We start from the raw sequence: 57,671 nt of genomic DNA on the forward strand, positions 1-57,671 counted from the left end.
TACAATCTTCGATGCCAAAAGTGTCATCAAGCATACGTTTTGATAAGAGAGATTGAGATAGTTCGTTATGACGTTGAAACGGCTTACCAGTATAAGGAGTTGCTTTCAGTTTTTCTAAATTTGTTTCAATGTTCTTTACAATTGTATTAGCTGCATGCTTTTTATTTGCGCCTTTTCTAAAAAATTTAGCTGAGTATTGTACAGCTGACCAAACGGCATAATAGCAGTTATTCAAAGAGTAATTAATCGCAAGCTCTTTTAGAACCGTAAGGATATTAGCTCCAATAGTGGGATATAATGACTCATAAGCTGATTCAATTAGTAGATATTCAATTAACTCATGTACTATTATATTTTCTGCCCATTTAGAAAACTCAGGATGATTTATGAGTTCGCATTTCGCATCCTCAGTTTTTAAGAAGGTAGTCAGTACTCCTAGCTGTTCATTGTTATAAGAAAAATTAAAATCAGCGTATTTATAATCTATCTCTAAATCGCCTTTTTCATTTATATAGAATGGACGATAGCTTTCTTGATAATTGATAGTCAATAAATTCTTGGTGTGCAGTCTCTTTAATATCTGAATATCAAGAGTGAGAGAAGGTGATAGGCGCTTTTTATCTATTAAAATGCAACTGTTATTAATCAATGTTACTATGTTTTTAGTGTTATTATTAGCTAAAACATCAAGCACTATCATTAGTAAATACTTATCAACTATATTGAGTTTTCCAGGTTTAGGGGTTTTTCTAGCGTTTAAGTGATTTAATTGATTGATTACTATATTAGACATCTCACTTAGTCTTGTTCGATTTTGTTTTTCAAGAACCTCTCTTACTTGCCTATCGGCATGGTAGTTATTTGACCAGCTAAACGCACATTTTTCGCAACGCCATTCTTTGGTTTGTTTTCTTAACTCTGAACGAGTTCGAACAATACGTTGTATGTTACATCCTAAACAAAAGTAATCATCAAGCAAAAGATAACTACCACTTCTAATAAGCTGTGGTATCTCCTTTTTACTGATATTAAATTTTTCAGCAATTTCAGGAACGCTATAAGTAAAACTAGCCTTCTTATCAGTATTGCGTTGCCAGTAAATTTTACATAAATCTTTGTGTGATTCTTCAATATATGGCTGGTAATAAACGCGATGCTGCATATCAACCTCTTTGAGTTCATTTAGCCTTTAGCAAAACTTCTTAAAGCTATCAATAATTTCCTAGCTATAGGTGGAGGGTTTGTAAGCATTTCATGATAAGCAGCATCTAGATGATATAAAAAATCTTTTGTGGGAGGCTTGCCGGAAAAATCATCTAAGCTTGGTGCGAATTTAAGTCCTATAACTTTACACATGGCCTTTTCTAGTCCTTGCGGCCTTGCTTCTACAAGCTCGAAACTTTTTTGCTCTGCTATTGTTCTGCCACATTCTGTATACCAATAACCGAAATCATCGACCTGTCTTCGTTTTTTACCTGCTAAACAATAGTGTGAGAGTTCATGCAGCAGACTTCTTGGGTAATTATTTCTAAAATATATTATCGCATTTGTATTTTCTTTAGGGGCTTTATAGAAAGGTTCTTCAGCTCCACCCTTTATAGTCAGGTCAGGAAAAACTTTCGAAACTAAGTTTATTAGCATAAAGCATAAAGCGTCATCATCATTATAATCATTCATTAAAGAGGTCCTAGAACTCAAAAGTATATACTTTCTTTTAACGGTTGAAGTCTACCGCGTATTTTTAATAGAAACTAGTTTTATATCTTGGCTATCGTTTAATCCTGTCTCAAGTTCAAAATTTCTCCTTACTACATTTAAGTAGTCAGTCATTAATAGGTCATATTCTAATTTCAACTGATTATACATTCTTCTTGCCTTCATTTTCAGATCCCTCTCATACTCAACTTTTGCAGCATGACTAGGCGTTAGTGAGCCATTCTTCTTGCGAGAATCTTCAGCTTTAGCGATAGCGTCACAAAGTAAGGGATAACGTTCATAACGCACATATCCTTTTCCTTTCCCAGCTTCTCGGCCCACCGCATCTTTAGTAAATTTAAATCTAACCGAATTGGTATCGACATATTTGGTTTTACCATTACTCAGACGTTGTAGTGCATCCCAGTACAATTGCTCAGTTTTACTAATTTCCATAAAAATTCTCGGTAGTTTCAATTAAGTTGTTTAAAAAACTATCAATTTTCCTGATATTTAGTTCATATTCCTTACGAGCACGTCTTGGGGCGCCTATAGTTAATTCTCTTTCATAAAATTCTTTAGTTTGCTCTAAGGCTGCTTTTGACCCAGGTAGAAAGACAGCATTCTCGCAGCTGATACAAGCAGACGCTAATACTCCTGCACCTTTGTTACAAGGTTTGACAGACATGCATCCTCCTACTAGAGTTGTACGATAACGAATTTTCCCATTTTTAACTGCCTGTTTGGTGGCTTTACGACTTTCTAAAAAGAGAGGTAACTCTCCCTTAGATTTTTGAACCATTAATTTTTTTCCAGCACTTCCGGCTAGTGGTTGACTACTACCTAAAATTTGATAAAGGTCGTCAGCTTCCATACGAGATTTAGCATCTATCCACTCTGAACGTAGAGCCTTAACTTCAAGGCCATCTCCTAAAATATCAATAGCTCTTGAGCTTGAATCAGAGTAATACGTAGTCATCAACATGCTAATGTGTTTAAGCTGCTCTTTCAAGACAGGGTATGATACACGGCCACTTGCAGCAGCATACACTGCCATAGAACGCCTAAATTGGTGAAATTTTAAAGGCCAAGCTTCATTGAGTTTGATACTGTCAGGCAGCTGGTCACCATATAAAAACCAACTGATTTCTGCTATGTCTTGTTCCGAGACTTGAAGTTCTTCTTTGTAGATATCTTTATCAATTCTTCCAGAATTCAGGGAGGCTGTTGTAAACTCAAAATGAGGATGAGGATTTCCTTTTTTGCCGTACTCTACAGATAAAAAAAGTGGTGTTTTTTGTTCGTTGATTTCTATGATTTTTCTATCATCAGACCATTCTAGGGTTCCTTCTGTAATAACTCTCGCTACATCAAAAGCAATCTGAACTGCAGAGCTTGTAACCCACTTCGTAAATCTAGGCGCTCCGTTTTTCTCAAGCTTTGTTGTCGTAGACCAAACAACAGGTACATTTCCGTTATTAGTATTTAAACTCTTTAAACCATTAAGCGGTATAGATAACAGTTCATTTTTACGCATACCCGTAAAGGCTGCAATTAGGATAGCGCAACGAGTTTGCCAACGCCCTAAGTTTTCTACTAGCCCAGACCAACTCTCGCTTTTAGAAATCCCTACTTCACAGAGTTCTTTCAAGATTTCAGATACACTACTATTTTCTTCTAATATTTTCTTCCATTGAAACTGAAGCCTTCCGGCTTGCTTTTCTGTTAACTGACTGTGGTGTGGTGACTTGTCTAATGCAACACCTTTATCTCTAGCAAGAGCACGCATAGAAAATATGAACTTTATTTTATCTATGTTTTTGACAAACAACTCTAAATCCTCAAGTGTTTTTTTTAAAACACTTTGATAAATCCTTGAAGGTATTAATAGCGTTTGAACAGAATCAGTAGTTTCAGGAAAAGCTTTCCTGGATTGCTTTAGCTTATCTAAGAACTCGTTAGAAATTTTTAATTCAGTCCAAAAGGAATTATTACTCAATACAGATGCAGTTTCCGTAAATCGTTGAATTTTTCCGAGTAACAGCCCTGTTTGTTTGTCTGTAGAAACGAGTTTTATTAAGAAATCTATTGATTGGGGGGAGGAAAATATTTTATTGAGAGAGATGCTGTTATCAAAGCAGTAAGAGATTAAATAGCTTATCGCAACTATATCACTATTTAGTTTTGACATAGAGCAACCACCTGTCGCGCTAATCCAATGTAAAGTAAAGGTTTTAATAAAATTAATAGCTATATCTAGATTGAGTTTATCATTATCATCTCGTCTTTTTTCTAAAATAAGATTTTCTAATTTTTTTCTGAAGTTTATTGTTTTTAAGGTATGACTAGTAGCACTATAGTCCCAAATATCGTCGGAAAATATTGATAAAGGACTGCCATCTTTTCCAATTGTTACAACTAAATCGTTTAACGGTGTGGCAGTTAAAGTCACTTTCGGAGGTAGAATCTCTTTGACTGTAGAGTTACGCATCATTAATTTTGGCATTATTAAAGCTCACATTTCATATTGCTGGCTACTGTTATTAAAGTTTGTATTTGCTTCTCCCAATGCTCATTGTATATACCCATTTCAATCTGCTGCTCAACCTTATCAATTAATTCTGTAATACTTATATCTTTCTGACGTAATAATTCGAAAATCTCATCAATTCTAAATAAAGCAGGTTCGACCACAGCTTGATGATGTTCAGGATCATTACGGATTATAGAAGTATGAAGTAAGGCATCCTTAAGACTTAGCAACTTGTGTATATCTTCGAAATCTGTATGGATTGCAAAATATTCACAAAAAAGGCAGCTTTCAAAAGTTCCACAGTTAGGCTCAGGAGCTTCAGTATTGAATCCTTTAGCTCGTAAAGGTATTCTTTCCGATAAATTCGCGCAAGAACCAGCGGCTACTCTCTCTGTCTTACAGTCTATCGAAACCTTTACTGGAACTGGCTCATTGGTGTTTCGATTAAACTGTCGAACCCTAGAGCATATTTCTTCATGAAATTGATTCATTTCCACAGCTTGCGTTTCAAGATCAATCGAAGTATAAGATTTTGCCACTGTAGCGATTGAATTATTGAGTTTCTTAGCTACAAGACTTAATTTTCCTTTTGATTGTCTAATGAAGTACTCACCCGATAAGTTTCTAATATTTCTTGAAGATATCCTAGTAATTCCTCTAAAGAGAGGAGAGCTTTTAATAAGAGAATCTCCGGTATCTCGATGCATTCTCTTTAACGATCGACTTTCACTTATACTAACAAATAGAAAATCTTCAACGTCTCTATCAATTTTGAGGTTTTCAGCCCATTCACGTAGTTTTAAATATTTTAAGATTTCTCGTTTTAAGTGGCTGGGGGCGGTAAATTTAACTTTTCTACCAGCACGGTATTTATGCTTTTCAGCAAAGGCGCTACTACCAATTTTACTAAGATCTAAATCTGATAATCTCAGATCGAGCGTAGGTTGAACGTTTGCGGCGGTAAATCCGAGATAAAGCTGAAAAAAACAAAACGTACATAAGTTATAAGCATAAATTTTCTGGAAATTAAGTTCTTTATTTATCCATTCATTTCTATTATGAATAAGAGTCTTATTATAGAATCCACTTTTATCTTGTCTGCCTTTAAAGTTTTTTTTAATAGTGTTTTTAATGTCTTCAAAAGGTAAAGGATCACCATGCTCATTGAAGCAGCCTGGTAGGCTCTTTAAGGTAGTTCCTGCAGGAGCGTGCCAATATAGATCATCAGAGTAAGAGTTAGGGGGAGTTACATTTACAGGGTATTTTTTTTGCAATATAGCATCAGCAAATTGATTGAAATATAAAATGCAAGCTTGCAAGTATGCCTGTCCATCTTCAAGATTTACGGTTCGCATTTCTCTTGTATTAGAGACGGTGTAACGATATTTAGGGACAAGAGTGAGCATGTCTGTATTTGATAGATCATAAGCTACCTTTAAAAAATTCCTTGCGGTATTTAATCTGATATAAATAGATGAACTGCTCAACGAAGACTCGCCACTGATACGGCCTCGCTGAAAAAGATGGTTTTGATAGCACTGATAATCAAATATCAATTCTTCGAGTGTAGTTGGCTTTGAGCCATTAAAATCACAGAAATTAAAGAAGTATCTTATATAGTGAAGCTTTGCTCTCAATGTTTCTGCTCTGCAGCCACTAGAAAATATATGAGATAAGTATTTCCGCAGCCACTTAACTCGCTCTAAAGACAAAGAGGAAACATCAACAAACCCAGCTTGATATTCTTTAGCTTTATGAAAAGAATTTCCACTGTCCTTTTCTCTACGGATATAACATATTCTTCCGATATCCACTTTAAAGTATGAGCCATCAGCCTTTGTTCCTTTAATAATTGAGGCTTGTGGGTTATATGATTCTGGTATATTACTTATATTAATTTCTAACAGTTTTCTAGTATTTGGCGAACTATCCATTATTTATCTCCATAAAACATTGAGCCGAATGCTTCTTGAATATCATTAAACTCTGTTAGTTCGGAGTCAAAGTCGAGGTACGTTTCCGTAGTTTTGATGTTTCTATGATTCAAAAACTGTCTTACATGATCAAAAATTTTTGAATCTGGATAAGATGCTGCTCTCATTGAGCGGACAACATTCATACCAGCAGTAGCTCTAAGGTCATGAAAAGAAAAGTCACAGAAAGCGGAGTTGTTTTTTTTAATTTTTAAGAGAAACCTTTTTAGTTCGTTTCTCAGTGATTGCCCGTTTTTCAGAATTATTGTGGGTGCTTTATCATTCCACATAGGTTTAGGTCTTTGACGGTCTATAATTTCCCGCTGAGCTGTTAAATATGGGTTTCCATTTCTAGTTAAAAACACATAATTATCATCTGTATCGTTATAAAAGCTATTTTGCTTTTTTCTTCTATTTTCAGCTCGTTCACAGTCTATATAATCAATTAAATCATTGATTAATTCACGTCCAAACATTAATCTGTTTAATCTACCTCCTTTCGAGTCCGCTTTAAATCTATTTCCAACATTTACAATAGTGACAGTTATTGAGGAATCAGCTTCTAGCGCATCATAGGCTTTTCTTATACATGAAATGCTTAACGTGCATACACTTTGTTGCCTCGCTCCTGTTTCAATTGCAACCCTCATCATTAGCTCAAGTTCAATTGAAGCGTAGTTTTTTTTGAAACATTCAAAAACTACTCTTTGCTCTTCTAGAGTAAGTGGCCTTACACTCCCTCCATCTCTAATTTTACCTAGCTCTGGTGTCTGGCTCCTGCTACTTTTAATCCTGAGGTCATTTGTAATTACATCTATACTTTTAGCTAAACCAATTTGATTAGTAGTCATTATTGTTTTTTTTATTTGAGTGAATGGCTCATTCTGTAAACTATTTTCTGGTACTAGTGACTCATAACGTATGTTTGTATAAAAATGAGCTACTGTAGAAAGAATGTTATTAATATATTCTGAGCTATAGTCGTGGTTATTAAGAATTTTTATCATGAAAACTTTAAACCTTTGAGGAGCTCGTTCATGATATATCTTAGGTAGATCTAGAAAGTGCTGCTCTGTGTCTTCTAAATATTGGAGGTAATACTTCAAATGAATAGCTCGTGCAGAAAGTGTTTTCATATTAGAAACATTAGGATTGCTTAATTGTCCTAATAAATATGCATTACCAATAGCCCAAGGTATGCCACTCGATTGAAGAATAACAGGCATTCTTGGAAAGCTATCAGCATTGTGTAAAACTGAGAAGTAGAACTCATCACTTTGGTTTTTCTCGCCTATTTGCCATATTAATCTTCCTTTACGGAAACTAGTTAAATATATAACCTTGGCTTTAGAATTAAAGGAATCATTAAGAGTGTTTTTCAACTTCATACGAAATTTTCCAGTCAACAATAACAAATATGAAAATTCATGCTTTATTTTTAAATTTTGAGGCTATTTTATGGAGCTGTTGTTCTCTATAAAGTGATTTTTCAATGCATTTAGATACAGAATGGAGCTAGTTTTTTACTTCCTTTATTACAAGTTCTCTGAGTGTCTTTTGACACTCGAACATTGATTTGTACATTACAATTTGGTATTGCCTACTGTTATTTCGATGTTACAAACGATGTTAGCATTGTGCTAACATCCATACAAGTTCTTTATGATAAAATTGCTTACCTCATCATGTATTATTTTCATTTGGAAGTTATCGATGTCAAAAAATGTACAATTTAACTTAAGAATTCCTGCTGAACTTAAGGCTCTTATCTCTGAAGCTGCACAGGTTAGCGGACGTTCTATTAATGCCGAGGCTCAATATAGATTAGAGGCATCTTTTAAGAGCAACGAAGGGAGTTACAGTGAGGCTCTAAGTAAGTTAAAAGAATTTTTTGATGCTCATCTACGTAGTGAACACTTAATGTCATTAGCTCATAAACTGAACTTTATTTTAAGTGAGGCACAAGCAGTTGATAGTTTTAACACGCCAAGTATTTCGAGAGTAGCCGAAGCATTTAGCTACGATAACGTTATTACCGTTGAAGAATGGTTCGAAGGGCGTAAAGAACCATCATTTGAAGAGTTAAGTAAGCTAGCAGAATATTTTGGCTGTCAAAAAAGCTGGTTAATTCATGGTGAAGGCAAGCCTTTTAAACAGGAGAACTTTAAATTTGGTTTTGATATCAAAGACAATGCAGAGCGTTTGCTAGAAGGTTGTAACGAGAGAGAGGTCAAGTCACTTTGGTTCGCTCGTAATAATACTATCTATGGCGAGCTTGTTATTATTAAGCATTACGACAGTTGGCGTGGTTCGGTTTTGAATCCCCGTATTCATCTTTTTGACGGTATTGGCTTAGGCGATACTAAAGAAAAAGCGCTATTAACTCTCACTTTAGAATATTTATGCAAGCATTATCCTTTAAAGATTAAAGGGGCATTAGTATCAGAATTAGATTTCAATGAACTTATCTGGGTAGAACAAAACCCAATTAAAATTATCGATAAGTATAGTCATAATACTTGGGTTGAGGCTATTTGGGATGAATCAATGTACTTGAAGAAAAATAATAGCTATTGGAAAGGATGGCACGAGATGTGTCTGTCAAACGCTCACACTATCAAACGAAAGGATTTTTTGTCTAAGTTAGTTAATAAATAGTGTTATTGGAATATATCAATATAAATTGAGATTCGAAAAATGTTGTATCATCTCTAACTATATTAAATTAGATAAATATTATTATATAAATTGGAACAACTATGCCGTTATTAGACTGGGTAAACCGCAATCAGGCAGAAGAAACTGCTGACAATGTACCTTACCATTTGCTCAAGTTTGAAGAAGCTTACGGTGATAAGCAAAAAGCAAAAGAGAACTTGATTATTCAGGGTGATAACCTGCAAGCTTTGAAGGCTTTATTGCCCCTATATGGTGGTCAGGTGAAATGTATATTTATTGACCCACCTTACAATACACAGTCAGCATTTGAGCATTATGACGATAAATTAGAGCACGCACAGTGGTTATCGATGATGTATCCGAGACTGCAGCTATTGAAGAAGCTATTAGCACAAGATGGTTCAATTTGGATTACGTTAGATGATAATGAATCACACTATATGAAAGTTTTATGTGATGGAATCTTTGGGAGGTCTAATTTTGTCACAGATATTTCATGGCAGAAAGTATATAGCCAAAGGATGGATGCCAAGCTTTTCAGTACTGATCATGACTCTATTCTCGTATATCGGAAATCAGAACTTTTTACTGTCAACAAAGTTAAAGTAAAGCAGAATCTAAAACAGTTTAATAGTCTAGACGAGGAAACTGGTCTTTACTATAGAAAGCGCTCTTTACGTAAAGAGGGTTCTAATTCGAGACGTGAAGATAGGCCTAATCTTTGGTATGGGATTGAAGCTCCAGACGGTACTATGGTTTATCCTATCAGGCCATCAACAAATACTGAAGGTAACTGGAGATGGTCGAAAGAAACTTATGAACAGAACTTACAAAAGGGTCTAGTAGAATTTATAAAGAAAAAAGGTGAATGGAATATTTATGTTAAACAGTTTGTAGAAGAAGATCCTAGTAGGCCACCTTCAACCATCTGGTTGAACAACGAGGTTGGTAATAATCATGAAGCTAAAAATGAAGCTAAGAAATTCAATACTAATGACGTTTTCGATACTCCAAAGCCAGAAAAACTCTTACAACGTATAATTCATATAGCTACAAATGAAGGTGATATCGTACTAGATAGCTTCCTTGGCTCTGGTACTACTACGGCTGTAGCTCATAAAATGGGCCGAAAATATATTGGTATTGAAATGGGTGATCATGCTAAAACGCATGTTATTCCACGGCTTGAAAAAGTTATAGATGGAGAAAAAGGCGGTATTTCAACTGATGTTGAATGGAAAGGTGGCGGTGGTTTTAGCTTTTATACGCTAGGATCTTCTGTCTTTGATGAACAAGGATTCTTGCATTCGGATGTGAAGTTCTCTGACTTAGCAAGCTATGTATGGTGGCTGGAGACACACACAGCATTTATCTCTACTAATGATATAACTACCCCTTTCTTAGGTGTTCATGAAGGGGTAGCTTATTATCTACTATACAATGGCATATTGGGTGATAGAAGGCCAAATGGTGGCAATGTCTTGACCAATCCTATTCTGAAATATCTCAATGAGTGTCATGAGTATGAAGGCAAGCGCATTATTATCGGTGAAGCGACACGTATCGGTTCAGCAAAATTAGAAACTCTTGCTATTGAGTTTAAACAAATTCCATACGCCCTATACGTCAGCCAAGCTAAATAACTGCAAGGACCACTCATGACATTACAATTAAAAGACTATCAAGATCGCTCACTTAAAGCCTTGGAAAAATTCTTTACTCTTACTTCTTTTAGCACACCTGAAAAAGCTTTTGAAAAGTGCCTGTTTGATGCTGATATGGATGTAGTCCCTTATAACGACCGTCTACAAGGCATTCCTAGTGTATGTATAAGAATCCCAACAGGTGGTGGTAAAACCTTATTGGCAGCCCACAGCATACCTGTAGTAGCTGAAAATTATGCCGATACAGATGCCCCTATCGTACTGTGGCTAGTACCTACTGATATGATACGCCAACAAACACTTGCAGCCTTAACTGATGTGCGTCATCCATACCGCCAGGCTCTACAAAGTCACTACGGCGATAGGCTCAAGGTTTGTGATCTTGATACATTACAGACCATGAACAAGCACGACATTGGCAATTCATGCGTTATTGTTGTTACAACTATACAAACATTTAATATTGGTAAAGATAAAACCCATCAGCGTAATGCTTATGCTTTTGATGAGAGTTTGAGTGAACATTTTACCAATCTAACAGCAAGCCAAACTGAGACTTTGGATAAAGTAACTAGAGAAACGCTAGAGCACCAACCTTTTTTATCAGAAAAAGATATAGGACGAGTAAAGCACTCTTTGGTTAACTTCTTTAACCTTCATCGCCCAATTACTATCGTTGATGAAGCACATAAGAATCGAGGTGGGAAAAGCTTTTTCCATACTATCCAACAGCTGAATCCTAGGTGCTTAATAGAGCTGACGGCAACTCCTAAAGATAATAATGTTCTTTATTCGGTGTCTGCTGCTGAGCTTAAAACTGACCATATGATTAAGTTGCCTGTAGTACTTACAGAACATCGCCAAGGTTGGCAATCTTGTTTGATTGATGCTTTGCTTCAGCGTGCTGATCTAGAGCTAATAGCTCAGAAAGAAGCAGAATACATACGGCCAATTCTACTGATTCAAGCGCAGGACAAAAATGGTGAAGCTAACGTCGAAGTGGTGAAGCAATTTCTAATTGAAGAAAGTAATATCAATGCTGATTGGATAGCTATCTCAACAGGTAATACAAGAGAGCTTGAAGATATAAACCTATTTAGCGAAAACTGCCCTATTCGCATAGTGATTACTGTAGAAGCCCTTAAAGAGGGTTGGGACTGCTCATTTGCTTATATATTGGCTAGCTTGCAAAATATCAATTCTGCGACAGATGTAGAGCAGCTCTTAGGTCGAGTCTTACGAATGCCTTATGCTAAAGAGCGTCAGAATAAAGAGCTTAATAAAGCTTATGCTCATGTGATATCAGACAGTATTGCAGCCGCTACATCTACGCTAAAAGACCGTATGGTAGAAAATATGGGCTTCGATAGATGGGAAGCAGAAGCGGCTATTGTCCCTGCTACACAAGCTAAATTAGAGTTAGATGAGTCTGAGGAAAACTATAAAAAGCCTAATGATCCTGAAACGCTTATTTCTTTGCCATTTGATATCAATATTGAAGAGTTTGAAGCTGATCTACAAGTATATGTAAGAAAGCACGAGACAAGCCAAGGCACAGCCTTAGTTATTACCACAGGTACGACAGATGAACGCTTTGATCAAATCCAAGATGCTGCTTTAAATCAAGCGACTCCAAAGCAGCAAGTCTACGTAGAATCGGTGTTTCAAGAAGCAAGAGCACAAAGACAAGCAGCTAATGCGCCTGAAAACTGGAACGCTCAGTTTTCTTTGATTCCACAGCTAGGCTTGATTTTTGATGGCAGCTGGCAACTGGCAGATAAAGAGGTTATTGAAGATTTTGCAGATTGGGATCTATTGGATTTCCCTATAAGTCTTGAGCAGTTTCAGATAAAGGAAACAGCGAATAGCTTTGAAATTGATGTGAACCTCAAAAATGAGAAGTTAAGTTATGGTCACATTGATACTAAGCAATTGCACTTTGCAGATATGCCAACGCCTATTAGTGAAACAGATTTAATTAATTGGTTGGACAGAAAAACTCGGCGCACAGGTTTAACGCAAACACAGTTAAGAGCATATCTAGTGAAGCTTTTAGCTTATCTCATGCGCGAGAAAAAGCTCTCACTAACTAGTCTGCACCGCGCCCAATTTCAGCTCGTACAAGCAATCAAAGATGAGCTGGATCGTTTGTCTCATTTAGCACGTAAGAAAGCCTTCCAAACAGATATGTTCGACCTTTTAATGGTAGATCATAATATAACTGAGGAAAACTCTTTTGAGTTTAAGGCAGGAGTGTATCCAGTAAAAAAACCATATCGTGGTAGCTATAAGTTCAAAAAGCATTTTTACGCAGAAATAAATGATTTGATAGAGAAGACGGAGAAAGGTAGAGTTTCAGAAGAGTTTATATGCGCTCGACTGCTAGACATGCACCCAAGAGTTAAGCATTGGGTTAGGAATATAGAGTCACAGCAGAGAACTTCTTTTTGGCTACCAACAGATAGAAACTACTTTTACCCTGACTTTATAGCTGAGCTAACTGATGGCTCAATCTTCGTCTTAGAATATAAAGGTGCACATCTAGATACAGCTGAGGATGCACTGATTAAGAACGATATTGGTAAACAGTGGGCTAAGAACAGCAACGGTAAGCGAATCTTCCTAATGGCAAATGCTCAGGATAAGTTTGGGCGAAGTTTAGAGGAACAGATTAATCAGGCAATTGGCTAAAAAATATTATTAGAAAACATTAGTTCGGCAGGTGAAAGGTGATACTATCCTGTTGGGTTTTTTTTATTAAGACATTTATAAAAATCATAATGCATTCACAGTTATAGGAATTTCAAATGGTTAATCGTGGCTCAGAGTGGGGACGTTGGGACTTACATGTCCATACAAAAGGAACCGCTAAAAACGATGGATACACGAATATTTCATTCGACGAATATTGCAGCCATCTATTCAAAAGAGCCATAGATTACAACATTAAAGTAATAGGCATTACTGATTATTTTAATATTGAGAACTATAAGCTAGTTAAAACATATCAGGATAATATCGAGAATAATAATGATTTTAGTGATGATGAGAAAGAGATTATCAAAAAAATTAAGCTTATGCCCAATATCGAGTTAAGAACAACTCCAAGTACAGATAAAGGTAGCTTAATAAATGTTCACTTAATTATAGATCCAAAGCATGTCAAAGAGTATGAAGAGCAGTTTTCAAGGAAGCTAGTTTTTACTTATTCAAACAGCTCTGAATATAGTCTGTGCAAGCTTGATCTTATTAGATTAGGTAAAGCCGCTGAAGATAATGACCAACTTGATGAAAAATCAGCTATCAGAGCTGGAGTTTCAAATTTTATATTAAATCCTTCAGAGTTGATAAAGGCTTTTAAAGAGCTTCCTAACTTTAGAAGTAGGTGTATTGTTGGAGTTTCTAACTCAAATAAGGACGGTGCCTCTTCTTTTCAAGGTCATGAAAAATTCCTAAATGAATCAGAAAACTCTTCTATAAGAATGCTAAGAGAGTCTATATATAACCTTGCTGATGTAATTTTTTCAGCAAACGAAAAAGATATAGATTTTTTTAATGGAAAAAGTGGCTCTTTTCCTGATAAATATGGTGAATGTAAACCTTGTATACATGGTAGTGATGCTCATTCTCTAGAGAAGCTGTTTAATCCAGATTTGAACAGGTTTTGTTGGATAAAAGCTGAGCCCACATTTGAGGGTCTCAAGCAAATCTTATATGAGCCTGCGACACGCGTTCATATAGGACCTAATAAACCTGAAACTAAGTTAGACTATGAAGTTATTGAAAGGGTTAGAATTAATGATATCAATATTGGCAACGAAGTAATTTATTTAAATCCAAATCTCAATACTATTGTTGGAGGGCGTTCGTCAGGAAAGTCTACTTTAATACAGTGTATTGCGCATAAAATAACGCCAAAATCTTTAGAGAATATAGAAGCTAATAGCCATATACCAGAACTATCAAAAAGTATAAATATCATCTGGCAAGATGGTAAAGATGATGATACAAGAGCAATTGAATACTTCTATCAAGGTCATATGTACAGTAAGTCACAAGAGGAAGGTGTCGAAAGTATTATCGAAAGTATTTTACTACAGTCAAACCCTGATGCTTTCGAAGATAGCAGGAATAGAGTTGCAGACTTAAAACAAGTTAATGCAAGTAAACTATCAAATTACTTTACTAATAAAGAGAAAGTTGATCAAATAAATGATCGTGTTAGAAATATAGGTAATAGGGAAGATATAGAGGAACAGATTAAGAAGCTAAGCCAAAGTATAAATTTGTCAAATACTGGCAGTTTGACTTCAGAAGATATTGAAGAGCATGAACTCAAAAAAGCGAAGCTCAAGAAGTTAGAAAAAGATTTAGAACAAATAGTTATAACTAAGACCCAGATTGACAGTTTTGAGACTGAAAAATTCTTCAATACTGTTAATCCTTTCATTGATAACTTATGCTATGAGCATTTTAGTGAAATATTAGAGTCTAAACTGGTAAGTATTCAAGACTATGCTAGGGCTCAGATTATTAATTTTAAAGAGGATGCGACAGTAGCTTTGGAGAAGGTTCGTATCCAAACTGTGGATAGTCAAAATTCGATAGTTAAAGAAGATATATTCATTAGTCGTGAAAAATACTTGAAAGAAGCTGATTTAATAACTCCTTTATTAAATCAAAAAGAAGCTGAAAGTCAAAAGCTACAAAGTATCTTAGTATGTGAACAAGATATCACGGCTATTGAAAATGAATCGAAACAACTTTTAATTGAAGTTCGTAATAACTGGCAAGAGATGAATAACGAACCGCTGGAGCTTATAAAACAGATAAGTATTTTGGAAGATAGCAATCTAGAGGTAACACCTAAGTCATCATTTGAGAACATTAAATTTAGTGATTTTATTAAGAAATGCCTAAATCTACAAAGTGATAAAGCACAAAGCTATACAGTTATAAAAACATCAACTGCTTATGATTTGCTTCAAGTATTTGATGAAATAATCTTATCTATTCGAGATAATTCAGTTAGGCTTAAAGCAGGTTTTACGGAGGAGGGTTTTGTCAAAGAATTCTTCACAAATATATGGTTTAGACTTAGTTATGATGTCATATATGAAGGTGATAATTATAATGTGATGTCTCAAGGTAAGAAAGCTTTTGTAGTGTTGAAGCTCAGTTTAGAATGCAGTAATAAAAGTTGTCCAATAATAATTGATCAACCCGAAGATGACTTAGACAATAGAGCTATCTATACTGAACTCGTAACATACATTAAAGAAAAAAAGGCACATAGACAAATCATATTAGTAACTCATAATGCGAATGTAGTCGTAAATGCAGACAGTGAGCAGATTATTATCGCAAATCAAAATGGTGCTAAAAACTTAAACAAAAACAATAAAAAGTTTGAATACAAGTTTGGTAGCATTGAGTCAAGCTTGAAATCTGATTTACCTGATGCATTTACTTTAGAGTCTAAAACAATTAAAGAGCATATTTGTGAAATTCTTGAAGGTGGAGATACTGCCTTCAAGTTGAGAGAGAAGAAATACGATATTTGATAAGTGTTTATTCTGGAACCTAATAGATCAATCTTAAGTAAGTTAGATCATATTAGGTTTCAGCTCAAATTTTTAACTAAGATTGTAGTGAATATACTCGAGCATATATCAATTCTCTTTCTAATATTTGTCACTATTTATAGTCGATTTAACTAGTTTTTAGGAGTAGTATCCATCTCTCGTAAACGTTGTAAGACAGTGGCCGCGAAAGGGCTGAAGTACTTCCAAGCTTTAAACTTTGTATTATATCTACCACCACCTTCGTTCTTCCATTGTCGAAGTAACGCTATAATTTCTAGATTATAGCTTACAGATTTTACTGAAACTCCACCATCATCGAACTCCCAAACGTCTACCCATATACCGTCAATCGTAAATCGATATCTAGTATAGTTTTTGCTTGATTTAGATAGCTGTATATCCTTCTCATTAGTAATTTTATTTTCGTTTGGAGAGTGCATATTCAGCGTACTCAGCCAATCTTCTGATTGAACCTTAATCTCTTTGGCTACAGGGTATAACCATTTTTTGTTGTCTACTTGATCCAAGATAAATAGTCTTGCTTCTTCACTAGGTATATCCACATTTTGACGAAGTATCTCACGCAGGTCGATTTCAACTGTCTTGATACCTAAGCGCTTGATAAAGTCTAGTTTGTCTGTATCTACAAACGATGTCACTGCAACTTCGATAAATACAGTCTCATCATCAATATTAGCTACTATATCAGGCCTAATTGAACCGACAGCTTGCTCTTCTATTAAACGGATAAACTGCCATGTTTTAGCCTCAACCTCATCAGTGTTTGGTAGGGGTGGTAGCACTATCGCTTTTTCTTCCATAATGACTTGTTTGGCAAATTTGTGTAGGATGCTTTCAGGGTTGATATGACAGCTTTCCTTATTACTAGAATGAGCGAAATGATGCTCGTTCTTCTCTCCTTTTTTAGCGACAACGGGTTCACTGCATTCGAAGCAAATACAATTGCAAGCAAGTCCTTTTTCGACTTGTTTGATATTGACTAATCGTTCTGAATTATTAATTGCGATATTCATTAGCATGATTACTATCCTCTTTAGAGTTGGTGTAAAGTAAGGTTAGTATTAGCTAGAATTTTTAGATGAAACACCCTGAAAATGGGGTATAAATGGGTTTTAATCGGTTTAATATTAATGAAAAACAAATACTTAGAGTTATTCAATGAATTGAAAAAACAGTTAGATTCATATCCTAACGAAACCAATAATCAACGTTATATACAGATAATGCTAGAACGTAGATTAAAAAACCTATCTATTAATACTGATGATAACTACGAGCCTGACAAAATCTCTCGTAAAATAATATATGCAATTGATAAGGAAGTCTGCTTAGATGAAGTTGACAGTAAAGAAGCTCAGAATCTAATCAATATAGGGAAAATACAGAAGGACTTATACGAGTTTGTAAGAACCCAAATAGACCCTGAGTTTATTAGCAGAATGGGATATATACCTATTATTAAGGTAGATCCTTCAAAAGGTGGTCGTGGCAAAGAAAAACTATTCTGGTTGGATATTGAACCTTTCGAGACTTTACCAGTTAGCGAGTTACAAGATGAGGATGACGCACCAGAAAATTATTATGAAGTAACTTACCAGCGTGCGCCTACTTCTAAAGTCAAACCATCACTCTTCATTCGTTTGTTCTTTAGAAATGGTGAGCTGAAGTTGTATAGTCCTAAAGGTTTACTCTTGATAGCTTTAATGCTCGCTAGTCTTTTGCTAGATGTCCTCATCGTTTTATTTTCAATCGTGTTTATAATTTTTATGAAAGATTTGCCAACACTGAGTCTAATAACGGCTTTAACTATTATCGCACTTATCCCTTTTGCCTATATGAACTTTCTATGGTTCTTCAAACCTCTTCATCATTTAATGACGCATCGAGTGAGTAAAGCGCCATTGTTGTTTGCAAGTCTGAATACAGATAATGCTGATATTGAAATGTATAAGGGAGCTGACGGTTATAGAATAGCAAGGATCACTGCTTTCACCTCTATTTGTCCGATATGCACAGCGCCTATTGAACTAGCTGATGGTAAGCCTGATCAAAGACAGCCGTTAGTAGGAAGATGTAGAGAGGCTCCGCATGCTCACGTTTATAGTTTTGATAGGATGACATTAAGAGGTTATTTCTTAGGACATGAAGGATACCTAATAAACTCACTATAATGCTTTCTAATTAATAGAACGATAATTGTCTTTTTGATATATAAGAGTGCTTCATATTTATAAGTAGTAATGATCGTTGAAGTGATGATTTTGTTTTAAATGCTGAGGAGTAGTGTGGTGATGTACATTATTAGAATAAGAGGTTTATAGCATGTCAACCTATAAAGAGGTGTGTGAATTTCGTGCAGAGCGCTGGCAAAAAAACCATGAGCGAATACAATACGTGCAGGTTTATCACCTTGTGTTGGGAAATACTCTGGTTCTTGCTCGCCGCGTATCAATTCTACTTGTTGTCCTAAAAATAGGGCATTGAACAGTGATATCAGCCAATCCGTAAGAGCGTATTCGGAGTTTTTTTGTAAGCTCAAGGTATTGATAAGTGTATTTTTAATTTTGTTATCTGTATTAACATCATTTAACCACTGCCACTGCTGTTGTGAAATTTTTAAGTAGCTGTCGAGCTTAGTTTTGGCTACAGCGTCTAATTTTTTATTACCGACGGTTAAGTTGGTATAACTCGAGCCAAAATTAGAAGTATCTTCTAATTTTATTAGTCGATTTAATAAATTGGTAGCATTAGTTGTAGTCAATATTGTAGAAAAATCAGGATGATCAGGTTGAGAATTCATAAATAGACAAGTCAAATAGGTAAATAATAAAAAAGTTATGAGGCTATTTTTATAGCAAGTTTTATCGTACGCGTTTTTAATAGATAGTAAGCAGCAAAAATCGTAACATACTAGCGCTGGCGTCATATCAGGCTTTCCGTTAGTATGGCAGGCAATATTATACACCGTTTTTGATGAATGAGGCCGCGCATGTCAAGCACCCCAATAAACAAGCCGTCAGCGCTTCAAGCTGATAAAGCATCAGCTCCTACGTCAGCTAACCTGCCAGAACATATCTCCTTAAGTAAATGGGAAGACAGTGGTTTTGAGTGGGTAGGGCAAGTAGCACCACGCTCTTTTGAGCGTCTTAATCCCCTATTAACGACTGAGCATCTGCAGTCAGATCTTCAGATGAAAGCCAATCTATATCGCCATAATAATGTGTTGCATCTATCTTTTACCTTAACTGGTGAAGTATGGTTAACCTGCCAGCGTTGTTTGCAACCCATTGCTATCGATTTGACCGATGATTATGATATCGCTCTACTCGATAATGAAAGCCAAGTGCGCCTGGTCGGTGAAGAACAGGACTATCTATTGCTTGATGAAATTATCACTGAGCCTGCACCAGAGCGTTTATTACCGCTTAAAAAATTGGTCGAAGATGAGATTTTACTGAAAACGCCAATGGCTCCAAAGCATGATGCTTGCGAGATGAGTGTTGAGCAGTTTGGTGAGATACCAGAAGAAGAAGAAACTGAAAATCCTTTTGCTGCTTTGGCGTCTTTGAAAGGTAATTTATAATGCTATAAACGGCATCTGTAAAAGATATTTTGGCAGATATTCTACTGTCTTTTTGGCGGCTTTATGCAGAAGAGTGAAAAGCAGGGCTTTATTAATCCGTTAAACATGCGTATAATGTCCCGTTTATTGCATTCTAGCAATCTGCTACTGGCAGAGAGAAGCTGAGCTTGCAAACTAATTATAGATTTTAGACGTAATCAACACTTTAATACGTGGCAATCTATTTAACTAATGATGCGTAAGACTTAGGTTGTTGTGATTATATAGCCTCTGTCAGTGTCGATTAAAGCTGAATTTCAAGCTTATCCCCTTTTAAGTATAGGAGCTATATCATGGCCGTTCAAAAAAGTCGTAAAAGTCGTTCTCGTCGTGACATGCGCCGTTCACACCATCGTATGGAAATCGCTGAGCTAAGCGTTGATGCTACTACTGGTGAAAAACATCGTCGTCATCACATGACTAAAGATGGTTTTTATCGTGGTCGTCAATTGTTTAAAGTTAGTCAAGAAGCTTAAGTTATTGTTCATTTGATAGTTTGCATCTGGCGATAGTAATGTTTTCACTCATCTACTATTGCCGCCTGCCACTATTCTTAGACAGTATATATTGAGCCAATAAAAGCCAAGTTATTTCGCTATCATATATTATGTAGCTGGATAACTTGGCTTTTTATTATTTATTATTTACTAGTATGTTTTATTTACGGCTCTCATTATCTGTATGATTCAATAGCTAAAATGCTTTATTTATAGCATCTGCTATGACTCGGTAAATACGTTGTATTACTATCAGCTTACTACTGGCTGTAATAATCGCACGCAGCAGTGTATAGTTTGTGAATAATTAGTAAATTAATTAAAGTCATATTTTATGACAATACCCAATTTATTTTAGGGACATCTCCAATCACTTAAGGAATATTGGCTATGGCATCTGCACCTGATACAGTAATAACCCAGCCACCTCGTGTTGCAGTAATCTTTCCTGGACAAGGCTCACAGGCAGTCGGAATGACTTCCGAGCTTGCAGAATTATACCCACAAATACATGATACTTTTGCTGAGGCAAGTACAGCTTTAGGTGAAGATCTGTGGGCAATCTGCCAAAACGAAGAACAGCTGAACCAGACCCAATACACTCAGCCTGCGTTATTGACTGCTAGCATCGCAATTTGGCGTATTCTCCAAGATAAACTTGATAAAAAGCCTCTTTATCTAGCAGGTCATTCTTTAGGTGAATACAGTGCGCTTTGTGCCGCTGGTGTTATATCATTGACTGATGCAGTGAAATTAGTACATAAGCGTGGGCAATTGATGCAAGAGGCAGTGGTCGGTATTGATACTGCTATGGCTGCAGTATTAGGACTTGAAGACAGTCGTGTTGAGACTTTATGTGAGCAAGCGACTGAACATGTTGATAATGCTATTGTTGGAGCGGCTAATTTTAACAGCCCAGGGCAAGTCGTCATATCTGGAAATGCTGCTGGTGTTACCGCTGTTATTGATAAAGTACAAAATACAGGTAAAAAAGCAATTCCTCTAAAAGTTAGCGTACCTTCACATTGTGCATTAATGGAGCCGGCCAGTCAGGCATTAGCTGAAGAGTTAGCAACTATCAAATTTGACCAAGCCACTATTCCCGTCATTCAAAACCGTCATGCTCGTATTGAGACTAATGTGCAAAGTATTAAACAAGCATTGACAGAACAGCTTAGCGAACCTGTATTGTGGTCAAAAACTATGCAAGAGTTAGCAGACAAACAAATTAACATATTAATTGAGTGTGGCAGTGGTAATGTACTGAGTAACTTGGCTAAGCGTCAAGCACAGCCTATTGCAAGTTATCCAGTAGATAAGCCTGCTCGAATGGACAAACTGATGGAGGTGTTATCATGAGCCGAACGATTGTTTTAGTAAGTGGTGCAAGCCGCGGTATCGGTAAGGCAGTTGCCAAGCGCTTTGCTAAAGAAGGACATTTTGTCATTGGTACAGCAACTACAGAAAAGGGTGCTGCGCTTATAGATGATTATTTGCATGATTCTGGTGGTATCGGGCGTGTTTTAGATGTCCGTGATGGTGCACAAATTGATAAGTTGTTTGAAGAGATTGAAAGTGTATATGGCGCAGTGCAAGTATTGGTAAATAACGCAGGTATTACCCAAGATGGTCTGCTGATGCGCATGAAAGATGAAGATTGGGATAGTGTGGTTGATACCAACCTTACATCTGTTTACCGAATGAGTAAACGGGCAGTGCGTGGAATGATGAAAGCACGCCGAGGCCGTATTATTAACATTAGCTCAGTAGTTGCAAAAATGGGAAATGCGGGACAGTCCAATTATGCTGCTACAAAAGCGGGCGTGGAAGGCTTTAGTCGTACTTTGGCACGTGAGATTGGTTCACGCCAAGTAACTATTAACTGTGTGGCACCTGGCCTTATTGAGACAGATATGACAGATGAGCTTGATGAGCGCTTACTCAACTCTATGTTAGATGCTGTACCTATTGGACGTTTGGGACAGCCAGAAGATATCGCAGCAGCAGTATTGTTTTTAGCTGGCGATGAAGCGAGCTATATTACTGGTGCAGTTATACCTGTCAATGGCGGCATGTACATGTAATACCATGTATACGATAGAAAAATAGTTTACACTCGTATAATAAAAATCTGCGTGAACGAGTGTAAACTGTAATTAATGGTGTTATAATAACGGATACTTTTATGTCTAAGACCTGTATTATAATGAGGTCTCATAAGACATTGAATAAACCGAAACATTGGTAGTAGTGTGTTAGAGTCTTATAACTGACATAATTTACCGTATTCGATATAACATCATCAGCTTAAAAAAAGCTAGATGATAGTTTTTAAAAATTGATATATAAAAAGGAGCAGTTTATATGAGTAATGATACTGAGTTAAGAGTAAAATCTGCAGTAGCAGAGCAGTTGGGCATGAACGTCGAAGACATCAACAATGATGCTTCTTTCATGGAAGATTTAGGCGCAGACTCACTAGATTTAGTTGAGCTTGTTATGTCATTTGAAAGTGACTTTGGCATTACTATTCCTGATGAAGATTCAGCAGAGTTGACTACAGTACAAAAAGCAATCGATTACGTCCAAGCTCAACTATAAGTCATTATTGCTCTAAAGTTCTCTTATGATATGGCTATGTACCTTTTGGTTTAGCTAAATTATGGGTTAGCTACAGCAAGTTTTTTTAAGCCGTTTATCTTTATTGATAAGCGGTTTTTTTATGCTTTGCGTATTAAAGTAACTATATTATTAACGATAATAAATTATTGACGATGATGATTTTATAGCTTTGAAATATTCTTATAGAGTTTAATCTCTATTACCTAAACAATATAAAAACTATCGTTAACACAAATTATGCTAGATTAACATTATCCAACATACTTTTACTGTCTAGGACTATCCAGTCTTTATAACTTTGCTATACTCATTGCAATGACAGGTAGGAGCAGTCCTACGTCATTGCGTTCCAAAAATTAGAAGAAAGATAGTAATCAATTAATAATAAAACCTTAAGGAGTGTTTAGATGGGTATGTTCAGTTTCGCAAAAGACATTGGTGATAAAATTTTTAATCGTGACGATGATAAGCATGATGCAAAATCAGAGACTAAAGCAGATGCCAATACGCCAGTAAAAACTACTGAGCCTTCTGCTCAATCAGTGGCTAATATCTTATTACGTCGCATTCAACAGCAAAATCTTAGCATTGATAACTTAAAAGTTAAGTACAACGGTTCAACAGATACTGCTGAAATTAGTGGTAATGCGAAGACCCAAGCTGATCGTGAGAAAGCTATTATCGCTATCGGTAACGTACAGAACGTTGCAAAAGTAATTGATAATATTGATATCGAAGAAGATGCACCTGAATCAACTATGTACACCGTGAAGTCTGGTGACAGCTTATCTAAGATTGCAAAAGACGTATATGGTTCAACTGGTGATTATATGAAGATATTTGAAGCCAATAAGCCGATGCTATCTGACCCAGATAAGATTTATCCTGGTCAAGTACTACGCATACCTAAGCCATAATTAAAAGTAGTTAACAATGGTTTTACTAGTTAAAATAAAACGCCTTTTACATTAAAAGGCGTTTTTTATTGTCTGTCTTTTTGGTATGTTTTTTAATTTGCTACTGACACGTAATTATCTTATTCATCATTAGGATTTAGCTTTACACGCTGCTCTCTAATTGCCCAATTAATATGTTCGTCAAGCATGTCGTTATGTTGGCCTAATTTAGACTGGAGTTGTTCGATAATAACTAAGCTAGTGTTAGCGTTACCTAATCCGATTGCAATATTGCGCAAAAAATTAATATAACCTGTGCGCCTAATGGGGCTACCTTGTGTATATTGTAAAAACTCAGCCTCTTGCCACTGCCAAATCTCGAGGAGACTGATGTCATCAAACCCATGTCTAGGAGCAAAGTCATCTACTGATGTCAGATTGGCATAACGGTTCCAAGGGCATATAAGCTGACAATCATCACAGCCAAAGACTCGATTGCCTATGGCACGGCGATATTTGATATCTATCGGCCCGTCATGCTCGATAGTTAAATAAGAGATGCAAGCAGCTGCATTAAGCTCATGAGGTGCGATAATTGCCTTTGTAGGGCAGATGTCTATACAAGCGCTACAACTGCCACAGTGTGCAGTAACAGGCTTATCATCGGGCAATTCAAGACTGATAAATAACTCACCTAGTACAAAAAATGAGCCAGCTTGTTTATTTAGTAACAAAGTATGTTTCCCAGTCCAGCCAAGACCCGCTGCATCAGCTATTGGTCGCTCAAATATAGGGGCAGAGTCACTAAATGGTCGAAAGACAAAATCGGTCTCAGCACTAATATTCAAATGCTGCCATTCAGGAAGCATGGTTTCAATCTTTAATGCCAATTGCTTCAAACGGCTACGCATGGTCTTGTGATAGTCACGGCCTCGCGCATAACGAGCAATAATGCCATTGTTTGGCTGATCATTATCGGCAACAGCGCGTGGCGTTGGCGTTTGGGTCAGATAATCCATGCGTACACTAATGATGGTTTTTGCACCTGCAACGAGTTTATCAGGATTCGCACGTAGTTCATGGTTATTGTGCATGAACTGCAATTGGCCTTCATAGCCTTTGTCTAACCATAGTTGTAACTGCTCAATCTGCTGAGCAAATAAAGGATGATGAACAGACAAAAAACCACAGTCAGCGAATCCTAAAGCTTGGGCTTCGATTTTAATCCAATGCTTCACATCTACTGCGGTAGCAAATACCGACGCATTGACGACAGAAATATTCTCTCTTGCTTGCATGCTAGAAGAGTGTGTTGATTGCTGTTTGGTCGGTGATTTTTGATTCATATTAGAGGATGCTAATTTGTTAAGTTATACGGTGATAGACATAAATAGTGATGTTATAGCGGCTATGATAGGCTAGATTATTAACGATGCAACTATAAAACTAAAATATATGGTTATTAGCATCAATACATAATTCCAGATGTGCTTTTGTTATATTTACATCCTAGCCGTTTATAAGCTCATAAAATAAGAATAAGGGAAATTATGCGATTACAAATGCAAATATCAGCGCAATGTTCTCAATCGTCAATGCCTATTGCTTTGTATAGTAGCGAGCAAGTTTATGCTATGGAGCAAGCATGGTTTGCACAAGGATATGATAGTTTTGGTTTGATGCAACAAGCCGCTTGGCAGATGACGCAGCATATTATACAGCTTAATGAACGAGCTAAAGCGCAAGCGAAAAACAATGTTAAATATTTCAATCGTACAAGTCGTCAGCCCAGCGTTTGTGTTTGGGTAGGACAGGGTAATAATGGCGGCGACGGTTGGTTAATTTCTCATTATCTACAGCAATTGGGCTGGCAAGTACAAGTAATGACTGTTGGTCTACAAGCGCTTGAAAAGTTTGACGATGAAAAGGCCGAAAATCATAAAACATCGATGTCTGATGCAATAAAAGCCCAGCATATGGCTGTAGATGTATGTCACCAGCGCTTTGAAGACAGTCAGTATTATCAAAATGAAAACACTCAATTGGACATGACATTACAGGCCGATGTTTACATTGATGCACTATTCGGTATTGGTTTAGATCGCGCGCCTGAAGGCTTTTATAAGCAGGCAATTAGCACTTTTAATAGTTTGGCTCAACAGCATAATACCTTGGTAATTGCAGTCGATATCCCAAGTGGTCTAGTCGCCTCTACAGGACAGGTTTTTGAGCATTTAGCGATACAGGCAGATGTCACATTATGCTTGATTGCGCGCAAGTTTGGACTACATACCAAAGATGGGATGGATTATAGCGGAAAGCTCATTGACATACCGCTGATACCTTATGCATCGGTAGAACCCGTTGCTACATTGCTTGCAGGCGCTCAAGGTCTAGCCCAACGTCGACAGAATAGTTACAAGGGCAGCTATGGTCATGTATTGGCCATTGGAGGCAATCGTATTGATGGTTCTCAAGGTATGGGCGGCGCAGCAATACTGACCTCTGCTAGTGCAATGGCAACTGGAGCTGGCAAGATAACGGTTGCCTGTCATCAAGCCTTTCATGGAGCGCTATTGACCTCGTTACCTGATGCTATGACGATTGATTTACATCATCAAGATGGAGTTGAAAAGCTAATTGGGGATGCAAGTGTAGTTGCCATTGGTATGGGAATGGGGCGTGATAAGAAAGCAGAAAATTTATTTGTTCGTTATATTCAAGCAATAATGGCAAAAAGCATCTCTGTGGTCATTGATGCAGATGGTCTATACCATCTAGCAGCGCTGCAAGCTGATAAGCATGAAGTCGTTACCCAGCTACGAGAATATAGTAAGACGCATAAGGTTTGCTTAACCCCGCATAGTGGTGAGGCGGCAAAGTTATTAAATAAAGAAATTAACGAGGTGGAAATTGACCGGTTATCAGCTATATGGCAATGCGCTGATATCTATGGCGGTGATTGGGTATTAAAAGGCGCAGGATCGCTGGTGTTGGAGCATGGGGAAATATACGTTTGCGATGCTGGTAATGCTGGAATGGCGACAGCTGGCATGGGAGATGTATTATCTGGAGTAACTGCCGGACTATTGGCTCAGCAAGATTTGGATAGTACGCAGAGTAGCTTACGTCAGGCGGTACTTATTCATGCATCAGCAGGAGATCTATTGACAAGAGATGTCTTAGTTAATCAGCAGCTAGGTAGTTCTAGAACACGTGATTATGCAAATAATAATCAGCTATTGATTGGACAGCGCGGCTTGCAGGCACAGGATATGCCTGCAGCCATTCGTCATATTATGCAAAATCTAACTGACTAAATAAATATTGATATGGTTAAAAGTGCTTCAAATATTAGTATTTGTTTGGGAAGCAATAGGTTTTTAAGTTTCAGTACCTTTACAATATTGTCCAATCGCTTGCTGTACACGCTCACGCTTAAGTTCAATTTCGCGGCCGTCTAGATATTGGCGTTTACCATTTGCATCCATCTCATAAATACGGCCGCCAACATTCAAATTGGTTAAATTATTACGTAATGACTGACAACGTTGTGCGTTTGCCTGAGCTTCTTGATCTTTGATACGAGCCTCTAATTGCGCCACTCTTTGCTCTTCTACATTCTGAGCGCCACTGTTCTGATTAACATCTGTTTTGCCTGCCATCTGACCTGCGTTAGCTTGTCTACCGTCACTACGGAACTCAATCACCTCAATATTCCGAGCATTTTGCGGAGCATGCTGACTATATTTAACTTCGCCATGTGCACCAATGGACTTATAAACTTGAATGGCGTGACTAGCGTTCATTGACAGAGCAAGCACACAAGTGGTGGCAACCCCGATGAGCAGTTTATTAGCAGTGTTGATCATGAGTGAATATGCCATGCTAGCAATCCTTTTAACAAATAAAAAACAAGTATTCATATTTGAGCGCGATGGCACTGTTGTATAAATTACAATGACAATACAATAGAGATTGATTCTAGCAAAAAATAATAGTAAATGTATATTATTTAATAACTAATAGTTAAGGTTGGGTTTCACAAGTTTTTCTTGACAATAGCGGTCAAACCATCGAATATAATAGCAGTTGATTGGTCAGTGAGCGGCTTTTATGATATTGCCGTAGCACTTGGGAATAATTACTACTTGCTGCTTATCAGTAGCATTTGCAGATTTATTCTCTTTGTGACAGTAACGCAGTGTAATATGAGTAATGGTTGCCAAAACCTTTATTCTAAGCTGAACTTACTGTCTCCGGACTCATCGGTCTACAATGACTAAGATAAACTTATTATTTTTAGATGTTAAAAGTTAAGTACAGTATCTGCAACCTTCAATAATGCATTATGTAAGGTAAAGTGCGACCGTCCTGTCGGTATGTTGCTCATACTTTTGCAATTTGTGTTGTCACTAGGTTTGGCATTTATCTGACTATATCTAATTACTTTAATGTTTTTACATTTTTTACTAATAATAAGCTTCTTTTATAAATGCTTTAATCAGCATCTTGTCACTGTATATCGGTAAACTCCTATCAAAAACTGACCAGATAAATTGCTATGTTTGGGTAACCTGCTGTCTTGTAATACAGCTGTGCTCTGACATGGTGATCACATATTATTGATAAGGTGATGACAGTGACGCAAACTACGCAAAGTCCGAACATGACCGGACATACCCAAACGGGTAATGCTGCCAAGAATTTCGATGAAAAACAACAGTTAATCGCTGAAGGTAGCGCTCAGCCTGTGATGTTATCCGGTGCTGAAATGCTGGTGCAATCACTAACCGACGAAGGTGTCGAATATATTTTTGGCTATCCAGGCGGTGCTGTTCTGCACATTTATGATGCTCTGTTCCAGCAAGACAATATCGAACATATTCTAGTTCGCCATGAGCAAGCGGCAGGCCATATGGCGGATGCTTATTCGCGAGTAACTGGCAATACTGGAGTAGTACTAGCGACATCAGGACCTGGTGCTACCAATACGGTTACTGCTATTGCTACAGCTTTTATGGACTCAATACCGATGGTTGTTATTGCAGGGCAAGTACCGAGTAGCTTGATCGGTGAAGATGCCTTCCAAGAAACGGATATGGTTGGTGTTTCGCGTCCTATCGTTAAGCATAGCTTTCAAGTACGCCATGCCAGCGAGATTCCAACGATTGTAAAAAAGGCATTCCATATCGCAAGGTCAGGTCGTCCAGGTCCTGTCGTTATTGACGTACCTAAAGATATGACTGCACCTAACGAAAAGTTTGCCTATGAATATCCAAGTGAAGTATTCATGCGTTCTTATCAGCCATCTGTGAAAGGGCATAGTGGTCAGATCAAAAAAGCTATTGAAACGCTATTAGCTGCTAAGCGTCCAATCATATATTCGGGTGGTGGTGTGGTTCTGGGTGACGCCCATAAAGAACTAACAAGCTTGGCTCATAAGCTAAACTTGCCAGTGACTAATACTCTTATGGGTCTTGGTGGTTTTCCAGGCTCTGATCGTCAATTTTTAGGCATGTTAGGGATGCATGGTACGTACGAAGCAAACATGACTATGCACCATTCAGACGTTATCTTGGCAGTTGGTGCACGTTTCGATGACCGTGTGACCAATAACGTTAAAAAATTCTGTCCAAACGCTACTATTATTCATATTGATATTGATCCAACGTCAATCTCTAAAACGATTATGGCGCATATTCCGATTGTTGGTGACGTCAAGTCAGTACTTACTGAAATGTTAGCAATGGTTGGCGACGATAAAGAGCTGGATCAACATGCTTTATTAGATTGGTGGGCACAAATTAATGAATGGCGTACGCGTCATGGTTTACGTTATGACACCAGTACAGAGCATGGCATCAAGCCACAAAGTGTCGTACAGGCCTTGTGTAAAATCACTGATGGTAATGCGATCATTACAAGTGATGTTGGGCAACATCAAATGTTCGCTGCACTCTACTATACTTATAAAGAACCTCGTCAGTGGCTTAACTCAGGTGGACTTGGTACTATGGGTGTTGGCTTGCCTTATGCGATGGCAGCTAAGCTTGTTAACCCTGAGCGCGATGTGGTCTGCATCACAGGTGAAGGCTCTATTCAGATGAATATTCAAGAGTTATCAACTTGCTTACAGTATAATCTGCCAGTAAAAATACTGAACTTGAATAATGCACAGTTGGGTATGGTTAAACAGTGGCAGGATATGCTTTATGAAGGTCGTCATGCGCAGTCTTATATGAACTCGCTACCAGATTTTGTAAAATTGGCCGAAAGCTATGGTCACGTGGGTATCAAAATCACTGATCCTGACAAAATGGAAGAGCAGTTGGCTGAAGCGATGGCCATCAAAGATAAGCTAGTATTTATTGACGTTTACGTTGATCGTAATGAGCATGTATATCCAATGCAAATCGCTGGTCAGACGATGCGCGACATGTGGTTATCAAAAGGGGAGCGTACCTAATGCAACAACATCTGATTTCGGTATTGATGGAAAACGAAGCGGGGTCGTTGTCGCGGTTAGTCGGCTTATTCTCCCAGCGTGGTTATAATATTGAGACTCTAAACGTCGCACCGACAGAAGACCCCTCTATCTCACGCTTGACGCTGACAACTATCACGTCACCCGAAAAAATTGAACAAATTACCAAGCAGTTGCATAAGCTGATTGAAGTCATTAAAGTATTGAACTTATCTGATAATGTGCACGTTGAACGTGAACTGATGCTGATTAAAGTTCGTGCTACTGGCAGTATACGTGAAGAAATCAAACGCAGTGCTGACATCTTCCGTGCACAGATTGTTGATGTGAATTCGAACTTATATACTATCCAAATCGTTGGTGATACCGCTAAGCTGGACGGTTTCATTGATACTATCGGTCGTGAGCGTGTATTAGAAGTAGTACGCTCAGGCGTGATTGGTATTGCTCGCGGTGAAAAAACACTAAGCATATAATATTACCTTGTTTAAAATTAATCTATTAACACTTACTACTAAGCTTATATCGCTGACTATTCCAAGAAAGTATTTGTGAAAGGTAACTGCGATATAAGTAACTACTACCCATGGCTTTCCATGATTGAGGAAAAGGACTCTACCTATGAACGTTTTTTACGATAAAGATTGTGATCTATCTATCATCCAAGGCAAAAAAGTTGCCATTATTGGTTATGGTTCACAAGGGCACGCCCATGCATTGAACTTGCAAGAATCTGGTGTGGATGTGACTGTTGGTCTACGCGCCAACTCTGGTTCATGGAAAAAAGCTGAAAATGCTGGCTTAAAAGTTTCTGAAGTAGAAGATGCGGTTAAAGCCGCTGACGTAGTCATGATTCTGACGCCTGATGAGTTCCAAAGACAACTGTATAGCGACGTGATTGAGCCTAATATTAAAGAAGGCGCTACGCTAGCTTTTGCTCATGGTTTCGCTATTCATTACAACCAAGTTGTACCACGTAAAGATCTTGACGTTATTATGGTTGCACCTAAAGCACCAGGTCATACGGTACGCTCTGAGTTTGTGAAAGGCGGCGGTATCCCTGACCTTATCGCTATCTATCAAGATGCTTCAGGTCAAGCCAAGCAGTTAGCACTATCTTACGCTGCTGGTGTTGGTGGTGGTCGTTCAGGTATTATCGAAACGACTTTCAAAGATGAGACTGAAACTGACTTATTTGGTGAGCAAGCAGTATTGTGTGGCGGCGCTGTTGAGCTAGTTAAAATGGGCTTTGAGACCCTAACCGAAGCTGGTTATGCACCAGAAATGGCTTACTTTGAGTGTTTACATGAGCTCAAGCTTATCGTCGACTTAATGTACGAAGGCGGCATAGCTGATATGAACTATTCAATCAGTAATAACGCTGAATATGGCGAGTATGTGACTGGTACGGAAGTAATTAATGAACAGTCACGCGAAGCTATGCGCAATGCCCTAAAACGCATCCAATCTGGTGAGTACGCGAAGATGTTCATCAATGAAGGCGCAACCAACTATCCATCTATGACTGCCCGTCGTCGTAATAACGCTGAGCATGAAATTGAGAAAACTGGTGCCAAACTTCGTGGCATGATGCCTTGGATCGGTGGTAACAAAATCATTGATAAAGACAAAAACTAAAAAGCTATATTTTAACTATTAGATCAGTTATTAAATAACAAAATTCTGAAGTTAATATTGATAGTAATTAAAACCCATGTTATCACTAGATAGCATGGGTTTTTTAATAATGAGTAATTGAGATGCGTGCTTTTAACAAGCTTGGATAATAACAGTAGTGCTCTTCACCGTATGCATTCGAAAGCAACAAAAAATCCCGCTTGAAAATCTACGATAGCTGCCCAATATAGACAGCTGGCAGGCCATTTATCTAAAAATTGTTTGCTGTGGCTTAACAAGCTTAAACATAGTGGCGTCCAAGTTATTTTTTTTCTTTTCATTTATATTATAGGTTGTGTGCTGTGCAAATATCTTTTCCAGACTGGCTGACACCGCAATTCGCATATATCTTTTTCAGTGCCGTAGTTGCCGTTCTGATTTGGATAGAGGGTGAAATGCTTAAGCGCACCAATGGCAAACTACCCAAATCTCTATTTTTCCAATTTAGCTCACTATTAGATACATCTTGGTTCTTTGTCTCTGTAGTAATGATGTATGTCATTGATTTGACACCATTAGCAACTACGTTGCCTGCAGCTTATGGACTTTATACAATATTTGGTTGGATTTATGGTACGCGTTTACTTAAGCTTCGTGGTATCCCAGATTCTCCAGAAGACTTAGTGATACCTTCTAAATATATTGCTTACAGTCAATCATTTTCATTGATATTCTTTGGATTGTGTTTGTTAGTATTGACCTCTCCTTGGTTACCTGTTTTAAATCAATAATTAAATAAGAATAGTTTTCATGTTTAATTACATAAGTTCATCAAATTACCAACTTTACATTTACAAAACCTGCTAATTTAACATACCATTGACAATAAAAACTGCTATACTACAACTGTACTCAGGGAACTTTAGACAGAAATAGTTGAATATCATTAAGATATAATGCTATTTAGTCTGAGCTTTAGCTCATGATTCGACTGAGTATTTGTCAATTAATCGGTGATGACACAAGTCTCGCCAACAGTTAAAGAGTTAGGAAAATTTATGTCAGATAAAGTTGAAGGCACTGTAAAGTGGTTTAATGAAGCTAAAGGTTTTGGTTTTATCGCTCAAGACAATGGCGGACAAGACGTATTCGCTCACTACAGCGCTATCCAAGGTAACGGTTTTAAAACTCTAGCCGAAGGTCAAAAAGTGTCTTTCATCTTAGGTGATGGCAAGAAAGGCCCACAAGCTGAGCAAATCGAAGCTATCTAATCTTACTTATTGTTAATTTTGACCGATTTATCAGTCATTGTTAATACTAAAAGATTCTATATAAGCCAAGATTGATTTGTTGTATAACAACAAACATATTGTTTAGACTGTATATTAAAAGCAACCTCTTATCAGGTTGCTTTTTTTTGTCAAAAAAACGAGTCCATAGCTTTGTTTAAAGTGCTTAATAATCTATTTAATAATAAATATTAAATCATTAACTATCAGTAAAATAGTGCAATAAGGTGATATTATGAAATGGGAAGCGTGGTTTTCAATTGATTGGCAACAAGTATTCGGCATCTCTTTATCTGCCATAGGTTTTTATGTTGGCCTAATGATATTTACGCGCTTTATGGGACTACGTAGTTTCTCTAAGTTATCAAGCCATGACTTTGCAATGACGGTAGGTATTGGTAGTATTTTGGCATCAACAGTATTGTCTGATTCGCCATCATTACTACAAGGGTTGTTTGCAGTTGGCGTACTGTTTATCATTCAAGGGCTTGTCTCAATTATAAGGCGCAAAATTAAACCATTAAAAGCATTGATTGATAATCAACCGATTATCCTAATGGCGCATGGTGAGTACTTTTGGGATAATCTGAAAGAAGCCAATTTGAGTACTAGCGATGTACAACAGGTATTGCGCAAAAATAGTATCAAGTCAAAATCACAGGTCTTTGTGGTGATTATGGAAACGACTGGCGATATGAGCGTGATTAAAAACGATGATGTAAGACCTGATTGGTCATTATTTGACGACGTGCGTGATAGTGAGATGCTAATTAATCCTGCTAAAACTGCACCAATAAAAGATGCTTTGAACAATGCTTAGCTAAACTATGTAATAATAAAATTTCAATAGAATAAAAGCCTAGGAATGCTACAAAGGTAAGAACTATTGAATTTTGAACAATAAAATCATGATATTTCACTAAAAACGCTATATTTTAAATGAATAGTGACAAATTTATGACGCATTATTCACGGCGTTGTCTTGACCTTATCGAGATGCTCACGCAAGATAGTTAGGTCTAATAATCTAAGCCTGATGAGTAGTGGCTAGCAAACTCAGTCATGACTTTTAAGTAAGATTTTGAACCAAAATAAATCAATGGTTGTTGATTTATATTTTTTAATTCATAACATTAATAAACGAGGAACGTATGAAAGCATTAGTCGCGGTCAAGCGTGTCATTGATTACAACGTAAAAGTTCGTGTAAAAGCTGATAACTCTGGTGTAGATCTATCGAACACCAAAATGTCTATCAACCCATTTGATGAGATTGCAGTAGAAGAAGCAGTTCGTCTAAAAGAAGCTGGCGTGATCGATGAGATTATTGTAGCTTCAATTGGTCCAAAAGAATCACAAGAGCAGATTCGTGCGGCTCTAGCATTGGGTGCTGACCGTGGTGTTTTGGTACAAACTGATGCCAAGCCATATCCACTACAAGTCGCTAAGATTTTGAAGAGTATTGCTGAGCAAGAGAGTACTGATATTATCTTGTTGGGTAAACAGGCTATTGATGACGACAATAACCAAACAGGTCAGATGCTTGCTGCACTAATGGGTATCGGTCAAGGTACGTTTGCTTCAGAAGTGAAAGTTGAAGGCGACAAAGTAAACGTTACTCGTGAAGTTGATGGCGGCTTGCAAACAGTTGCGCTTTCACTACCTGCAGTTATCACTACTGACTTACGTCTGAACGAACCACGCTATGCAAAACTGCCTAACATTATGAAAGCGAAGAAAAAGCCGCTTGATGAAAAAACTCCAGCAGATTTTGGCGTAGACATGACCTCTAAGCAAGAAATCACTAAAGTTATGCCACCTGCTGAGCGTAAAGCTGGTATTACAGTGGCCTCAGTTGATGAATTGGTCGATAAGCTAAAAAATGAAGCAAAAGTAATTTAATATTTGCGATGGTGTTTATAGGGTTTCGATGTCCTAAACGCCGTATTTAAACAGCTATCTGACGACATGAACCAATAAATAAAGGACAAAAAAATGGCAATTTTGGTATATGCAGAACATGACAATGCCAGTCTAAAAAAGGCAACTTTGAATACAATTGCAGCTGCTAAGCAAATGGGTGACGACATTCATGTGTTGGTCGCTGGTAGCGGTAATCAAGCAGTCGCTGACGAAGCGGCAAAAGTTGAAGGCGTAAGCAAAGTACTACTAGCAGACAATGCAGCTTATGAGCATCAAATGGCAGAAAACATCTCGCTATTGGTTGCAGATATCGCTGGAGATTACAGCCATATCATCGCTCCTGCTACGACAACAGGCAAGAACTTCATGCCACGTACAGCGGCTTTACTAGATGTAAGCATGCTGTCGGAAATCTCTGCTGTCATAGATGCACAAACTTTTGAGCGTCCTATTTATGCTGGCAACGCGACTGCTACTGTTAAGACAACGGAAGACAAAGTGGTATTGACAGTACGTACGACTGCTTTTGATCCAGTCGCTGCTGAAGGCGGTTCTGCAACTGTTGAGACAATTGACAATGTACAGGAATCTGGCAAATCAAGCTTCGTCAACGAAGAGATGGCTAAATCTGACCGTCCTGAATTAACGTCAGCTTCAATCGTCGTATCTGGTGGTCGCGCCTTAGCAAATGGTGAAAACTTCACTAAATATATTGAGCCATTAGCAGATAAATTAGGCGCTGCTGTTGGTGCATCACGTGCCGCTGTTGATGCTGGCTACGTACCTAACGATATGCAGGTTGGTCAAACGGGTAAAATCGTCGCACCAGATCTATATATCGCTGCTGGTATCTCCGGTGCTATTCAGCATTTGGCAGGTATGAAAGACTCTAAGGTTATCGTTGCAATCAATAATGACCCAGAATCTCCAATCGCCAGTGTTGCTGATTATTTCTTAGAAGCTGATTTATTTGAAGCATTACCTGAGCTAACTAGCAAAATCTAAGTTAGACAGATAATCTATAAAAAATCCCGCTATCATCAATAGCGGGATTTTTTTATGTTTAAACGCTAAGCTAATATAGCTATTTCACTTTAACTATATGTGAACTTAGTTGTAACGGCGCTGACGTAGCGTCTCATAAAGACATAGCGCCCCTGCAATCGCAACATTGAGGCTCTCTTGTCCATTGGGCTGTGGTAATGCAATAGGGGTGGCACATTGCATCAGCTCCTCGCAAACGCCTTGACCTTCATGTCCCATAATCCAAGCAGTAGGAGCTGTCAGATCATGCTCATAAATCAAAGTGTCAGTATGTGAGCTGGTCGCAAGCAATGGAGTTTGCACATAGTCTAAAATATCTTGACTACTCAAACCCTCATAAATAGTTAGCGCAAACTGCGCACCCATTCCTGCTCGTAGCGTCTTGGGTGACCATGCTTGTGCAGTTGCGCTAGTGCATAACACTGTATCAATACCAACCGCCGCTGCAGTGCGTAATAGCGTACCAACATTACCACTATCTTGTACATCGTTCAGGATCAGGCAGTCATAATCTATCATCGTTAAGCTTGGTGCTGGTATATTGATAATCGCCATGATATCAATGCCTGTACCTAGACTTCTAATGCTTTCATAAAGTGCATCTGACAAAGTTAAGATACTAGTGTAAGTCGGTAGGCGCGTTAAGATTTGCTGAACCTCAGGATGCTTGTGCGCTGATTCGGCTAGTAGTATTTGGACGAACGGATAGTCGCTACGTAGGGCCGCGTCAATAAGATGCACACCTTCAAGTACCGTCTGACCTTGTTTTTTACGCTGACGTGCCTGAGACAAAAGTGCTTTTACGAGCTTAACGGAAGTGTTTTTGTCTGAAGTGATTAGCTCGGTAGGTTCTAATGTCATAGTTGACTGCTTAAGAATAAAGGTAAAATTAACAATATCAAAAGTTAGCCAGTCCAAGTTGTTTTTTTAACATTGGTCTGGCTACTTTTGATGTATAGGGCGAAGTCATGAAAAGTAATAAAAAAGTATTACTTATTTATCACCATGCTTTAGATGTAAGTCTTTAATGTAGTCGACTTCGTTTTTACTACCAAGTACTACAGGGACACGCTGGTGAATATTAGTTGGAGCAATGTCTAAAATACGATTGGTCGCATCAGTTGCACTGCCGCCAGCACGTTCAATGAGTAGGCTCATTGGATTGGCTTCGTACATTAAACGTAGTTTGCCAGCTTTATGTGCATATTTGGTGTCAAAAGGATAAGTGAACAGACCACCGCGGCATAAGATACGGTGTACATCACCGACCATGGCTGCCACCCAGCGCATGTTGAAATCACGACCACGTACTCCGGTATCGCCAGCGATTAGCTCGTCAATGTACTGCTGCATAGGCGCACGCCAATAACGATAGTTTGAGCTATTGATAGCATATTCGCTGGTATCGGCATCGATTTGTACATTGTCTTCTACTAGCACATAATCGTCGCTGTCTGGATCTAAGCTGAACATAACCACGTTATCAGCTACCGTCAATGCCAGCATGGTAGACGTACCATATAATAAATAACCTGCTGAAAGCTGTGCATTACCAGCCTGTAGGAAATCACTGTTCTCACTAGTTTGCCCTTGGCGCTGGTAGGGTAGAATAGAAAAAATCGTCCCTACTGCCATATTGATATCGATGTTCGATGAGCCATCAAGGGGGTCAAATAATACGAGCAAGCTACCATCGGCATTGGCAGGAGTGGCATCATCTAGCTCTTCTGAGGCGACGCCAGCACAATGCTTGTTTTGTGCTAAAGCATCTAGAAGTAAGTCATTAGCCAATACATCAAGCTTCTTTTGCTCTTCACCTTGGACGTTTTGATTACCTGCTTCCCCTAAAATATCTGCCAGTGCTCCTTTTCTGAGCAGCTGTGAGATGGTTTTGCCGACTTCAGTAATAGTCGTAATTACATCGCCAACAGCGGAGTCGGTTTTTCGTTCTTTTAGATAATGTGCTAAGGTCGTCATAATACTTCCTAATAAATGAGATGAGTGGTAAAAGGTAGAGAAATAATAAGTTTTAAAATACAGTAGATTAAGCTTGTCACTTGGGTCATTCTAAATAAGCTAAGTATTCATTTAAATGAGTAAATATGCAAATAGCAGACACGTTATCTTTGTCCTGACTGCAAAATCAGCTACACTATATCTATTATTATTGATAATTTAGTTAGACTTGCCGCTTACTACTTGCCGTTTATTATAAGAAACATTAGTCTTTTTATAAAAGCGAATAAGGCCATGTATGCCAATGCGGTAAAGTGTAGCAAATAAGTGCCAATATGTCCTTGTGTCTGTACACATGGTGATGATTATAAATGAATAAACCGATATGATTGACTCGATATAAACCCATAATAAAGACTTACCATTATGCCAACTTCCAAGAAAAATATGCCTATCAATACTATATCACCATCCAAATATGCCAAATTCGATCACGATACTATTCACCAAAGACTCAACACTTCGCTTAGCCGCCCACAGCTAAATGAAGACGGTAGTCTGCGTCATTTCCTAGGGGTTGAAGGATTAAATAAAGCACAGCTACAAGCAATTATTGCTAAAGCAGAGACTTTTTTTGATGAAAATGGTCTGTTGGTTAATCGGCCTGAGCTTGATGGTTGTACAGTAATGAACCTGTTCTTTGAGCCGTCAACTCGTACTCGTACTACCTTTGAAGTAGCAGAAAAGCGTCTTGGGGCCAATGTATTAAACATCGATATTGCCCGCTCTAGTACAAAAAAAGGCGAGAGTTTACGCGATACGCTATGGAATTTGGAGGCAATGACAGCCGATATTTTTGTTGTACGTCATTCAGCATCAGGGGCTGCACATTTTATGGCGACTGAAGTGACACCGGATATCGCTATTATTAATGGCGGTGATGGCTGGCACGCACATCCGACTCAAGGTATGCTCGATATGTTGACTATCCATCGTGAAGCGCCGCGTCCATTTGAAGAGCTATCGGTGGCTATTATCGGTGATATTAAGCATTCTAGAGTAGCGCGCTCAGATATTAGCGCCTTAAAAACCCTTGGGGTTAAAGATATTCGTGTGATTGCCCCACGTACTTTATTGCCTAAAGGGATTGAGCGTTTTGGTGTTCAAGTCTACGAAGATATGAATAGCTGTGTGACTGATTGTGATGTCATTATGGGACTTAGAATTCAAAACGAGCGTATTGGATCACCGCTATTGGCGTCATCAAGTGAATATTACAAACACTATGGTATTACACCTGAACGGGTAGCATTGGCTAAGCCTGACGCCCTAGTTATGCATCCAGGACCGATGAATCGTGGTATTGAGATTGCATCAAATGTGGCCGATGGCGCGCAGTCTGTTATTTTAAAGCAAGTAAGCAATGGTGTTGCGATTCGAATGGCGGTGCTCTCACTAGCCATGGAAGGCCAACGTGCCCACCAAGCGGCCAGAAATTCACAAAAAAACGAATAATCAGTAAAGGTAAAATTAACACTTTATGGTTTACGTTCGCCTGTTAAGCCTTTCTATTTTATTCATTTAATTATTATTGATATGGTAAAAAAAGCTCATGACTAATCCCATCACTACTGATGCGCAGATGACAGATTTACTTCCTAATGCTTTCAAAAAATCGTTACCGAGTGAGGCGATTGCTAAACTAGCAAATCTTGAGGCTGGTCGAGAGACTTGGCTGCTACCACCACTGGTGGATTTGTGTGCGCGTCTGCGAGAGCCTGGTCAGCAGCAGCATGGCACCCTAATTTCAGAAGGCCGTGCTGCCCGCGCTAATGGATTTTTGCATGTTATTACGCCACCCGATACAAGTCCTATCCTGGAAAATGGCTCGCTACTTAAAGGTCTTCGCGAACGTGCATTGCTCGATGGTGGTATCCATTTACATATTTTAGGCGCTTTGACTGAAGGCTTGCGAGGAGAGAATCCCTCGAATATCGCAGGCCTAAAAAAAGGTGGCTGTATCGCAGTCTCTAACGCGCGTAGGCCTTTTAGCAATGATTTGGTACTGCTACGCACCTTGGAGTATGCAGCAACCTTTGGCATGAAAGTATTCTTCTATCCTGATGAGGCAAGTCTGTCTGGTGATGGGGTAGCGCATGAAGGTTATATCGCCTCTTATCACGGACTACAAGGTATTCCTTGGATTGCTGAGACGGTAGCATTGTCCACCCAGTTACTGATGGTAGAAGAGACAGGCATTGCTGCGCATTTTAGTCAATTATCATGTAAGTCTTCAGTTGAGCTAATGCGCTGGGCGAAAGATAAAGGCCTGCCCGTGACTTGTGATGTGGCTATGCATCAGCTATATCTAACGGATGACAATCTAGAAGGCTTCAACGCCCAAGCTTATGTGCTACCGCCGTTGCGTAGTAACACGGATCAGCAAGCACTGCTTCGCGGGCTTAAAGATGGGACTATTGATGCAATTTGTAGTCATCACGAGCCTTTAAATTCTACAGCAAAAAAAGCCCCCTTTGCTGAGAGTACGCCTGGTATTTCAAACTTTGATACGTTTATGGCGCTAGCCTGTCAGTTAGTGAAAGATGAGGTGTTAACGCTAGAGCAGCTGGTAGACAAGATTTGCATTAACCCGGCACAAATTGCTGGTATAAGTAACAAATATGAAAGCATGGGCGGTGCAATATTGGTTGACCCTAACCTTGAATGGCAAGTGACGACAGATACTATGTTATCGAATGGCAAAAATACGCCATTCTTTAATCAGTACTTGCAAGGTCGAGTCGTGGAGACCTTCTTTGGCTAATTCGCCTCAGCAGAATGGTAACTTGCCACCATCTTCAGCCAGCAAAAACCATAAGTCTCTAGGAGATGATGACAATCTGCCGAGTAAAATGGATAGTGAGTCTAGTGAATCAATTAAGGCGGTGGCAATCTACGAGATTGTCAAAGGTACTGGTGCGCTGTCAGGTGCTTTTGCATTATGGTTTTGGCATACTGATCTAGAGCATTGGCTAGCCACGGCAACGGACTCATGGCAATATTATTTTGGAAACCTGCTGACCCCGCAGATTGACAGTGTTGTGCAACTGGCTCAGCAAGCAAGCAAAAATTGGCCACTTTTCATGCTATTGATTTTCGCTTACGTTAGTCTGCGTTTCATTGAAGCTTATGGATTATGGCAAGATAAGACCTGGGCATATTGGTTTAGTGTCATCGGTTATGGGATATTTATCCCTATCGAGTTGTACTACTTGATCGTTAGCCCGTTTGATTGGTTCAAATTGGGTATTTTGGTGTTAAATATTATTATTGTGGTTGTGGTCTATCGCAATATGAAGCGAAAAGGGTTGATATAAAATAATACACGAACTTTATAATCGTCCTTTTGTAATCACCATAAATTATAGCTATCATAGAAATTCTAGTGTGAAAACCAGAGAGCCAGCATTAAAGATAATATCTAGTGCTGGCCCTTTTTTTACATAGCTTAGCCATAAATTGATTAAGCTTATAATCGATTTTGTTGCACAGGCTGGATCATTTTGGCAACTTTACCGATGCTTAGTCCTTGCACTAAGATAGAGAATACTACCACAGCATAAGTCAGTGCCAATAGAATGTCGCGCTCTGTGCCTGATGGTAACTGTAATACTAGGGCCACTGAAATACCGCCACGCAGTCCGCCCCATGTCAATACTTTCCAGGCACCTTCTGGTAGCTTCAATTGGCGGCTAAAGGTTTTAGTAGTCATGCCTACGACAATAAGGCGAGCAAGTAGGGCAATAATAATGGTCAAGCCACCAGCGATAAATAAATTACCTGAGTAGGCAATAACGACCACTTCAAGACCGATCAAGACGAATAAAATCGCGTTTAAAATTTCATCAATTAATTCCCAAAATAAATCAATATAATGGCGAGTCTTGTCGCTCATCGCCAGCTCACGACCACGATTTCCGACCATTAAGCCCATCATCACCATCGCTAGTGGTCCTGACAAATGCCAATGGCTGGCTAGCGCGTAACCACCTATCACGCCTGCAAGCGTCAATAGCACTTCTTCTTGATAGCTATCAATACTTTTAATCATGTAGTACAAAATGGCCCCGAGTATCAAACCAAAGATGATACCGCCACCCGCTTCAACAGCTAGAGTATGTGCCACATAATTAGCCGTTGGAATATCACCACTGGATAAAATGCCGAGCAATAAGACGAATATAACGACACCAATGCCATCGTTAAATAATGATTCGCCAGCGATGACAGTTTCAATGCTTTTTGGGGCACCTGCAGACGCTAAAATACCCATAACTGCAATAGGATCTGTAGGCGATATCAACGCGCCAAACAATAAGCACCAAATAAAAGGTAGCCCGAAGCCAAGTAACGGCAGCATAAAGTAAAGAGCAGTGGCGATAAGTACTGCTGACACTACGGTACCAATACAGGCAAGGATGCCAATCGGTAGTCTATAACGCTTCAAATCGCCAATATTTACGTGTAGAGCACCGGCAAATAAGAGCATGGAGAGCATGCCATCAAGCAATACTTCAGTGAAATCTAGCTGATCTAATAAACTAACCTCATAATCAATAAGCTGATCAAAGCCTAAAAAACCTAAAAATATCGCTACCATAGATAATACGATAGAGATGACCATCACACCGATAGTGGTTGGTAAACCAATAAAGCGGTGATTGATATAGGTCAATAAAGCGGTAATCGATAAAAAGATGGCGCTGATTTCGAGTATGGTTAGGCTGGTCGCAGATGCCATAAAAGAGGTCTCAAGTGAGTATAAAAATTGTCGTAAGGCTAATGGTTATTAAGCCCAGATACCGTGCTGGTTTTGTTGCTTTAACCGTCACTCATATTCGTAACTAATATATAACTAAATCTGTGCTTATATATTCGACTGCACCATAACTATCTACCTTGATTGTGTCTGCAAGGCTTTATAAATATGCGCATCGAACTCGCTAATATATTCAAAATGTTGATGTTGAGCATTATCATTATTAATAAACTGCCGTGCTTGTTGACACATAGCCAGCAAATCCTCTACTAGCTCCCTATAACTTAGGTTGGCTTGACCCGCATGTTCAATCAAAGTCAGCTCACGTAATAATGTTTGCCGCTGTGCGCTATTTACTCGAGCATAATTTAGATCAGTTACTGCCTGACAAAGTGCCTTTAATACCATTAAATCAGTAGTAGCATAACGACGTATTTCACCCAGCGAGGTTTCGATAAAATCAGATATTTTTGGCGTTCGGGTAACGAGAGCCAGTATTGCTATTCGTGGCTGATTAACCGTAATATCAGATTCATCCTTGTCTTTTGGTGGCGTATAAAAATGATAAGGGCTAGGTGGCTGCCGACGCATCATTAAGCTCAAGCAAATAGTTAAGGATTGCACACAGTTTACCGCTGTCTTAGGATCGTTAATACCAGGAGATAAGGCTCGTACAGCAATTTCAGTTATCTGTCCTAAGCTTGAGCCAATATCATTAGAGTATGCCGACTGGCGTTCAAAGTGAAGACAAGTAGCAAAGCGTTGCCAAAATATTCCATCAGGTGTGTGTGGAGAGATTGCTAGCTGAGAGATTGTAGTCTTTTCTAGATTGCTTATATGACCTGCTGGGCGCTGATAAAAATGCCCTATGACGTTTTTATCAGTGACAAAATCACCGAGATTGGTATGTAATTGCACCACGCCGCCATAGTCTTTTGCTAGGGTAATGAGTGACTCAAAATACATCTGTTGTAGATAGCCTGAGCTTGGTGCATAGATAGGAGTAGCGCGCCAAGAATGATAATGTTCAATGTCACTATCCGCTACATCTTGCTGATGCTGAATATCGCAGTTATCGCTATACCAGTAATGAATGTTTTTGATAGTGTCATTACTGGCTCCTTGAATGACACGTGACGCTTGAATAGCATGCACCATATGCTGTACAAAATAAACCAACAACAATGCACAAACAATTGCCATAAAGATAGCAAAGGTTACTGATAGGTGCGGCACACCAAAATCCACATCATACTTATGAATAGATTTTAAAACCAACAAGCTATAGCTAAACGTACCGATGAAGGCACCAAGCACGAACTGATTTGATTTATCAGTCAGAAAGTTACGTAAGAGTCGTGGCCCAAACTGTGACGAGGCCATAGAAAGGACGGCAATGGTAATCGAAAAAGTGGTACCAGCTACGCCTAATACCGCTCCTGCAATCGTGGTCATAATAGATCTTGCAGAGGAATCATCACCTGTAAAAGCAAAACTAATATCCCTAACGGTTGCACGATCAAATTGTTGATCGATAGCGATGAACAAAGGTGCTAACAGTAATCCTGTCAGCACACAAGCAGTTGGAATGAACCAATAAGAGCCAATCAGCTGCTGCCATAGATTTCTTAAGCGATCAGGTAAGTCCGTTAGTGTCTGTAGCGACCATAACTGCGCAAACTGCTTTAGCCAATAGAGACTTGCCGTTAGTACACGTTTGAGCAGATTATCTTTTGTGTCGTCAGTCACTGCCATAGGCTCCAAAGGGTTTGTGATAGATTTTTTAATGTTTTCTAATGAAAGTTATTTAACAGCGTTACCTAATAAGGTTATAGCGCTTATCTATTTGCTTGTGGATTATCCGCTTCAGTAATGATATTGCCGCTAGTGTTGGCACTATTATTAGTTGTACCTTTATCGTCTTCCATACTGTCATTCGGAATTAAAATCTCGTTATTATTGTTATCGCATATTACATCACTGTCTTTATCATAAGCGGCTGCTTCAAAACGTAGTGCATCTCTATTGTCATCAACATGATGATTGGAAGTTTGTTCAGATGATTCTTTTTTATAATCTACTGGTGTTTTTTTGCGTGGCTGACTGTGAGAGAAAATCGCGGACAATGGTAAGTTAAGTTGTTCTTGAGCACAAGCTTCGGTATTCACAAATCGACGTACCAATAAGCTCAACCATGGTTGTTGATTTTCACTCTTCATCTCATCAAGCTCATCCTTGATTGGTAATGGATAAGGTAGGGTACGATAGAAGTCCCATAGCGTCATTCTGCTAAGGTCTTTTTTAAGCACGTAATCATCATCCTCAGTCATCGTAATGAGTTTGCTGTCCTTTAAGTAATTGATATAGGTATACCATTTGGGTAATTCTTTACGACCCAATACGTTACGTAGGTCTTGCTCGCTAACGGCATCGCCTTTTAGATGACTGGTGTACACCAAATTCAGCATATCAAGCAAGCTTAATAGTGGATGGCGTGGATAAACTTCCTCAGTCTCAAAAATGGTTAAGGTATAGCTAATCTCAACGCCTAATAGGATTAAATTCCACGATAAATATATCCATAGCAAAAAGATCGGCAAAGCAGCAAACGCACCATATATAGCTTCATAGCTGGTAAAGTTGCTCATCACTGTGCCGAAGATATGCTTTAGTAACTCAAATACTACTGCAACAAATATACCAGCAATGGCCGCATTTTTTACGGGTACGCGTGCTTTAGGAATGAACCAATACATACCAATAAAGCCTGCAATCGTGACGCCGATAGAGACCATTTGTACCCAAAATGACCAATCAATACCATAGCCGCCAATTTGTTGATTCAAAAAGCTTAAACTCTGTACCGTACTAGAGGCAATGAATGCAGTACCCAGTACTAAAGGTCCCAAGGTGACGATGGTCCAATAGCGCAGCATACTCTTAATGCCGCCCGAACGATCTTCCACTCGCCAAATCTGATTAAACGCACGTTCAATAGTCGTTAAGGTTACGATGGTCGTGACAAATAAAATCATTGCCCCGATAGCCGTCAAGTTGGACGATTTTTCAGCGAAGCTATTGATATATTCACTGACTTGCATGCTTGATTGCGGTAGCAAGTTGCTATAAATCACTTCATATATCTGTGCTCTGACTGAAGCAAGTGCGGGAACTGAAGATAAAATCATCAATAGTACGGTTAACATGGGTACAATTGACAGCATAGTGGTATAGGTAAGAGAAGCAGCTTTCTGTTGGCAATTATCTTCAAAAAAATGCCGTATTAAAAATCGCAAGAATTGAAACCAGCGTTGATGTGTAAACGGGATTTTTTTTAATAAGTTTTCCATGACGACCATTTAGCGAGGATAAGAGTGACAATAGTGTAACAAAAATGTGGCATCAGCATCTGCCACTTAATTGTGTCAAAATGCACACTAGCAACCGTTACAGGGTTTTATCTATACAATGTAGGGTATGCTTTGTTTGCATGTCAGTGAATGACTCGGGCATAATGTGCACGTCTATCTACAATGTTAAACACTCAATGCATGCGTAGCTTTTAATCCGGTAAATTCATAACAGGATAAAAAGCCCGCATGGTACGTAAGCTATTGCATATCATAATGTTAACGATTTTATAAGGAAGCTCTGCTAATGAGTCAAGCCAACCCATATATTTTGGTGCTCTATTACTCTAACCATGGTACGACTAAGACATTAGCATATGCTATCGCTCAAGGTATTGAAGAGGCTGGCATGACGGCACGTATTCGTACGGTGCCGACAGTTGCGCCTGAGACGACAGCAAGTAAGCCTGCTATTCCTGATGAAGGCGATCTTTATTGCACGATGGATGACTTAAAAGACTGTATGGGTCTTGCGCTCGGTAGTCCGACTCACTTTGGTAATATGGCCGCGCCCATGAAGTATTTTTGGGATAATACCGTTACTGTTTGGTTGGCTGGCAATCTACAAAACAAACCAGCTTCAGTATTTACGGCGACGGGCTCAATGCACGGCGGTCAAGAAACGACCTTACTTACCATGATGTTGCCATTAATTCATCACGGTATGATGATTATGGGTGTGCCATATGCAGAGCCAGCGTTGAACCGTACTCATCGTGGCGGCACACCTTATGGTGCAAGTCACGTCAGCGGTGCGTTACATGATCAACCTGTCTCTGATGATGAGCGCGAATTGGGTATCGCTCAAGGCCGTCGTCTGGCTATTAGTGCAACCGCATTAGCACAAGCCAACTGGAATCGCTAAGCTGCTCTGGTCTATTGCAGCACAATGCTCTAACTAGGAAATAAACGTATCTGATGGCTACTAACCGCTCCGATGGTAACAATCAGGCTAAAGTACCAGTAAAAAATTCTGGCAAGCCTGCTAAACCTAACAAACCTATTGCGCCTATCCGTCAACGCTTAATGCTTACTTGGCTAGTCTGGTTAATTTATAGATTGTTTGGGCTGCCTATTTTTATCAGTGCTCTTAATCCAAGCAGTCCTGATATTATTGGTGGTATTGCATGGCAAGCATTGTGGCTGGTGCCAGCGTTCATCTTAACGCCATGGGTAATGCGTGGTCGTTCACCCTATGCACTATTGGTAGGTAGTATGTTTACTTTGGTTTATTTAGGTGCGAGTGGCGTAGTGCTATTTACTCGTGCTTACGGAAGCAGCTCAGCTGAGATAGCCGTTTATTTAATCGATTTTATATTACTGCTAACCATCAACGTCTGGTTATTTATTTTGTTGAAACGTCTGCCCTCGATGAACAATGTAGTCAAGCAACCTCGCTAGCTACGCAGCCAGCTTCATATTTCCATATAAATTCAAAGCCATAAAAAAGCGGCACTCTGAATCAGAGTGCCGCTTTTTTTACGAGATGATTTCGACGTCAGTTAAGCTAGACCTCAGTTAAACTATAAGGTAGCTAATATAGCGCTTAATTAACCTTAGTCAATTCTAAGTCCATTTTCTTACCATCGTTAATTTGGCTCACTTTTACTGGTAAGTAATCTAAGCTTGGCGCTAACCAAAAACTGGTAGAGCGACTATTGTCGTCATGGACACGGTCGACACGGACAGTATCAAAAGTGCCTGCTGGTACGGTGATTTTGGTATTGCCAGATTTCTTAAATGGTGTCTTTTCAACCTTGTCTTTTTTTGCCATGTAATAGTTGCCAGAGAATTTACCATTCAATAAATCTTGGCGAATTTGCACCTCTAAGCTCAGATCATCAAAGGCTTGCTGCGCCATATTCATGGTTGTTGTCTTACCTTTATAATTACTAGTGACCTTTTTGCTACTTGGGTTAAAATCTAGCTTATGTGTACGGCCGATACCTAGGAGCTTGTAAGTCGTACTGGCCTGAGTTGGGCTAACGTTATTACCATTAATTGTGAACGCGCTATTTTGTGAGGCGCTAGCAACACCGGCCACGCGAGCTTTTACATTGTACTTCCAAGTATCGCCAGATTTGCTCAATATACGATTTGCTGTACCTTTATACTTATCTTCAACCGTAAAGCTATAATCAGCATTTGATGGCTGAACGGTTTTTGCGCTGGCAAGGGTAGGTGCAGTCATACTTAAAGCTCCAATAGCAGCAATACTAGCACCTGTGGTTAAGGCTGCTAAAAACTTAGATTTATTGCGTTTGATGTTAGTAGAATCAGTAGTTGCTAATTTTTTATGTGTTGATAAAAAACTCATGAATATTCCTTAATTAGTATACGCTTAATATGTTGGCTTTTACTTATTGCTATTATTATTTTCTCAAGTCTTATAATGGTTATATATTGTTACATTTTCAAGGGTAGCAATAGTATTTGATGTTTGGCTCTTGTAGCTGATGTTGCCATCAATCTTCAAACTCTCATTACAAGTAACGCTTTGTGAGTAAGGTTACTGGTCAACGCGTGCTAATAACCCATTTACTCTAGTATTATTGTAAATTTTTTTGGTTTACACTTGAAGCTATCTCCCATTGCCCCCACTTTTTGATACAAGCTCAAAGCTTATCTTAGGAATGCCATTTTTATACAGCGCTTCTGATAGATATTGGTATTGAGACTATTAATTCAAATAAACCCTTAAATTCAAATAACCAACTTTTGGAGTCATATCGATGAACATTCGTCCTTTACATGACCGTATCGTCGTCCGCCGCATAGAAGAAGAAACAAAAACTGCTGGCGGTATTTTATTGCCTGGTTCAGCACAAGAAAAGCCATCACAAGGTGAAGTGCTAGCAACTGGTAACGGTCAGATTCGTGACAACGGTGAAACTCGCGCGTTAGATGTAAAAGCTGGCGACAAAGTCTTGTTCGGTCAATATGCTGGTCAAACGGTAAAAGTTGACGGCGAAGAACTACTTATTATGAAAGAATCTGATGTATTAGGTGTGCTAGAAGGCTAGTCCTTTTTGAGTATTTTTGTACTCAGCGCATTTTTGACAATTGGTTTTGTCAATACTAGATCGAATCATTCAATTGTATTCTCATACTTATAATAGTGGAGTAATTTAACATGGCAAAAGACGTAAAATTCGGCATAGATGCCCGTAAACAAATGATGGACGGTGTAAACGTTCTAGCAAACGCAGTACGAGTGACATTAGGTCCTAAAGGTCGTAACGTGGTAATCGATAAATCATTCGGCGCGCCTACCATCACCAAAGATGGTGTTTCGGTTGCTAAAGAAATCGAGCTTGAAAACAAGTTTGAAAATATGGGCGCACAATTGGTACGTGAAGTAGCTAGCCGCACAAACGATGTTGCTGGCGATGGTACGACTACTGCAACGGTATTGGCTCAGTCAATCTTGCAGGAAGGCATGAAATCAGTTGCTGCTGGCATGAACCCAATGGATCTGAAACGCGGTATCGATAAAGCCGTTCGTGCTGCTGTTGAGCAAATTCATTTACTATCAACGCCAGCTGACGATTCAAAAGCAATCGCTCAAGTCGGTTCTATCTCTGCCAACTCAGACACCAAAATTGGTGAATTGATTGCCCAAGCGATGGAAAAAGTTGGTAAGCAAGGCGTTATTACCGTTGAAGAAGGTTCAAGCTTTGAAGATACCTTAGAAGTTGTCGAAGGTATGCAGTTTGACCGTGGTTATATCAGCCCATACTTTGCTAATAAGCAAGACAGCTTAACCGCTGAGTTTGAAAACCCATATATCTTGCTTGTTGACAAAAAAATCAGCAACATCCGTGAGATCGTGCCATTACTTGAGCAAGTCATGCAGCAGAGCAAACCATTGCTAATCATTGCTGAAGACGTAGAAAACGAAGCATTAGCAACTCTAGTTGTGAACAACATGCGTGGCGGCTTAAAAACTTGTGCAGTTAAAGCACCAGGTTTTGGCGATCGTCGTAAAGCAATGCTAGAAGATATCGCAACGCTAACTGGCGGTACGGTTATCTCTGAAGAGATTGGTCTGAGCCTTGAGACTGCTACTCTAGAGCAACTTGGTACTGCTAAGAAAGTTACTGTCGGTAAAGAGAACACTGTCATCGTTGATGGCGCTGGTAACAAAGCAGATATCGAAAATCGTGTTGAGTCTATCAACCGTCAAATCGAAGAGTCTACTTCTGACTACGATAAAGAAAAGCTACAAGAGCGTGTTGCAAAACTGGCAGGCGGCGTAGCAGTTATTAAAGTAGGTGCTGCGACTGAAACTGAAATGAAAGAGAAGAAAGATCGCGTTGATGATGCGCTACATGCCACTCGTGCCGCAGTTGAAGAAGGTGTTGTCCCTGGTGGCGGTGTTGCGCTAGTTCGTGCGCTTAATGCATTGTCTGAGCTACGTGGCGATAACGACGACCAAGACGCGGGTATTAATATCTTACGTCGCGCGATGGAAGCACCACTACGTCAAATCGTTACCAACTCTGGTGAAGAAGCCTCAGTTGTGGTTAACGAAGTGAAGAGTGGTAGCGGCAACTATGGTTACAACGCGGCGACTGGCGAGTATGGCGATATGCTTGATATGGGTATTCTTGACCCAGCTAAAGTTGCTCGTTCAGCACTAGAAAATGCAGCATCTGTTGCAGGCCTCATGCTAACGACCGAAGTCATGATTACTGATTTACCGCAAGGTGATGATGGTATGGCTGGCATGGGTGCTGGCGGTGGAATGGGCGGTATGGGTGGAATGGGCGGCATGATGTAATTCTACTTCTGCTACAAAGCGATTTCTCTTTGTCAGATGCGCTCAATGTACAATAGGTACTATTTTTGCTCGTCTTCCTCGACAAATCGCTTTTCGCTAGAAGTATGACTTTGTCATAACGTACTTGTTAAACCTAGTCCAAATAAAACCCTGATAGGCTGAGCTTATCGGGGTTTTTCTATGCAAGTTTAGTATATCTTAGCTAATAATTACGAGTCCGCTTCATTTCTTCTAAACACCCACGTCTTATCATCAGACAGCTCATCGACATAATAATATCCCGCTAAGTCAAACTTCTTTAACTCCTCAGCCTTGGTCAATTTATTGTTAGCAGCATATTTCACCATCAATCCACGGGCTTTTTTGGCATAAAAGCTAATTACCTTATATTGACCGTTTTTTTCATCTTCAAATCGTGGCGTGATGATTTCAGCATTCAACGCTTTCTTTTTTACAGATTTAAAATATTCATTAGAAGCCAAATTAATTAATACCTTGTCATCGCTATCAGCCATACGGGCATTGATAACGTCAGTCACTTCCTCACCCCAAAACTCATATAAGTTATCACCGCGCTCATTTTTCAGCTTAGTGCCCATCTCTAAGCGATACGGCTGAATCAAATCAAGTGGTTTCAGCACACCATAAAGACCTGACAAAATGCCTAGATGTTCATTAACGTAAATGGCCGTTTCCTTATCCATGTTATACATATCAAGCCCAGTATAGACGTCACCATCGAATAAATAACCAGCAGGTTTGGCTGCGTTACCAGAAGCAGCATCAGTAAATGGCTGATCTTTGCTCCAACACCATTGTTGATTGCGTTCAGTATTCAGTTGGGCCAAATCGTCAGAAATGCTCATCATCTCTTGCAAATCAATCGGTTCTTTCGACTTCAATATTTTCATTAATGCTTGTGAGTGTTCGATAAGCTCAGGCTGACTGTAATAATTGCCTAGGTTTACGGGAACATCATCTTTTTCATTCAAAGACTTGGCAGGGGAGAGTACAAAATACATAGTCATTCCTTGTGATTTATGAGATCGAAAAAATAAAAATTTCAAATATAGCAATAAAGAATATATAAATGGTATAAATACATAACTTTTTATTTACTTATGGGTCATCATTAGACAATGAAAGTTAGCAAACGATGTCTCTATAATAAAAACACATGATGAAAAACAGTTAGTCATTTATTATATTGATAATATTGGTTCAGCTCTCTAATGTAAGCGTTGACCAAAATTTTCGCTCTATGCATCTCATCATTTAAATAATCTGTGCATAGGTCAGTAATGTATTCAGAGTAAGGAGACGGTATGAAAATCGGTGTTATCAGTGCAGATATCGCACAAGAAAGCCGCGTAGCGCTAACCCCAGACGCGGTTAAAAAGCTGCGTAAACTTGGGTTTGAAGTCATCATCCAGTCAGGTGCAGGTCAAGCAGCTTATTATGCTGATGAGTTGTATCAGGCTGCTGGTGCCGATATTGCAGATAGTAGCGCTGAGGTAGTCAACCAGTCTCAAATTATTACCACGGTCAATGACTTACCTGCTACAACTACTGACAGCTTAAAATCTGGTCAGATTGTCATTGGTATGCTCGATCCTTACCGTAATACTCAGCTAGATACTTATGCTGCCAAAGGTACAACGGCATTTGCCATGGAGCTATTGCCACGCACTTTATCACGTGCACAGAATATGGACGTCTTGTCATCGCAAGCCAACCTTGCCGGTTATAAAGCCGTATTGCTCGCGGCCAATGAGTATTCCCGTCCTTTCCCAATGTTTATGACTTCAGCTGGTACCGTTAAACCTGCCAAAGTTGTTATCTTAGGCGTAGGAGTTGCAGGTTTGCAAGCCATTGCTACTGCCAAGCGCTTAGGTGCAGTCGTTGAAGCCAGTGACTTACGTCCTGCAGCTAAAGAGCAAGTCGAATCCTTAGGCGGTAAATGGCTTGATGTACCGATGAGTGAAGACGAAGCGCAAAAAGCTAAAGCAACTGGTGGCTATGCGTGGACACCCTCAGAGCAGTATATCAAAGACCAAGCAGCTGTGGTGGACAAAGCCTTAAGCAATGCCGATATCGTCATTACCACTGCGCAAATTCCTGGCCGTCAAGCACCGCGCTTGGTACATCAAGCGACCCTTGCGAAGATGAAGGCAGGCTCAGTGCTGATTGATATGGCTGCTGGAACGGGCGGTAACGTAGAAGGTAGTGTGCCAGATGAAACCATTACCACTGCCAATGGCGTGCGTATCGTCGGTGCGGCCAACATTCCATCGATGTTAGCGGCGCAGTCTTCAGATTTATATGCCAATAACCTTGTCAATTTTATCACGACCTTAATTGCCTCTGAAGAAACCACGGAAACGACAGACAATGCGGCATCAAACAAGCTGGCACTGAATTTAGATATGGAAGATGAGATTCAGGGCGCACTGGCAGTGACGCATGAGAGTCAGGTACGTCTTGCTAAACGCTAAGTCTTGACTGCCTATTACTACACACTTTGTCATCATACATTTGCCAGTAATGAATAAAATTTTAGGAGGATAAGATGATTGCCACTGTTTTAGCTGCGGCGCCAGCCGGTGCGGCCATGAGTAGCACACCATTTGTAGCGATTTTCACTGTATTTGTACTCGCTATTTTTGTTGGATATTATGTCGTTTGGGGAGTGACCCCAGCATTACACACACCATTGATGGCTGTAACCAACGCCTTATCAAGTATTGTCATCGTCGGTGCAATGCTACAGACGGTCACAATTGATGGCTCGATATTTACGCCAACCAGTTTGCTTGGTGCCTTTGCGGTATTTTTAGCCAGTATTAATATTTTCGGTGGTTTTGCGGTGACTGAGCGTATGCTCGCGATGTTTAAACCAAAACCGAAAAAAGCGCCAGTGGTAACGACTGAAAATGGAGGCGATGCATGAGCGATTTAACAAATATGATTTCTGCGAATGCTGACTGGTTCTATCTAATCGGTGCCATTCTTTTCGTTTTAACCCTTCGAGGTTTATCTAGCCCAAAGACCGCTATTCGCGGTAACCGCTTTGGTATGGTTGCGATGGCAATTGCAGTAGCAACGACATTCTTCTTAGCAGAAGGCCCGGTGCTGTGGTTGATTATTGGTGCGATGATATTGGGTGCACTTGTCGGCATGTGGAAGGCAAAAACGGTTGCGATGACCCAAATGCCAGAAACGGTCGCTTTAATGCACTCATTCGTTGGTTTGGCAGCGGTAGCGATTGCGTTGGCAACGGTACTGCATACTGAACAACAGCATGGTGCGGTTGCTCGTGTCGAATTATTCATCGGTTGTTTCATCGGTGCGATTACTTTTTCTGCCTCGGTCTTTGCTTTTGGTAAATTGGCGGCAAAGAGTTGGGCGAAGACCTTGGTTGGCGGCTGGGTTAAACCTGTCCAAGCGCTATTGTTCATTGCGATGATTGGTTTCGGTGGGGTGTATTTCGTTACTGATTCATTACCCGCTTTTTATGCGATGGCAGTGATTGCAGTCATCTTTGGTTGGATGTGGATTGCCCCAATCGGTGGCGGTGATATGCCAGTAGTTGTATCACTATTGAACTCATTCTCAGGTTGGGCAGCAGCAGGCATTGGTTTTACGCTTGGCAACTCGATGCTCATTATCGCAGGTTCGCTAGTGGGTTCGTCAGGTGCGATCTTGTCTTACATCATGTGTAAAGCCATGAACCGCTCACTGCTTAATGTGCTATTTGGCGGTATGGGTACGGCAGCAGCAGTGGCAGGTGGTGATGATGGCGCGCCAAAGAACTACAAAGCGGGTTCAGCAGAAGATGCTGGCTTCTTGATGGCCAACGCAAGTAGTGTCGTTATTGTACCGGGTTATGGTATGGCGCAAGGCCGTGCACAGAATGCGGTCAAAGAGTTATATGAGCTATTAAAAGAAGAGGGCGTGAATGTTCGCTTTGCTATTCATCCAGTGGCAGGTCGTATGCCAGGACACATGAACGTGCTATTGGCTGAAGCTGATGTGCCTTATGATGATATCCTTGAAATGGATGAGATTAACTCAGACTTTGCTAGTACGGACGTGGTCTTAGTCATCGGTGCCAACGACGTGGTAAACCCATCTGCGAAAGATGATCCATCGTCGCCAATTTTCGGTATGCCTATCCTAGAAGTTACCAAAGCCCAAACGATTATGGTTATCAAGCGTTCGATGAGTACCGGTTACGCTGGCCTCGACAACAGCTTGTTCTATATGGATAAAACCATGATGATCTTTGGTGATGCGAAGAAGATGGTAGAAGAGATGGTACGTAGTATTAACGGCGCAGGTCATTAATCTCTAAAATCGGTTTTTAAACATAATTTTTAAATATAAGTTTGCAAATAAAAAAGTCACTGAGGTGACTTTTTTTGCGTTAGAGTAAGCTGCCTTTATCTTCCCATTATAATAATTGACTTCAAATAAAAGAGATAGGCGTATCACAAGATGCTACTGGTATAAATTTTTCTGGCTTGCTGTGCCTATGCCGACAGAGGCTGCAAAAAATTCATTCCAGTAGCATTGTATCTTTTTTGAATGGTATTAACGGTATATCCTATTGCATAACCGCTAATGATAAATAATATTAAATAAGAGAATGCTTTATGAACATGTTGATACGTTTTTTTATTATGGCCAGTTTGCTAAAACAGCAACTCAAAAAGCAGTCAGTCAGCGAGCGTCTTAGTGTGGAGACATTGACCGCCCCAACTGTCCGTCATTATCGAATATTACCGCATGACATGGGCTTTCGGGATCATCTGCCTAATTATCGCTATTTATCTTTTATTGAGCTCAATGTTACCCGCTGGCTAATGGCATGCTGTCATCAAAAAGGTATCCAGCCTTTAAACTGGGTTATCGCCATGCAAGAGATGATTTACCTCAAAGAGATTAAGTTTTTGGATAAGATGACGGTAAATAGTGTGTTGGCAGGTTGGGATAAAAAATACGTTTATTTTGAAACGCGATTTTTTGTAAAAAGCCAACTAATGGGGGTTGGTATGACCAAATTTGTCTTGATGGATAAAAAGGTTAAGTGCACGCCAGATATATTGGATATGACAGGCGAGGAGCTGACCGATGTCATTGACTCGTGGAATAAGCATCAAGTCGCTGTTAAGTCTGCTAAGTCGACTAAAACAATAGAGACAGCATAACGAACTTGGCTATAATCATCTAGCGAAGTTTGGTAGGATAGGGGCTATTAAATCGACAATCAAGTTGATAAGATTTTTTCCTAAAATTATAAAAGTTAAGGAGCCATCATGACCCCGCAAAAATTAAAATGGACAGACAGCTTAGATATCGCTATTGAGCTTTATGAAAAATTCCCAGAAACTGATCCGCAGTACATACGCTTTACTGATTTGCATCGCTGGGTGACCGAGCTTGAAGGCTTTGATGATGACCCACAGCGCTCAAATGAAGGCATCTTGGAAGCCATTCAGATGAACTGGATTGATGAAGCCGACTAGTTCGACTCTCCTAACTTAAGTAAAATCTCAAATATAAAATTGAATAAATAAACAGGATAGGAAGCACATGACTTCACAAATCAAAGAGCTATCCGAAGTGATAGTTTGTAAAGGTATCAGTGTTCGTACCACTAATAACGCAGAAATCAGCCATGACACGGCTAAATTGGGTCGATTATGGCAAAAATTTTATCAGAACCATGTGGAGCATCTCTCTGAAGGTGAGGATATTTATGGTGTTTATAATAACTATGAGAGCGATGATTTAGTAGGCGCTTTTGATGTAGTAGCGAGCTGGAAGGTAAAAAGCGAGCCAGTAGAAGGGCAGGATAGTGACGAAGACAGCAACGTTCTTAGTGCTGCAAACATCCTTAGCGCTGCTCATTCTAGCGATGTCGTAACAGCCACTATTCCTGCTGGTAAATATATGGTGTTTACCGAAGAAGGTAGAATGCCTAATACGGTGATGAATGCTTGGGAGAAGGCTTGGACATATTTTAATGACCCAAGCTCTGAGCATACACGCACTTATAATGTCGATTTTGAGCATTATATTGGTGGTAATTTAGAGTATGGGCAAGTGGATCTATATATTGGTATTGAGTAGAGCTATTAGTTCGATAAGCCAGCAAAGTACAGCTATCACTCAAAAATTAGTGTCGAAAAACATGATGATACATGGGTTAACACTGTAGGTTAGTGAGCAGATTAAGTTGCTTTCGACCAAGAATTAATAATAAAAAAGCGCCAAATCTAAATGAGATGGCGCTTTTTTTACTTTTATCACTTATGACTAATCCAGCAATAAATTCTCTAATATCCCTTCATATATCTGCGCCAATTTACCCAAGTCATCCACTTCTACCTTTTCATCAACCTGATGAATAGTCGCATTACGCACACCAAGCTCAACGACTTGCGCACCAGTCGGAGCGATAAAGCGTCCGTCAGAAGTGCCACCAGAGGTTGATAGAGTAGCGTCAACGTCAGTGACGGCTTTAATCGCTTGTTGACACGCTGAGACCAATT

The 57,671-nt window shown here is 39.2% G+C and carries 51 protein-coding genes (2 of these 51 only partly in view); 33 read left to right on the forward strand and 18 right to left on the reverse strand.

Translation table 11 applies throughout. The features are described 5' to 3' along the window. The 6 genes in view from ACTQ9S_RS11270 to ACTQ9S_RS11295 are tightly spaced (at most 51 nt apart) and all read right to left on the reverse strand, a layout consistent with a single transcriptional unit that may run on beyond the window. Positions 1-1,162, reverse strand: partial view of a hypothetical protein gene (locus tag ACTQ9S_RS11270; protein WP_440454980.1) — the 5' portion only. 188 nt of this gene lie to the left of the window's left edge; 1,162 of the gene's 1,350 nt are visible here — the first part of the coding sequence; the start codon lies at positions 1,160-1,162; the stop codon falls past the left edge of the window. 20 nt (positions 1,163-1,182) lie between these two features. After that, a complete protein-coding gene (locus tag ACTQ9S_RS11275) occupies positions 1,183-1,677 on the reverse strand; it encodes an elongation factor P hydroxylase (RefSeq protein WP_440454981.1) in 495 nt (164 codons plus the stop codon). Between the two features lie 51 nt (positions 1,678-1,728). Continuing rightward, positions 1,729-2,151: a hypothetical protein gene (locus ACTQ9S_RS11280; protein ID WP_440454982.1), complete on the reverse strand. Its 423-nt coding sequence runs from the start codon at positions 2,149-2,151 to the stop codon at positions 1,729-1,731. Next, positions 2,141-4,201 (reverse strand): hypothetical protein, encoded by a 2,061-nt coding sequence (locus ACTQ9S_RS11285; RefSeq protein WP_440454983.1) that lies wholly within the window; start codon positions 4,199-4,201, stop codon positions 2,141-2,143. Before ACTQ9S_RS11285 ends, ACTQ9S_RS11280 begins: the two co-directional genes overlap by 11 nt. Before the next feature lie 2 nt (positions 4,202-4,203). Then, positions 4,204-6,162, reverse strand: coding sequence for a hypothetical protein (locus tag ACTQ9S_RS11290; protein WP_440454984.1), 1,959 nt, complete (start codon positions 6,160-6,162; stop codon positions 4,204-4,206). Next, on the reverse strand, positions 6,162-7,589 hold the full coding sequence (locus tag ACTQ9S_RS11295) for a tyrosine-type recombinase/integrase (RefSeq protein ID WP_440454985.1): 1,428 nt from the start codon (positions 7,587-7,589) through the stop codon (positions 6,162-6,164). The genes ACTQ9S_RS11290 and ACTQ9S_RS11295 overlap by 1 nt, the downstream gene beginning before the upstream one ends. A 325-nt stretch (positions 7,590-7,914) precedes the next feature. Here ACTQ9S_RS11295 and ACTQ9S_RS11300 point away from each other — a divergent pair, with 325 nt between their 5' ends. The 4 genes from ACTQ9S_RS11300 (at position 7,915) to ACTQ9S_RS11315 (ending at position 16,108) form a co-directional block, all read left to right on the forward strand. Next, positions 7,915-8,859 (forward strand): Arc family DNA-binding protein, encoded by a 945-nt coding sequence (locus ACTQ9S_RS11300; RefSeq protein WP_440454986.1) that lies wholly within the window; start codon positions 7,915-7,917, stop codon positions 8,857-8,859. A gap of 101 nt (positions 8,860-8,960) precedes the next feature. Further along, on the forward strand, positions 8,961-10,523 hold the full coding sequence (locus tag ACTQ9S_RS11305) for a site-specific DNA-methyltransferase (RefSeq protein WP_440454987.1): 1,563 nt from the start codon (positions 8,961-8,963) through the stop codon (positions 10,521-10,523). Positions 10,524-10,538: 15 nt separating this feature from the next. After that, positions 10,539-13,235, forward strand: a complete 2,697-nt coding sequence (locus ACTQ9S_RS11310; protein ID WP_440454988.1) for a DEAD/DEAH box helicase — start codon at positions 10,539-10,541, stop codon at positions 13,233-13,235. A gap of 116 nt (positions 13,236-13,351) precedes the next feature. Then, complete coding sequence (locus tag ACTQ9S_RS11315; RefSeq protein WP_440454989.1) at positions 13,352-16,108, forward strand: TrlF family AAA-like ATPase; 2,757 nt, start codon at positions 13,352-13,354, stop codon at positions 16,106-16,108. Between the two features lie 152 nt (positions 16,109-16,260). Here ACTQ9S_RS11315 and ACTQ9S_RS11320 read toward each other — a convergent pair whose 3' ends face one another. Next, positions 16,261-17,169, reverse strand: coding sequence for a competence protein CoiA family protein (locus tag ACTQ9S_RS11320; protein WP_440454990.1), 909 nt, complete (start codon positions 17,167-17,169; stop codon positions 16,261-16,263). Between the two features lie 75 nt (positions 17,170-17,244). Between ACTQ9S_RS11320 and ACTQ9S_RS11325 the strand changes: the two genes are divergently transcribed. After that, entirely contained in the window at positions 17,245-18,321 is a 1,077-nt protein-coding gene (locus tag ACTQ9S_RS11325; RefSeq protein WP_440454991.1) for a hypothetical protein, read from the forward strand. Positions 18,322-18,416: 95 nt separating this feature from the next. Here ACTQ9S_RS11325 and ACTQ9S_RS11330 read toward each other — a convergent pair whose 3' ends face one another. Further along, positions 18,417-18,950 (reverse strand): elongation factor P hydroxylase, encoded by a 534-nt coding sequence (locus tag ACTQ9S_RS11330; protein ID WP_440454992.1) that lies wholly within the window; start codon positions 18,948-18,950, stop codon positions 18,417-18,419. Between the two features lie 189 nt (positions 18,951-19,139). Here ACTQ9S_RS11330 and ACTQ9S_RS11335 point away from each other — a divergent pair, with 189 nt between their 5' ends. From ACTQ9S_RS11335 to lysM, 6 genes are all read left to right on the forward strand, one after another. Continuing rightward, positions 19,140-19,733 (forward strand): YceD family protein, encoded by a 594-nt coding sequence (locus tag ACTQ9S_RS11335; RefSeq protein WP_068326091.1) that lies wholly within the window; start codon positions 19,140-19,142, stop codon positions 19,731-19,733. 332 nt (positions 19,734-20,065) lie between these two features. Next, positions 20,066-20,248, forward strand: coding sequence for a 50S ribosomal protein L32 (gene rpmF / locus ACTQ9S_RS11340; RefSeq protein ID WP_068034628.1), 183 nt, complete (start codon positions 20,066-20,068; stop codon positions 20,246-20,248). 411 nt (positions 20,249-20,659) lie between these two features. After that, positions 20,660-21,628: an ACP S-malonyltransferase gene (fabD, locus tag ACTQ9S_RS11345; RefSeq protein WP_068326092.1), complete on the forward strand. Its 969-nt coding sequence runs from the start codon at positions 20,660-20,662 to the stop codon at positions 21,626-21,628. Then, positions 21,625-22,353: a 3-oxoacyl-ACP reductase FabG gene (gene fabG / locus ACTQ9S_RS11350; RefSeq protein ID WP_068034633.1), complete on the forward strand. Its 729-nt coding sequence runs from the start codon at positions 21,625-21,627 to the stop codon at positions 22,351-22,353. The genes fabD and fabG overlap by 4 nt, the downstream gene beginning before the upstream one ends. Positions 22,354-22,633: 280 nt before the next feature. After that, positions 22,634-22,870, forward strand: a complete 237-nt coding sequence (gene acpP / locus ACTQ9S_RS11355) for an acyl carrier protein (protein WP_068034635.1) — start codon at positions 22,634-22,636, stop codon at positions 22,868-22,870. A gap of 428 nt (positions 22,871-23,298) precedes the next feature. Continuing rightward, complete coding sequence (lysM, locus tag ACTQ9S_RS11360) at positions 23,299-23,808, forward strand: peptidoglycan-binding protein LysM (RefSeq protein WP_068034637.1); 510 nt, start codon at positions 23,299-23,301, stop codon at positions 23,806-23,808. A 119-nt stretch (positions 23,809-23,927) separates the two neighbouring features. On the opposite strand, the gene queG is transcribed toward lysM, so the two are convergent. After that, a complete protein-coding gene (queG, locus tag ACTQ9S_RS11365) occupies positions 23,928-25,085 on the reverse strand; it encodes a tRNA epoxyqueuosine(34) reductase QueG (protein ID WP_440455004.1) in 1,158 nt (385 codons plus the stop codon). A 252-nt stretch (positions 25,086-25,337) separates the two neighbouring features. Here queG and ACTQ9S_RS11370 point away from each other — a divergent pair, with 252 nt between their 5' ends. After that, on the forward strand, positions 25,338-27,107 hold the full coding sequence (locus ACTQ9S_RS11370; protein WP_440454993.1) for an NAD(P)H-hydrate dehydratase: 1,770 nt from the start codon (positions 25,338-25,340) through the stop codon (positions 27,105-27,107). 63 nt (positions 27,108-27,170) lie between these two features. Here ACTQ9S_RS11370 and ACTQ9S_RS11375 read toward each other — a convergent pair whose 3' ends face one another. Next, on the reverse strand, positions 27,171-27,674 hold the full coding sequence (locus ACTQ9S_RS11375) for a DUF4124 domain-containing protein (protein WP_440454994.1): 504 nt from the start codon (positions 27,672-27,674) through the stop codon (positions 27,171-27,173). A gap of 869 nt (positions 27,675-28,543) precedes the next feature. Here ACTQ9S_RS11375 and ACTQ9S_RS11380 point away from each other — a divergent pair. From ACTQ9S_RS11380 to ACTQ9S_RS11415, 8 genes are all read left to right on the forward strand, one after another. Beyond that, the gene (locus tag ACTQ9S_RS11380) at positions 28,544-30,256 is read left to right on the forward strand and encodes an acetolactate synthase 3 large subunit (protein WP_440455005.1); all 1,713 of its coding nucleotides are present in this window, start codon (positions 28,544-28,546) and stop codon (positions 30,254-30,256) included. Further along, positions 30,256-30,750: an acetolactate synthase small subunit gene (ilvN, locus tag ACTQ9S_RS11385; protein WP_068034641.1), complete on the forward strand. Its 495-nt coding sequence runs from the start codon at positions 30,256-30,258 to the stop codon at positions 30,748-30,750. The genes ACTQ9S_RS11380 and ilvN overlap by 1 nt, the downstream gene beginning before the upstream one ends. A gap of 145 nt (positions 30,751-30,895) precedes the next feature. After that, entirely contained in the window at positions 30,896-31,912 is a 1,017-nt protein-coding gene (gene ilvC / locus ACTQ9S_RS11390; RefSeq protein ID WP_068034643.1) for a ketol-acid reductoisomerase, read from the forward strand. A gap of 341 nt (positions 31,913-32,253) precedes the next feature. Then, on the forward strand, positions 32,254-32,682 hold the full coding sequence (locus ACTQ9S_RS11395; protein ID WP_440454995.1) for a hypothetical protein: 429 nt from the start codon (positions 32,254-32,256) through the stop codon (positions 32,680-32,682). A gap of 267 nt (positions 32,683-32,949) precedes the next feature. After that, positions 32,950-33,162, forward strand: a complete 213-nt coding sequence (locus ACTQ9S_RS11400) for a cold-shock protein (protein WP_057758834.1) — start codon at positions 32,950-32,952, stop codon at positions 33,160-33,162. A gap of 253 nt (positions 33,163-33,415) precedes the next feature. Continuing rightward, on the forward strand, positions 33,416-34,000 hold the full coding sequence (locus tag ACTQ9S_RS11405) for a DUF421 domain-containing protein (protein WP_068326096.1): 585 nt from the start codon (positions 33,416-33,418) through the stop codon (positions 33,998-34,000). A 331-nt stretch (positions 34,001-34,331) separates the two neighbouring features. Further along, entirely contained in the window at positions 34,332-35,081 is a 750-nt protein-coding gene (locus tag ACTQ9S_RS11410) for an electron transfer flavoprotein subunit beta/FixA family protein (RefSeq protein WP_068034649.1), read from the forward strand. 93 nt (positions 35,082-35,174) lie between these two features. Next, entirely contained in the window at positions 35,175-36,107 is a 933-nt protein-coding gene (locus tag ACTQ9S_RS11415; RefSeq protein WP_068034651.1) for an electron transfer flavoprotein subunit alpha/FixB family protein, read from the forward strand. 105 nt (positions 36,108-36,212) lie between these two features. Here the strand turns inward: ACTQ9S_RS11415 and ACTQ9S_RS11420 are convergent, their stop codons facing one another. Further along, on the reverse strand, positions 36,213-37,007 hold the full coding sequence (locus ACTQ9S_RS11420; protein ID WP_068034653.1) for a TrmH family RNA methyltransferase: 795 nt from the start codon (positions 37,005-37,007) through the stop codon (positions 36,213-36,215). 132 nt (positions 37,008-37,139) lie between these two features. Beyond that, on the reverse strand, positions 37,140-38,123 hold the full coding sequence (locus tag ACTQ9S_RS11425; protein ID WP_350657454.1) for a class 1 fructose-bisphosphatase: 984 nt from the start codon (positions 38,121-38,123) through the stop codon (positions 37,140-37,142). 405 nt (positions 38,124-38,528) lie between these two features. Between ACTQ9S_RS11425 and ACTQ9S_RS11430 the strand changes: the two genes are divergently transcribed. From ACTQ9S_RS11430 to ACTQ9S_RS11440, 3 genes are all read left to right on the forward strand, one after another. Continuing rightward, the gene (locus ACTQ9S_RS11430; RefSeq protein ID WP_068034657.1) at positions 38,529-39,617 is read left to right on the forward strand and encodes an aspartate carbamoyltransferase catalytic subunit; all 1,089 of its coding nucleotides are present in this window, start codon (positions 38,529-38,531) and stop codon (positions 39,615-39,617) included. 127 nt (positions 39,618-39,744) lie between these two features. After that, positions 39,745-40,926 (forward strand): dihydroorotase, encoded by a 1,182-nt coding sequence (locus ACTQ9S_RS11435; RefSeq protein WP_068038965.1) that lies wholly within the window; start codon positions 39,745-39,747, stop codon positions 40,924-40,926. After that, a complete protein-coding gene (locus tag ACTQ9S_RS11440) occupies positions 40,919-41,479 on the forward strand; it encodes a DUF2127 domain-containing protein (RefSeq protein ID WP_350657457.1) in 561 nt (186 codons plus the stop codon). Before ACTQ9S_RS11435 ends, ACTQ9S_RS11440 begins: the two co-directional genes overlap by 8 nt. Before the next feature lie 152 nt (positions 41,480-41,631). Here the strand turns inward: ACTQ9S_RS11440 and ACTQ9S_RS11445 are convergent, their stop codons facing one another. The 3 genes from ACTQ9S_RS11445 to ACTQ9S_RS11455 form a co-directional block, all read right to left on the reverse strand. Beyond that, the gene (locus ACTQ9S_RS11445) at positions 41,632-42,903 is read right to left on the reverse strand and encodes a cation:proton antiporter (RefSeq protein WP_068326109.1); all 1,272 of its coding nucleotides are present in this window, start codon (positions 42,901-42,903) and stop codon (positions 41,632-41,634) included. Between the two features lie 153 nt (positions 42,904-43,056). After that, the gene (locus ACTQ9S_RS11450; RefSeq protein ID WP_440454996.1) at positions 43,057-44,676 is read right to left on the reverse strand and encodes a DUF2254 domain-containing protein; all 1,620 of its coding nucleotides are present in this window, start codon (positions 44,674-44,676) and stop codon (positions 43,057-43,059) included. Between the two features lie 83 nt (positions 44,677-44,759). Beyond that, positions 44,760-46,271 carry a YihY/virulence factor BrkB family protein gene (locus ACTQ9S_RS11455; protein ID WP_068034665.1) on the reverse strand — a complete coding sequence of 504 codons (1,512 nt, stop codon included), beginning with the start codon at positions 46,269-46,271 and terminating at the stop codon, positions 44,760-44,762. Positions 46,272-46,578: 307 nt separating this feature from the next. Between ACTQ9S_RS11455 and wrbA the strand changes: the two genes are divergently transcribed. Beyond that, the gene (wrbA, locus tag ACTQ9S_RS11460) at positions 46,579-47,196 is read left to right on the forward strand and encodes an NAD(P)H:quinone oxidoreductase (RefSeq protein WP_068326123.1); all 618 of its coding nucleotides are present in this window, start codon (positions 46,579-46,581) and stop codon (positions 47,194-47,196) included. 53 nt (positions 47,197-47,249) lie between these two features. Continuing rightward, positions 47,250-47,732, forward strand: a complete 483-nt coding sequence (locus ACTQ9S_RS11465; protein WP_068034668.1) for a hypothetical protein — start codon at positions 47,250-47,252, stop codon at positions 47,730-47,732. Positions 47,733-47,877: 145 nt separating this feature from the next. On the opposite strand, the gene ACTQ9S_RS11470 is transcribed toward ACTQ9S_RS11465, so the two are convergent. Continuing rightward, positions 47,878-48,648, reverse strand: coding sequence for a DUF3108 domain-containing protein (locus ACTQ9S_RS11470; RefSeq protein WP_068034670.1), 771 nt, complete (start codon positions 48,646-48,648; stop codon positions 47,878-47,880). A 415-nt stretch (positions 48,649-49,063) separates the two neighbouring features. On the opposite strand from ACTQ9S_RS11470, the gene ACTQ9S_RS11475 reads away from it, so the two are divergent. Both ACTQ9S_RS11475 and groL read left to right on the forward strand, forming a co-directional pair. After that, the gene (locus tag ACTQ9S_RS11475; protein WP_010196840.1) at positions 49,064-49,354 is read left to right on the forward strand and encodes a co-chaperone GroES; all 291 of its coding nucleotides are present in this window, start codon (positions 49,064-49,066) and stop codon (positions 49,352-49,354) included. Between the two features lie 110 nt (positions 49,355-49,464). Beyond that, positions 49,465-51,114: a chaperonin GroEL gene (gene groL / locus ACTQ9S_RS11480; RefSeq protein WP_068034675.1), complete on the forward strand. Its 1,650-nt coding sequence runs from the start codon at positions 49,465-49,467 to the stop codon at positions 51,112-51,114. A 209-nt stretch (positions 51,115-51,323) separates the two neighbouring features. Here the strand turns inward: groL and yaaA are convergent, their stop codons facing one another. Beyond that, the gene (gene yaaA / locus ACTQ9S_RS11485; RefSeq protein WP_068034678.1) at positions 51,324-52,136 is read right to left on the reverse strand and encodes a peroxide stress protein YaaA; all 813 of its coding nucleotides are present in this window, start codon (positions 52,134-52,136) and stop codon (positions 51,324-51,326) included. Positions 52,137-52,439: 303 nt separating this feature from the next. Between yaaA and ACTQ9S_RS11490 the strand changes: the two genes are divergently transcribed. The 6 genes from ACTQ9S_RS11490 (at position 52,440) to ACTQ9S_RS11515 (ending at position 57,249) form a co-directional block, all read left to right on the forward strand. Beyond that, positions 52,440-53,609 (forward strand): Re/Si-specific NAD(P)(+) transhydrogenase subunit alpha, encoded by a 1,170-nt coding sequence (locus tag ACTQ9S_RS11490; protein WP_440454997.1) that lies wholly within the window; start codon positions 52,440-52,442, stop codon positions 53,607-53,609. Positions 53,610-53,725: 116 nt separating this feature from the next. After that, a complete protein-coding gene (locus tag ACTQ9S_RS11495; protein ID WP_203226508.1) occupies positions 53,726-54,064 on the forward strand; it encodes a proton-translocating transhydrogenase family protein in 339 nt (112 codons plus the stop codon). Further along, positions 54,061-55,461 carry an NAD(P)(+) transhydrogenase (Re/Si-specific) subunit beta gene (locus ACTQ9S_RS11500; protein WP_440454998.1) on the forward strand — a complete coding sequence of 467 codons (1,401 nt, stop codon included), beginning with the start codon at positions 54,061-54,063 and terminating at the stop codon, positions 55,459-55,461. The genes ACTQ9S_RS11495 and ACTQ9S_RS11500 overlap by 4 nt, the downstream gene beginning before the upstream one ends. Before the next feature lie 308 nt (positions 55,462-55,769). Continuing rightward, entirely contained in the window at positions 55,770-56,324 is a 555-nt protein-coding gene (locus ACTQ9S_RS11505; protein WP_068034685.1) for an acyl-CoA thioesterase, read from the forward strand. A gap of 108 nt (positions 56,325-56,432) precedes the next feature. Then, a complete protein-coding gene (gene iscX / locus ACTQ9S_RS11510) occupies positions 56,433-56,642 on the forward strand; it encodes a Fe-S cluster assembly protein IscX (protein ID WP_011279849.1) in 210 nt (69 codons plus the stop codon). A 67-nt stretch (positions 56,643-56,709) separates the two neighbouring features. Next, a complete protein-coding gene (locus tag ACTQ9S_RS11515) occupies positions 56,710-57,249 on the forward strand; it encodes a GyrI-like domain-containing protein (protein WP_440454999.1) in 540 nt (179 codons plus the stop codon). Positions 57,250-57,435: 186 nt separating this feature from the next. Here the strand turns inward: ACTQ9S_RS11515 and dapE are convergent, their stop codons facing one another. Further along, positions 57,436-57,671, reverse strand: partial view of a succinyl-diaminopimelate desuccinylase gene (gene dapE / locus ACTQ9S_RS11520; protein WP_440455000.1) — the 3' end only. It continues 982 nt past the right edge of the window; the window shows 236 of its 1,218 coding nt (coding positions 983-1,218); the start codon falls outside the window, past its right edge; the stop codon is at positions 57,436-57,438.

The sequence above is a fragment of the Psychrobacter sp. ASPA161_9 genome (assembly GCF_051970275.1).
Taxonomy (GTDB): domain Bacteria; phylum Pseudomonadota; class Gammaproteobacteria; order Pseudomonadales; family Moraxellaceae; genus Psychrobacter.

What these genes read in the sequence shown, in the direction of transcription:
- ACTQ9S_RS11275 (WP_440454981.1), bottom strand. Translation starts at nt 1,677, where the DNA reads ATGAATGATTATAATGATGATGACGCTTTATGCTTTATGCTAATAAAC.
- ACTQ9S_RS11280 (WP_440454982.1), bottom strand. Translation starts at nt 2,151, where the DNA reads ATGGAAATTAGTAAAACTGAGCAATTGTACTGGGATGCACTACAACGT.
- ACTQ9S_RS11285 (WP_440454983.1), bottom strand. Translation starts at nt 4,201, where the DNA reads ATGCCAAAATTAATGATGCGTAACTCTACAGTCAAAGAGATTCTACCT.
- ACTQ9S_RS11290 (WP_440454984.1), bottom strand. Translation starts at nt 6,162, where the DNA reads ATGGATAGTTCGCCAAATACTAGAAAACTGTTAGAAATTAATATAAGT.
- ACTQ9S_RS11295 (WP_440454985.1), bottom strand. Translation starts at nt 7,589, where the DNA reads ATGAAGTTGAAAAACACTCTTAATGATTCCTTTAATTCTAAAGCCAAG.
- ACTQ9S_RS11300 (WP_440454986.1), top strand. Translation starts at nt 7,915, where the DNA reads ATGTCAAAAAATGTACAATTTAACTTAAGAATTCCTGCTGAACTTAAG.
- ACTQ9S_RS11305 (WP_440454987.1), top strand. Translation starts at nt 8,961, where the DNA reads ATGCCGTTATTAGACTGGGTAAACCGCAATCAGGCAGAAGAAACTGCT.
- ACTQ9S_RS11310 (WP_440454988.1), top strand. Translation starts at nt 10,539, where the DNA reads ATGACATTACAATTAAAAGACTATCAAGATCGCTCACTTAAAGCCTTG.
- ACTQ9S_RS11315 (WP_440454989.1), top strand. Translation starts at nt 13,352, where the DNA reads ATGGTTAATCGTGGCTCAGAGTGGGGACGTTGGGACTTACATGTCCAT.
- ACTQ9S_RS11320 (WP_440454990.1), bottom strand. Translation starts at nt 17,169, where the DNA reads ATGCTAATGAATATCGCAATTAATAATTCAGAACGATTAGTCAATATC.
- ACTQ9S_RS11325 (WP_440454991.1), top strand. Translation starts at nt 17,245, where the DNA reads ATGGGGTATAAATGGGTTTTAATCGGTTTAATATTAATGAAAAACAAA.
- ACTQ9S_RS11330 (WP_440454992.1), bottom strand. Translation starts at nt 18,950, where the DNA reads ATGAATTCTCAACCTGATCATCCTGATTTTTCTACAATATTGACTACA.
- ACTQ9S_RS11335 (WP_068326091.1), top strand. Translation starts at nt 19,140, where the DNA reads ATGTCAAGCACCCCAATAAACAAGCCGTCAGCGCTTCAAGCTGATAAA.
- rpmF (WP_068034628.1), top strand. Translation starts at nt 20,066, where the DNA reads ATGGCCGTTCAAAAAAGTCGTAAAAGTCGTTCTCGTCGTGACATGCGC.
- fabD (WP_068326092.1), top strand. Translation starts at nt 20,660, where the DNA reads ATGGCATCTGCACCTGATACAGTAATAACCCAGCCACCTCGTGTTGCA.
- fabG (WP_068034633.1), top strand. Translation starts at nt 21,625, where the DNA reads ATGAGCCGAACGATTGTTTTAGTAAGTGGTGCAAGCCGCGGTATCGGT.
- acpP (WP_068034635.1), top strand. Translation starts at nt 22,634, where the DNA reads ATGAGTAATGATACTGAGTTAAGAGTAAAATCTGCAGTAGCAGAGCAG.
- lysM (WP_068034637.1), top strand. Translation starts at nt 23,299, where the DNA reads ATGGGTATGTTCAGTTTCGCAAAAGACATTGGTGATAAAATTTTTAAT.
- queG (WP_440455004.1), bottom strand. Translation starts at nt 25,085, where the DNA reads ATGCAAGCAAGAGAGAATATTTCTGTCGTCAATGCGTCGGTATTTGCT.
- ACTQ9S_RS11370 (WP_440454993.1), top strand. Translation starts at nt 25,338, where the DNA reads ATGCGATTACAAATGCAAATATCAGCGCAATGTTCTCAATCGTCAATG.
- ACTQ9S_RS11375 (WP_440454994.1), bottom strand. Translation starts at nt 27,674, where the DNA reads ATGGCATATTCACTCATGATCAACACTGCTAATAAACTGCTCATCGGG.
- ACTQ9S_RS11380 (WP_440455005.1), top strand. Translation starts at nt 28,544, where the DNA reads ATGTTATCCGGTGCTGAAATGCTGGTGCAATCACTAACCGACGAAGGT.
- ilvN (WP_068034641.1), top strand. Translation starts at nt 30,256, where the DNA reads ATGCAACAACATCTGATTTCGGTATTGATGGAAAACGAAGCGGGGTCG.
- ilvC (WP_068034643.1), top strand. Translation starts at nt 30,896, where the DNA reads ATGAACGTTTTTTACGATAAAGATTGTGATCTATCTATCATCCAAGGC.
- ACTQ9S_RS11400 (WP_057758834.1), top strand. Translation starts at nt 32,950, where the DNA reads ATGTCAGATAAAGTTGAAGGCACTGTAAAGTGGTTTAATGAAGCTAAA.
- ACTQ9S_RS11405 (WP_068326096.1), top strand. Translation starts at nt 33,416, where the DNA reads ATGAAATGGGAAGCGTGGTTTTCAATTGATTGGCAACAAGTATTCGGC.
- ACTQ9S_RS11410 (WP_068034649.1), top strand. Translation starts at nt 34,332, where the DNA reads ATGAAAGCATTAGTCGCGGTCAAGCGTGTCATTGATTACAACGTAAAA.
- ACTQ9S_RS11415 (WP_068034651.1), top strand. Translation starts at nt 35,175, where the DNA reads ATGGCAATTTTGGTATATGCAGAACATGACAATGCCAGTCTAAAAAAG.
- ACTQ9S_RS11420 (WP_068034653.1), bottom strand. Translation starts at nt 37,007, where the DNA reads ATGACATTAGAACCTACCGAGCTAATCACTTCAGACAAAAACACTTCC.
- ACTQ9S_RS11425 (WP_350657454.1), bottom strand. Translation starts at nt 38,123, where the DNA reads ATGACGACCTTAGCACATTATCTAAAAGAACGAAAAACCGACTCCGCT.
- ACTQ9S_RS11430 (WP_068034657.1), top strand. Translation starts at nt 38,529, where the DNA reads ATGCCAACTTCCAAGAAAAATATGCCTATCAATACTATATCACCATCC.
- ACTQ9S_RS11435 (WP_068038965.1), top strand. Translation starts at nt 39,745, where the DNA reads ATGACAGATTTACTTCCTAATGCTTTCAAAAAATCGTTACCGAGTGAG.
- ACTQ9S_RS11445 (WP_068326109.1), bottom strand. Translation starts at nt 42,903, where the DNA reads ATGGCATCTGCGACCAGCCTAACCATACTCGAAATCAGCGCCATCTTT.
- ACTQ9S_RS11450 (WP_440454996.1), bottom strand. Translation starts at nt 44,676, where the DNA reads ATGGCAGTGACTGACGACACAAAAGATAATCTGCTCAAACGTGTACTA.
- ACTQ9S_RS11455 (WP_068034665.1), bottom strand. Translation starts at nt 46,271, where the DNA reads ATGGAAAACTTATTAAAAAAAATCCCGTTTACACATCAACGCTGGTTT.
- wrbA (WP_068326123.1), top strand. Translation starts at nt 46,579, where the DNA reads ATGAGTCAAGCCAACCCATATATTTTGGTGCTCTATTACTCTAACCAT.
- ACTQ9S_RS11465 (WP_068034668.1), top strand. Translation starts at nt 47,250, where the DNA reads ATGGCTACTAACCGCTCCGATGGTAACAATCAGGCTAAAGTACCAGTA.
- ACTQ9S_RS11470 (WP_068034670.1), bottom strand. Translation starts at nt 48,648, where the DNA reads ATGAGTTTTTTATCAACACATAAAAAATTAGCAACTACTGATTCTACT.
- ACTQ9S_RS11475 (WP_010196840.1), top strand. Translation starts at nt 49,064, where the DNA reads ATGAACATTCGTCCTTTACATGACCGTATCGTCGTCCGCCGCATAGAA.
- groL (WP_068034675.1), top strand. Translation starts at nt 49,465, where the DNA reads ATGGCAAAAGACGTAAAATTCGGCATAGATGCCCGTAAACAAATGATG.
- yaaA (WP_068034678.1), bottom strand. Translation starts at nt 52,136, where the DNA reads ATGTATTTTGTACTCTCCCCTGCCAAGTCTTTGAATGAAAAAGATGAT.
- ACTQ9S_RS11490 (WP_440454997.1), top strand. Translation starts at nt 52,440, where the DNA reads ATGAAAATCGGTGTTATCAGTGCAGATATCGCACAAGAAAGCCGCGTA.
- ACTQ9S_RS11495 (WP_203226508.1), top strand. Translation starts at nt 53,726, where the DNA reads ATGAGTAGCACACCATTTGTAGCGATTTTCACTGTATTTGTACTCGCT.
- ACTQ9S_RS11500 (WP_440454998.1), top strand. Translation starts at nt 54,061, where the DNA reads ATGAGCGATTTAACAAATATGATTTCTGCGAATGCTGACTGGTTCTAT.
- ACTQ9S_RS11505 (WP_068034685.1), top strand. Translation starts at nt 55,770, where the DNA reads ATGAACATGTTGATACGTTTTTTTATTATGGCCAGTTTGCTAAAACAG.
- iscX (WP_011279849.1), top strand. Translation starts at nt 56,433, where the DNA reads ATGACCCCGCAAAAATTAAAATGGACAGACAGCTTAGATATCGCTATT.
- ACTQ9S_RS11515 (WP_440454999.1), top strand. Translation starts at nt 56,710, where the DNA reads ATGACTTCACAAATCAAAGAGCTATCCGAAGTGATAGTTTGTAAAGGT.